Origin of the sequence: Streptomyces sp. NRRL WC-3618 (genome assembly GCF_001280005.1) — a bacterium.
In the GTDB taxonomy this organism is placed as follows: Bacteria; Actinomycetota; Actinomycetes; order Streptomycetales; family Streptomycetaceae; genus Streptomyces.
Window position 1 is genome coordinate 1 of sequence record NZ_LGDW01000259.1, and the last position, 57,671, is coordinate 57,671.

General features: G+C 69.2%; 41 protein-coding genes and 2 pseudogenes (1 of these 43 running past the window's edge). 24 read left to right on the plus strand and 19 right to left on the minus strand.

The features are described 5' to 3' along the window. The first annotated feature begins 59 nt into the window (after nt 1-59). Nucleotides 60-425, plus strand: a complete 366-nt coding sequence (locus ADL01_RS47550; protein ID WP_324614629.1) for an ATP-binding protein — start codon at nt 60-62, stop codon at nt 423-425. Here the strand turns inward: ADL01_RS47550 and ADL01_RS22000 are convergent. Both ADL01_RS22000 and ADL01_RS22005 read right to left on the minus strand, forming a co-directional pair. Then, on the minus strand, nt 402-1,712 hold the full coding sequence (locus tag ADL01_RS22000) for a 7-cyano-7-deazaguanine synthase (protein ID WP_053743748.1): 1,311 nt from the start codon (nt 1,710-1,712) through the stop codon (nt 402-404). The two genes, ADL01_RS47550 and ADL01_RS22000, sit on opposite strands and share 24 nt — an antisense overlap. Beyond that, a complete protein-coding gene (locus tag ADL01_RS22005; RefSeq protein ID WP_159049592.1) occupies nt 1,709-2,554 on the minus strand; it encodes a hypothetical protein in 846 nt (281 codons plus the stop codon). The genes ADL01_RS22000 and ADL01_RS22005 overlap by 4 nt, the downstream gene beginning before the upstream one ends. A 263-nt stretch (nt 2,555-2,817) precedes the next feature. Between ADL01_RS22005 and ADL01_RS22010 the strand changes: the two genes are divergently transcribed. Genes ADL01_RS22010 through ADL01_RS22025 form a run of 4 tightly spaced genes read left to right on the plus strand, consistent with a single transcriptional unit; the run spans nt 2,818 to nt 13,062 of the window. Next, a complete protein-coding gene (locus ADL01_RS22010; RefSeq protein ID WP_053743750.1) occupies nt 2,818-6,738 on the plus strand; it encodes a hypothetical protein in 3,921 nt (1,306 codons plus the stop codon). Continuing rightward, nucleotides 6,738-9,521: a BREX-2 system phosphatase PglZ gene (gene pglZ, locus ADL01_RS22015; protein WP_053743751.1), complete on the plus strand. Its 2,784-nt coding sequence runs from the start codon at nt 6,738-6,740 to the stop codon at nt 9,519-9,521. The genes ADL01_RS22010 and pglZ overlap by 1 nt, the downstream gene beginning before the upstream one ends. A gap of 42 nt (nt 9,522-9,563) precedes the next feature. Further along, nucleotides 9,564-10,904 carry a BREX system ATP-binding protein BrxD gene (brxD, locus tag ADL01_RS22020; RefSeq protein ID WP_053743752.1) on the plus strand — a complete coding sequence of 447 codons (1,341 nt, stop codon included), beginning with the start codon at nt 9,564-9,566 and terminating at the stop codon, nt 10,902-10,904. Between the two features lie 31 nt (nt 10,905-10,935). Further along, nucleotides 10,936-13,062: a DEAD/DEAH box helicase gene (locus ADL01_RS22025; RefSeq protein ID WP_053743753.1), complete on the plus strand. Its 2,127-nt coding sequence runs from the start codon at nt 10,936-10,938 to the stop codon at nt 13,060-13,062. Between the two features lie 23 nt (nt 13,063-13,085). Here ADL01_RS22025 and ADL01_RS22030 read toward each other — a convergent pair whose 3' ends face one another. The 3 genes from ADL01_RS22030 to ADL01_RS22040 form a co-directional block, all read right to left on the minus strand. Beyond that, on the minus strand, nt 13,086-14,066 hold the full coding sequence (locus ADL01_RS22030; protein ID WP_324614628.1) for a DUF3800 domain-containing protein: 981 nt from the start codon (nt 14,064-14,066) through the stop codon (nt 13,086-13,088). A 461-nt stretch (nt 14,067-14,527) separates the two neighbouring features. Next, nucleotides 14,528-15,097 (minus strand): Fic/DOC family protein, encoded by a 570-nt coding sequence (locus tag ADL01_RS22035; protein ID WP_053743755.1) that lies wholly within the window; start codon nt 15,095-15,097, stop codon nt 14,528-14,530. Beyond that, on the minus strand, nt 15,094-15,444 hold the full coding sequence (locus ADL01_RS22040) for a hypothetical protein (protein ID WP_053743756.1): 351 nt from the start codon (nt 15,442-15,444) through the stop codon (nt 15,094-15,096). Before ADL01_RS22040 ends, ADL01_RS22035 begins: the two co-directional genes overlap by 4 nt. Before the next feature lie 152 nt (nt 15,445-15,596). On the opposite strand from ADL01_RS22040, the gene ADL01_RS22045 reads away from it, so the two are divergent. The 17 genes from ADL01_RS22045 (at nt 15,597) to hypE (ending at nt 31,409) form a co-directional block, all read left to right on the plus strand. Further along, nucleotides 15,597-15,920, plus strand: a complete 324-nt coding sequence (locus ADL01_RS22045; RefSeq protein WP_053743757.1) for a DUF6400 family protein — start codon at nt 15,597-15,599, stop codon at nt 15,918-15,920. Continuing rightward, on the plus strand, nt 15,907-16,167 hold the full coding sequence (locus ADL01_RS22050) for a hypothetical protein (protein WP_053743758.1): 261 nt from the start codon (nt 15,907-15,909) through the stop codon (nt 16,165-16,167). Before ADL01_RS22045 ends, ADL01_RS22050 begins: the two co-directional genes overlap by 14 nt. 175 nt (nt 16,168-16,342) lie before the next feature. Continuing rightward, the gene (locus ADL01_RS22055) at nt 16,343-18,160 is read left to right on the plus strand and encodes a hydrogenase maturation protein (RefSeq protein ID WP_053743790.1); all 1,818 of its coding nucleotides are present in this window, start codon (nt 16,343-16,345) and stop codon (nt 18,158-18,160) included. A 48-nt stretch (nt 18,161-18,208) separates the two neighbouring features. Continuing rightward, nucleotides 18,209-19,297 (plus strand): hydrogenase expression protein HypE, encoded by a 1,089-nt coding sequence (locus tag ADL01_RS22060; protein ID WP_053743759.1) that lies wholly within the window; start codon nt 18,209-18,211, stop codon nt 19,295-19,297. A gap of 84 nt (nt 19,298-19,381) precedes the next feature. Then, the gene (locus tag ADL01_RS22065) at nt 19,382-21,166 is read left to right on the plus strand and encodes a nickel-dependent hydrogenase large subunit (protein WP_053743760.1); all 1,785 of its coding nucleotides are present in this window, start codon (nt 19,382-19,384) and stop codon (nt 21,164-21,166) included. After that, on the plus strand, nt 21,163-21,696 hold the full coding sequence (locus tag ADL01_RS22070; RefSeq protein ID WP_053743761.1) for a hypothetical protein: 534 nt from the start codon (nt 21,163-21,165) through the stop codon (nt 21,694-21,696). Before ADL01_RS22065 ends, ADL01_RS22070 begins: the two co-directional genes overlap by 4 nt. Further along, complete coding sequence (locus tag ADL01_RS22075; RefSeq protein ID WP_053743762.1) at nt 21,693-22,355, plus strand: DUF5947 family protein; 663 nt, start codon at nt 21,693-21,695, stop codon at nt 22,353-22,355. The genes ADL01_RS22070 and ADL01_RS22075 overlap by 4 nt, the downstream gene beginning before the upstream one ends. Continuing rightward, complete coding sequence (locus tag ADL01_RS22080) at nt 22,352-23,044, plus strand: DUF6084 family protein (RefSeq protein WP_053743763.1); 693 nt, start codon at nt 22,352-22,354, stop codon at nt 23,042-23,044. The genes ADL01_RS22075 and ADL01_RS22080 overlap by 4 nt, the downstream gene beginning before the upstream one ends. Then, a complete protein-coding gene (locus ADL01_RS22085; RefSeq protein ID WP_053743764.1) occupies nt 23,041-24,513 on the plus strand; it encodes a hypothetical protein in 1,473 nt (490 codons plus the stop codon). Before ADL01_RS22080 ends, ADL01_RS22085 begins: the two co-directional genes overlap by 4 nt. Next, nucleotides 24,510-25,076 (plus strand): hydrogenase maturation protease, encoded by a 567-nt coding sequence (locus ADL01_RS22090; protein WP_053743765.1) that lies wholly within the window; start codon nt 24,510-24,512, stop codon nt 25,074-25,076. Before ADL01_RS22085 ends, ADL01_RS22090 begins: the two co-directional genes overlap by 4 nt. After that, nucleotides 25,073-25,177 carry a DUF6893 family small protein gene (locus tag ADL01_RS47850; protein WP_405767310.1) on the plus strand — a complete coding sequence of 35 codons (105 nt, stop codon included), beginning with the start codon at nt 25,073-25,075 and terminating at the stop codon, nt 25,175-25,177. The genes ADL01_RS22090 and ADL01_RS47850 overlap by 4 nt, the downstream gene beginning before the upstream one ends. A 141-nt stretch (nt 25,178-25,318) precedes the next feature. Continuing rightward, nucleotides 25,319-25,726, plus strand: a complete 408-nt coding sequence (locus tag ADL01_RS22095; RefSeq protein WP_053743766.1) for a hydrogenase maturation nickel metallochaperone HypA — start codon at nt 25,319-25,321, stop codon at nt 25,724-25,726. A 3-nt stretch (nt 25,727-25,729) separates the two neighbouring features. Then, nucleotides 25,730-26,497: a hydrogenase nickel incorporation protein HypB gene (gene hypB, locus ADL01_RS22100; RefSeq protein WP_053743767.1), complete on the plus strand. Its 768-nt coding sequence runs from the start codon at nt 25,730-25,732 to the stop codon at nt 26,495-26,497. Beyond that, nucleotides 26,494-28,869 carry a carbamoyltransferase HypF gene (hypF, locus tag ADL01_RS22105; RefSeq protein ID WP_053743768.1) on the plus strand — a complete coding sequence of 792 codons (2,376 nt, stop codon included), beginning with the start codon at nt 26,494-26,496 and terminating at the stop codon, nt 28,867-28,869. The genes hypB and hypF overlap by 4 nt, the downstream gene beginning before the upstream one ends. A 32-nt stretch (nt 28,870-28,901) precedes the next feature. Continuing rightward, a complete protein-coding gene (locus tag ADL01_RS22110; RefSeq protein WP_078960686.1) occupies nt 28,902-29,207 on the plus strand; it encodes a HypC/HybG/HupF family hydrogenase formation chaperone in 306 nt (101 codons plus the stop codon). Beyond that, nucleotides 29,204-30,334 carry a hydrogenase formation protein HypD gene (gene hypD / locus ADL01_RS22115; protein WP_053743769.1) on the plus strand — a complete coding sequence of 377 codons (1,131 nt, stop codon included), beginning with the start codon at nt 29,204-29,206 and terminating at the stop codon, nt 30,332-30,334. Before ADL01_RS22110 ends, hypD begins: the two co-directional genes overlap by 4 nt. Then, a complete protein-coding gene (gene hypE / locus ADL01_RS22120; protein ID WP_053743770.1) occupies nt 30,327-31,409 on the plus strand; it encodes a hydrogenase expression/formation protein HypE in 1,083 nt (360 codons plus the stop codon). Before hypD ends, hypE begins: the two co-directional genes overlap by 8 nt. 47 nt (nt 31,410-31,456) lie before the next feature. Here hypE and ADL01_RS22125 read toward each other — a convergent pair whose 3' ends face one another. The 3 genes from ADL01_RS22125 to ADL01_RS22135 form a co-directional block, all read right to left on the minus strand. Beyond that, nucleotides 31,457-31,843 carry a hypothetical protein gene (locus ADL01_RS22125; protein WP_053743771.1) on the minus strand — a complete coding sequence of 129 codons (387 nt, stop codon included), beginning with the start codon at nt 31,841-31,843 and terminating at the stop codon, nt 31,457-31,459. Nucleotides 31,844-32,066: 223 nt separating this feature from the next. Next, nucleotides 32,067-32,492, minus strand: a complete 426-nt coding sequence (locus tag ADL01_RS22130) for a hypothetical protein (protein WP_053743772.1) — start codon at nt 32,490-32,492, stop codon at nt 32,067-32,069. A gap of 37 nt (nt 32,493-32,529) precedes the next feature. After that, nucleotides 32,530-40,482 (minus strand): polymorphic toxin-type HINT domain-containing protein, encoded by a 7,953-nt coding sequence (locus ADL01_RS22135; RefSeq protein WP_234354749.1) that lies wholly within the window; start codon nt 40,480-40,482, stop codon nt 32,530-32,532. 569 nt (nt 40,483-41,051) lie between these two features. Here ADL01_RS22135 and ADL01_RS22140 point away from each other — a divergent pair. Continuing rightward, entirely contained in the window at nt 41,052-44,237 is a 3,186-nt protein-coding gene (locus tag ADL01_RS22140; protein ID WP_053743773.1) for a DNRLRE domain-containing protein, read from the plus strand. A gap of 81 nt (nt 44,238-44,318) precedes the next feature. Here the strand turns inward: ADL01_RS22140 and ADL01_RS22145 are convergent, their stop codons facing one another. The 11 genes and pseudogenes from ADL01_RS22145 to ADL01_RS22185 all read right to left on the minus strand — a co-directional run bounded on the left by ADL01_RS22145 (nt 44,319) and on the right by ADL01_RS22185 (nt 56,569). Continuing rightward, entirely contained in the window at nt 44,319-45,497 is a 1,179-nt protein-coding gene (locus ADL01_RS22145) for an oxygenase MpaB family protein (RefSeq protein ID WP_053743774.1), read from the minus strand. 58 nt (nt 45,498-45,555) lie between these two features. Next, nucleotides 45,556-46,611: a polyprenyl synthetase family protein gene (locus ADL01_RS22150; RefSeq protein WP_053743775.1), complete on the minus strand. Its 1,056-nt coding sequence runs from the start codon at nt 46,609-46,611 to the stop codon at nt 45,556-45,558. Next, nucleotides 46,601-46,888, minus strand: coding sequence for a hypothetical protein (locus tag ADL01_RS22155; protein ID WP_053743792.1), 288 nt, complete (start codon nt 46,886-46,888; stop codon nt 46,601-46,603). Before ADL01_RS22155 ends, ADL01_RS22150 begins: the two co-directional genes overlap by 11 nt. Nucleotides 46,889-47,290: 402 nt before the next feature. Beyond that, nucleotides 47,291-49,594: an alpha-L-fucosidase gene (locus ADL01_RS22160; protein ID WP_078960688.1), complete on the minus strand. Its 2,304-nt coding sequence runs from the start codon at nt 49,592-49,594 to the stop codon at nt 47,291-47,293. Between the two features lie 267 nt (nt 49,595-49,861). Continuing rightward, a pseudogene (locus tag ADL01_RS47855) lies at nt 49,862-49,972 on the minus strand (RICIN domain-containing protein); the annotation flags it as partial. 136 nt (nt 49,973-50,108) lie between these two features. Continuing rightward, nucleotides 50,109-50,252: pseudogene (locus ADL01_RS46445) on the minus strand (hypothetical protein); the annotation flags it as partial. Between the two features lie 4 nt (nt 50,253-50,256). Next, the gene (locus ADL01_RS22165) at nt 50,257-51,759 is read right to left on the minus strand and encodes an RICIN domain-containing protein (RefSeq protein ID WP_053743777.1); all 1,503 of its coding nucleotides are present in this window, start codon (nt 51,757-51,759) and stop codon (nt 50,257-50,259) included. Nucleotides 51,760-51,822: 63 nt separating this feature from the next. After that, on the minus strand, nt 51,823-53,358 hold the full coding sequence (locus ADL01_RS22170; RefSeq protein WP_053743778.1) for an alpha-N-arabinofuranosidase: 1,536 nt from the start codon (nt 53,356-53,358) through the stop codon (nt 51,823-51,825). An 83-nt stretch (nt 53,359-53,441) separates the two neighbouring features. Next, complete coding sequence (locus ADL01_RS22175; protein ID WP_053743779.1) at nt 53,442-54,314, minus strand: carbohydrate ABC transporter permease; 873 nt, start codon at nt 54,312-54,314, stop codon at nt 53,442-53,444. Next, nucleotides 54,314-55,282, minus strand: a complete 969-nt coding sequence (locus ADL01_RS22180) for a carbohydrate ABC transporter permease (protein WP_053743780.1) — start codon at nt 55,280-55,282, stop codon at nt 54,314-54,316. The genes ADL01_RS22175 and ADL01_RS22180 overlap by 1 nt, the downstream gene beginning before the upstream one ends. Nucleotides 55,283-55,297: 15 nt before the next feature. After that, entirely contained in the window at nt 55,298-56,569 is a 1,272-nt protein-coding gene (locus ADL01_RS22185; protein ID WP_053743781.1) for an ABC transporter substrate-binding protein, read from the minus strand. Between the two features lie 316 nt (nt 56,570-56,885). Between ADL01_RS22185 and ADL01_RS22190 the strand changes: the two genes are divergently transcribed. Beyond that, a protein-coding gene (locus ADL01_RS22190; protein ID WP_053743782.1) for an ROK family transcriptional regulator crosses the window boundary here: on the plus strand, nt 56,886-57,671 show its 5' portion. Its footprint extends 399 nt past the window's final position; only the first 786 of its 1,185 coding nucleotides appear in the window; it begins with the start codon at nt 56,886-56,888; its stop codon lies off the right edge, out of view.

The following is a 57,671-nucleotide window of genomic DNA, read 5'->3' on the forward strand; positions in this document are numbered from 1 at the left end:
GAGCCCGCTGCACCGAAAGGTGCACGGCGGGTTCGGGCCGGGGGCCGCTGGAAAAGGGTCTGCACAGCAGAAACCTCGCCAGCGGCCTACCGGTACTCACCCACGGTCATGTACCAGGGCGGGACTTCCAGCTGCGTCTTCAGCTCAACCCCCGCACGGTCCGTGTCGAAGTCACCGACACCCGCACCGAACGACAGCCGCCCACGCCAGGCCAGGCCGTGCCTCCGTCAGCCGAGTCCGAATCCGGGCGCGGCCTATTGCTCGTGCAGGAACTCTCACACGCGTGGGGTATCACCGAACGGACAATCGGCAAGACCATCTGGGCCGAAGTGTCGCTCCAAGCAGCCCACTTGACCGGTTCTCCCGACCTGCCCGCCCGGGGCGAGACCGCAACACACTCCTCACGCCACCTCCCTCGCCCCTGACGCCGACTCGACCAGCGCGCGCAGCTCAACCCGTCCCCGCTCCACAACGCTCAGCCACTCTCCGGTACGGCTCCCCGGCGGCAGCGGCAAGTCCCCGATCAGGTCGAGAACGGAGTACTCCCGGGCCAACCAGCCCTGAAGCGCGAGCCAGTGCCGTATCCGGTCCTCGCTGAGGCCGGGTAGCCACGGGGCCGTCTCGTACGGGGTGGCGTCCGAGCCGGCGGCGCTGAGCAGGCCCGCTCGGCGTATCAGGCACGGGTAGCAGGTGCCGCAGTTGACGTGGGGGAGGCCGCGGCGGCGCTGGGGTGGGGCTCCACAGCTCAGGGTGCGTTCCAAGGACGCCTCCGACAGGCCGGCCGCAAGGGCCGCGCGGCAGACGTCGCCCTTTGTGAGGCGGGCCAGGGGGTTCTCGACCCTGACCCGGCCACCCACGGATTCGATCACCGCATTGAGGAGATGGAGAGTCCGCGGGTGCACCGACCGGGTGGACAGGGCCGCTGAACGGGCCGCACTCAAAGGCGGGTTGAGGGCGAGCTGACCGTTCTCCGGGACCTGGACCTTGGCGACCCCGTCGGCCGCCGCAACGCGCACCGCCGTAGACGCGTAGAGCAGGCCACGAGGACGGGAGGTGCGTTCCACCACCGCGCCGTCCCGACCACCAGAAGTCTGGCCTACGGTGATCTGCCGCAGCTGGCGGCCCGACCGCACCGCCAGCGCCTTCACGGCAGCGTAGGCCTGACGCTGCACGTCCTCGACGTTCTTCTCGGCGTATGTCACCAGAAGCAACACCCCCTCGCCCGGCACAGCGGCGCGAGTCACCGCCCAGCTCAAGGAGTCGAGACCGCCGGAGAACAGAGCCACCTCCTGGGCCTGCCAGTCCTCGCCGACCGGGATCGACACCTGCTGTGGGGCCGCCCGCATCGGGCGAAGGGACACGTCCCATATGTCAGCGGTCAACGTCTGAAACAGGGCGGGCAGTGGGCCGGAGGCCGCCGGCGCCCAGAGGTCCGGATCCGAGACCGGCACCGAGAGACGGAATCGCCGGGTCCAGCGGTCTTCGATGTGGCTCCGATCGGCGAGCTTGTCCGCCAAGAACACGGCGCGGGAAATGCGCAGCAGGTCGTCGGCCCAGGCGGGAACAGGGCCGTACAGGAGATGGTGGCCCGTGAGGCGTTCCTCGCGTTCCTGGATGCCGCTCGCACCGATCGATCGCCACTCGGATCCTTTGGGCGACTCGGTGTCGTACGAGCGCCACCAGAAGTGGAGCGGACCGGGAGCCAGGGTCATGCGGGGACCTCCTCCTCGCCAAGGGCGTCGACGGCGAAGCCGAGGATCTTGCCGACCACGCCGGGGACCAGTCGCCGGGCTACGTCCGAGAGTGGGACATCCGCTTCCATCGAGTCACCGTTCACGGACAAGGCGGCCTTCGCGACCTCCGCCGCCTGGGCCTCGGCCTCCTCGCAGGGATTCGGGATCAGCGCCGTGATCCGCCCGGCGACGCCGTCGGCGATCCTGCCCTCCGAGTCGATCACCTCAAGCACGGGAACCGTGAGTTTGATCTTCTCGGCGATGACCGCACGCAGGAATTCGGTGACGAGGTCGGCGAAGAACCACTGGTAGAGGAGGCAGAGCAGGTCGCCGGCCAGGCCCCTGCCCTGGCTCGAACCACCCGGAGCGGTGAGGGACTCACGTATCTCGGGATGCTCGGTGAGCAGCCGCTGAGCCGAGGCCGCGATGGCACGGCGCAAAGCCGCGTCCACTATTGTGCCGCCCTCGCCGCCGACCTGACGGGTGAGCTCGGCGACGAACGCGTCAGCCGGGTCCTGCCAGTCGAGAGCGTCCGCCTCCCCTTGCTCGGGCGCGAAGTCCTCGTGAAGCGGGTCCTTGTCCAGCAAGCCGCTCGGGCCGGCCGCCGCCAAGGTCTCCATCGCATCGGACAGTCGTGCCCCGGCCGCACACGCGGCGTCTCGTAGACCGAACGCCGACGGGTCGTCACGGCAGGAGTCCTGGAGAGCGTCTATCGCAGCGGTGGCCACAGCCTCGGCGTCGGACCGGTCCGGGTCCCAGCGCGCGAGACGGCTGTACAAGCCGGACCAGCGTGGTCCTTCCCAGCGCGTGGATGTACCCATGCCACCGCCTCCCCCGATCCGGCCACCCTCAGCTCCAGTGCAGCAGTGGGTGTCACGTGCAGGTAGGGCGCGACTCGGCCATATTCAACAAATTGTCACGGAAGGTGATGAAGGCGAGGTGGGTGAATGCGCACCGTAGTCGGGTCGTTGCGGAGATTCGCTCCTGCCCAGGTCCGCACCACTGCTCGACTGGCAGGATGGGACCTTGCCCCGTGTGCAGACGTGGGGTCCGACTGCAGTCGAGTGAGGGAACGAGACCCCTGATGCCCACGAGCGATCTCTTCCTGCGGGATGTCATCGACATCAAGGAAGACGTCCATGCCGGCGACTTCAAGGTGGAGCTCTCCGGAGGCTTCACCGAAACCGACGCCCGGGTGGCTGAGTACGTCGTCACGGACCAGCTTCAGGAGGCGTTCAAGCAGGCGCTCAGTCTTGTCGGGGCGGCCGTCCGCACCGGCAACTCGCACGCCGCGTATCTGCACGGATCGTTCGGCGCCGGTAAGAGTCACTTCCTGACCGTGTTGCACGCGGTGCTCAACAACCACCCCGCAGCCCGTCGCAAGGAGCGGCTTCAGGAAGTCATCGCCCCGCACGACGACTGGCTGCGCCAGAAGAAGTTCCTGATGGTGCCCTACCACCTGGTCGGTTCCGCAGACCTGGACTCGGCGCTGCTCGGCGGGTACGTGGCGGCCGTACGGAAGCAGCACTCCGACAAACCGACGCCCGCCGTCTATCGGGCGGACGCCGCGCTGGCTGACGCCCGCAAGCAGCGCGCGTTTCTCGCGGACGACGGCAAGTTCACGCGATGGCTCGGCTCGGGCGATGTGGTCGTCGCGCCGAGTGGCGCCGTGGCCGGGGCCGATGACGAGAACGACCTCGACACGAGCGACCTGGACACCAGCGGTCTCGGAGCCACCGCGAGCGTTGCCTCGACCGCCACCTGGACCACCGCCGACCTCGACCGTGCCTTCGCCGCGCCCGCAGGGGACCCGCATCGCAACGCGCTGGTCTCCGCTCTGCTCTCCGGACCCATGGCCTCCTACGGCACCGGCGCGCGGGGCGACAAGGAGGCCTTCGTTCCGCTGGAGAACGGGCTCGCAGTCGTGTCCCGTCATGCTCAGATGCTCGGCTATGACGGGATCGTGCTGTTCCTGGACGAGCTGATCCTTTGGCTTCAGGCCCACATGGGGAAGCAGGACTTCGTACGCGACCAGGTGCAGAAGCTGGTCAAGCTGATCGAGTCCGGGGACAGCGACCGGCCCGTGCCGATCATCTCCTTCATCTCCCGTCAGCGTGACCTCTCTCAGCTGATCGGCTCCGACGTGGCCGGGGCCGAGGTGCAGAACCTGGAACAGCAGGTCGAGTACCTCGCGGGCCGCATCGACGTCGTCGACCTCGAAGACAGCAACCTCATCGAGATCATCAAGCATCGCGTGCTCGCTCCGAAGCCCGGCATGGAAGGCGCGCGCGACGAGGCCTTCGCGGCGGTCGAGTCCTCCAAGGACGAGGTGCGGCAGGTTCTGCTCGACGCTCATGGGCGTACCGAGGCATCGTGGAACGACTTCCGTGAGGTCTATCCGCTCTCGCCCGCCTTCCTCAACGTCCTGGTCGAACTGGCGGGTGCGCTCCAGCGCGAGCGCACCGGCCTGAAGCTCGTCCAGGAAGCTCTGTCGCGGCGCCGCAACGACCTGAAACTCGGCGAACTCATCCCGCTGGGAGACCTGTGGGACGTCATTCTGGACGGCACGGGCGAGGCGTTCACCGCGCGTCTGCGCAAGGAGGCCGAGACCGCCAAACGCTTCCATGCGCGCGTGGTGGCCTATCTGCTGGAGAAATACGGCTCGGCCGACAGCCCCCTGTTCAAGGGGGACGAGCGGCTCATCAAGACGCTGCTGCTCGCCGCCCTCGCGCCCAATGTCCCTGCCCTGGCCCGACTCACCGGAGAACGGCTCGCCGCGCTCAACCACGGGTCGATCAAGGTACGGCTCGGCTCGGCCGGAACAGCGGCGGCCAAGCGGCTCAAGGAACTCCAGGGGGAATTCGGCGAGTTGCGCAGCGAGGGCAGCGCCGACCCCGTCTTCCATCTCCATCTGTCCGACCTCGACATCGAGCCGCTGCTCGACGAGGTCGCCAGTGAGGACAATCCCGGCAAGCGCCGGCAGTGGATCAAGGACAAGCTGTGGACGGAGCTGGGGATCAGTGACGCCCAGGGCTTCGTCAGTGAGCGCGAGATCGTCTGGCGCGGTACGAAGCGCACCGCCGAGTTCGTCTTCGGCAACGTCTGTGATCCGCATCTGCCCGACGAGCAGTTCCGGCCGATGCTCGAGGGGAACATCCGGTTCGTCCTCGACTACCCCTTCGACGACAAGCACTTCCCGAGCGACGACGTGCGACGCATCGAGAAGATGAAGCAGGAGAGCAAGTACGCCCGCACCATCATCTGGCTGCCCGACTTCTTCTCCGAGCAGAAGTCCAACCAGCTCGGCCGCCTTCTGAAGATCAACTACCTGCTGGAGCGGGACCGCCTCGACGATCACACCGCCACCAAGTCCGAGGACGAGCGGATCCAGATCCGCCACCAGCTCAAGGCGCAGAGTGAGAACCTGACCTCCCAACTGATCGCCGTACTCCAGCAGTTGTACGGGATCAGCAAGCCCGACCCCGGGAGTGTCGGCGCCGAGGTGCCGGACAATCAGCACGTGTGGTCACTCGAACCCAGGTACTCGCGGCCCAGGCCGCAGGCCGGGCTCAGCTTCGAGCAGAACCTGTACGCGCTCGCCGACGGCATGTTCGCCGCCCTGTACCCGAAGCACCCCGACTTCGACCCGACGCTGACCCGAAAGGCGGTAACCACCAGGGAACTCAAGACAGCCCTGGAGTGGATCGGGAACGCGATGAAGGACGGATCGCGTCGGGTCGTGGTGGACCGGCATCACTTGGTCATCGTCAAGAAGATCGTGCACCCGCTCGGACTCGGCGAAGTGCACGACGGGCCGCTGAACCTCCTGAACGACTGGCGACTGAAGATCAACCAGAAGGCTGCCGACGCCAAGGCCGGTGCGGAGCTCGCTGTCGAGGACGTCCGGCGCTGGATCGCCGAGCTGGGTTTCGAGGGCCTCGAGAAGAACATCTCCAGCCTGATCATCGCCACGTACGCGCTGCTCGACGACCGGACCTGGGTGCACCAGACGACACCCGTGCCCGCCCCCGACCTGGAGCGGATCGGGCTGGGATACGGATTGCGCGCCGTCGAACTGCCCAGCGAGGAGCAGTTCGCCGCCGCTCGCACCCGAGCCGGGGCGATCTTCGGAGTCTCTGCCCAGCCCGTGCTCTTCGCTCGTAATGTCGCCTCGTTGGAGTCCGAAGTGCGAGCTGTCGCCGCCGCTCACGAAGCAGCCGTCGGAGGAGTGCGACGCTCTCTCGACAAGCACGCGACGGACCTCGGCATCACCGGCCCGGATGCGGACCGGATGCGTTCCATGCGGGCCGGTGCCGACCTGATCGCCCGGCTCTCGCGTACCAGCGACGGAACTTCCCTGGTCAAGGAACTCGCGGCGGTCTCGTACGACGTGACCGACCGGGAGGTGGGCGCTGCGATCAAGCAGGCACCCGAAGTGCTGGCGGCGCTCGACAACACCAACTGGCCTCTGCTGAGGAGCGTACGAGGCTTCGCCGAACGAAACGACGGTGTGGGCGAGAAGGCCGATCGGCTGATCACCGCGCTCCACGACGCCGTGAACGACCACGAGTTGACCAGATCCCTCGTACCGGTGCTGAGCCGGCTGCAGGACGAGTCCGTGGCGCTTGTCACGGAGGCGGCCCGGCTCGCGACCGTCGCTCAGCCGCCCGCTGTGCAGCCGCCGACGCCGGGTCCGGGGGACATCAGTCTGACTCAGCACGGCCGACCGGTGGTGCCGTCCGGCCCACCGCCCCAGCTCGGCTTCGACGAGTCGAAGCCGACGGCTCCTCCTGCGGCCGCTTCGGTACGTGGTCCGAGTGCGCCGCACGTCGTGGACACGACCCAGCTCACCGGCCTCGAGTCCGCGCTGACCGACGCGATCGCCGATGTGCAGGACGAGATCCGTTCGTACGCCGCTGCGAACCCCGGTGTGCGCATCGAGATCGCCTGGCGGCCCGTGCCTACCGACGGCCAGGGCACAACGGACGAGGGAGCCGCCCGCTGATGTCCATCCCCCCGCCGCAGATCAACCGGCTCACGATCGAGGCACTCCTCGACACCTACGCGGCCGGTCTGCGCGACCGCCGGCTGATGCTGGTGCACGGTCGCTACCCGGACACGGCACCCGACATCTTCACCGCCAAGATCGGTGGCGAACCCCGCCGGGTCCATGTCAGCGACCAGACATCCGTACTGGGCATCGTGGACGCCTGGCAGCAGCACCGGTCCGACCGGGCTCGCGACGCCGACGTACTCGTGGTGACCACCGGCATCGGTGACGAGCAGCTCGGTTGGGACGTGCGCGGACACGCCGTGAAACGGCGCACCCTCACGGTCGAGAAGGCGGAGATCGTGAAGCAGCGGTTCGGCGTGCGCGAACTCGACTCCCGGCTGTACGGCGAACCGTGGCTGCTCGAGGCGCTGCTGTACGCGGAACCGCATGACGGCTGGCCGCGTTCCGGGTCGCTGCTCACCCGGGATGCGGCGGTCAAGGCGCTGGTCGTCGCGCGCCTCGGTCTGGACCGCGTCGTCGATGGGGAGACCACCGCCGGCCTCGCCATCGACGCCGACGCCATGCTCGCCTGGTCCCGTACATCGGCCGGCCCCACTCGGTTTCTCGAACTCGACGCCGTCGAGCGGAGAAAGATCAAGGAGTGGCTCGGCGAAACGGCCGGCACCGCCGTGCCTGTCCTGATGTCACTCGTCGAAGACGGGCGAGGACAGGACGCCATGGCCCGTGGGCTGCTCGCAGCGGCGATGGCCGACCCGGCGACCGAGCCGGACACCGTGCTCGCCGTCGGCGGGCTCTTCGGGCAGGTACGCCGGTCCGACATCCTGGCATTCAGCGATGCGGTGGCGGGCACCCTCACCCGTTGGATCGGCGAGGCACGGCACAACGAGGCCGCCAAGCAGAGGGTGTTCTCCGTCATCGACCGTGCGGACCGCCTTGCCCAGGAAGCCGGACTGACCCAGGCATTGCGAGGCAGCCGCTTTCTGCTGACCAGCTTCACCGCTCAACTGCGGGCCGTCGCGGAGGCACTGGCCGCCTCGCCCGAGCAGGCCGAAGCGGCCCTTGCCGACCTGCGGGAACATGCGTTGGCAGCCCTGAACACGGACCGTATCGCCGTTGCCGAGATGGCTGTACGCGTCGCACGCTGGCTGTCCACCGAACAGCCCCGCGTCGAGTCCGTCGCCTCTGGGGTCCGCGGACATCTCGCCGAGTGGGGCTGGGTGGACCGGGCGTTGAACGTCCTGTGGTCGGGCGACCCGGTCGGGGACGTGGTAGCCGGTCAGGCGTACAGGACGCTTCACGACACCGCTCGTGCCCGCAGGGACACACTCGACGAGCAGTTCGCACAGCGACTCGCAGGCTGGACCCGCACCGCAGACCAGCAGAACCCGGGCGGCTGCCTGCTCGTCGAGAATGTGCTGACCGAATGCGCAGCCCGCCTGTACTCGGAGTCGACGAGTCCGCTGATTCTGCTGATCGACGGCATGAGCAGCGCGGCAGCAGTGCAGCTCGGCGAAGAGGCGGAGCGCGAGGGGTGGATCGAAGCCGTGCCCGCACCGCCTGCCGGGCAGTCGGCGCAGCGCAGCACAGCGGTTTCCATGCTGCCCTCCGTGACCAGGATCAGCCGAACCTCACTGCTCACAGGTACGGCAGACACGGGCGGGCAGTCGAAGGAGACGGCCGGATTCGCCGCGTTCTGGCAGCAACGACGGGCCGTCGGCATGCTGTTCCACAAGGCCACGATAGGCGGCCCGTCCGGCCACCGGCTGACTGAGGAACTTGCCTCCGCCCTTGCCTCGACCGTGGTGGTCGGCGTCGTCCTCAACACCATCGACGACGCCCTGGATCACGGACAGCAGGGTGAGCGCACCCAGTGGCGGATCAACGACGTCACCTTTATGCGCGAGTTGCTGGCCGCGGCCAAGGGCTATGGGCGTCCTGTCCTGCTGGTCGCGGATCATGGCCATGTGCTGGAACGTGGCGTGAATCCTGGACCCGCCAGGGTAAGCGGAGCGGAGTCGTCCCGCTGGCGCACCGGGAGCAGCGCCGCAGACGGGGAGATCATCCTCTCGGGACCGCGCGTTCTGGAAGGCGGGGGCACGATCGTCGCTCCCTGGCGAGAGGACATCCGGTACACGCCGCGGAAGGCCGGCTACCACGGCGGTGCCTCGCTGGCCGAGGTGACAGTGCCTCTGCTGGTCCTGCTGCCCTCCTTGGATGTCCTGCCGAAGGGCTGGGAAGTTCTCCCGAGGGAAGAGGCGACACCTCCGTGGTGGAGCCAGAGCCGGATGCCGGAGGAGACCTGGCCGGAGTCCGTCACGCTTCCCGCCGCCGCTCCCGTGACCAAGCCCAGGACCACCCGGAAACGGGCAGAACAGGAGGGCGAAGGCCTCTTCACCCCGGCCGAGGTCGAACGCGAGCCGTCCAGGTCCCAGCCCCCGCCGGCTCCAGCGACTCTGGGTACCCTGGTCGTGGCCGGCGACGTGTATGCCGCACAGGCCGAGTACGTCCGCAGGAAACCCGAAAGGCCTGTCGTCGCCGCCGTCATCGACGCACTTGCCGAGGCGGGCGAGACCATGTCCCCTGCAGCCCTCGCCGCAGCCATTTCCGCGAGCGACCGCGTCAGGCGCAACATGGATGGTTTCATCGCCACCTTGCAACGGCTCCTGAACGTGGAGGGATATCCGGTGCTCGGCCTCATCGACTCGGGACACACCGTCCGGCTCGATGTCCACCTGCTGTGTACGCAGTTCCAGCTGGAGAAGAGACGGACATGACCGTGGAAGGATGCGGAACGTGACCGTGGAAGGAAGCCGGACGTGACCAGCGCACAGCCCTCCGTGAGTGCGGCCCGTCGCCGAGAAGTCGTCGATGCGTTGAGGCGGGGTACGGTGCCGCAGGCGGGGCTCGACCTCTTCGCCGTAGGACTCGACCGGTTCACGGCCGCACTCGATGACGACCTGGAGACGGTCAAGGACGGTGGCGCGGCCTTCCACGCCATTCGCGGCGAATACGGCTCCGGCAAAACCTTCTTCGCCCGCTGGCTGGCCGAACGCGCCAAGCGGGCGGGGCTTGCCACGGCCGAGGTACAGATTTCAGAGACCGAGACACCCCTTCACCGGCTCGAGACCGTCTACCGACGGCTCAACGAACGCCTTACCACTGCCACCCACCAAGCCAGCGCGCTGCGAGCGATCATCGACTCATGGTTCTACTCCCTCGAGGACGAGGTCGTCGACGCGGGAGACGTGGACGAGGACGACGCCGAGGCACTGGCAAAAGCCGTTGACGAACTGATGGAGCGACGGCTTGCTGACGTCGCACGAACCACCCCTGCATTCTCGGCGGCCCTGCGCGGCTATCGACAGGCCGTTGCGGCAGGCGAGAATGCCACGGCTGAAGCCCTCATCGCCTGGATCGGCGGACAGAAGTCGGTGGCCTCGTCCGCCCGCCGGGCGGCCGGAGTACGCGGAGACCTCGACCATTTCGCAGCGCTCGGGTTCCTCCAAGGAATGCTCACCGTGCTGCGCGACTGCGGGCACCCCGGGCTGCTGCTCGTACTCGACGAGACCGAAACACTCCAGCGGGTCCGTGGCGACGTACGGGAAAAGGGACTCAACGCGCTGCGACAACTTCTGGACGAGATCGACACCGGACGCTTCCCCGGACTGTTTCTCGTCATCACCGGCACACCGGCCTTCTACGACGGTCAGCAGGGCGTCCAGCGGCTGCCCCCTCTGGCCCAGCGTCTGGCCACAGACTTCACCACCGACCCGCGCTTCGACTCGCCCCGCGCCGTACAACTGCGGCTGACAGGCTTCGACTTGGAGCGACTGGGCGAACTCGGACGCAATGTGCGCGACCTGTTCGCGGCCGGGGCGCGACACCCCGAACGGATCGCAGAACGCGTGGATGATGCCTACCTCGGCGAACTGGCCACCGCCGTCACCGGCGGACTCGGTGGGAAGGTGGGGGTGGCGCCACGCCTGTTCCTGCGCAAACTGGTCGCCGATGTCCTGGACCGGGTCGACGAGTTCGACGACTTCGACCCCCGTCTGCACTACGCGTTGACCGTCTCCAGCGCTGAGCTGAACGAGGTCGAGCGCAACGCCGCATCCGCCCCGGGCAATGCCGACGACATCGAACTGGAGCTGCCGTGAACGGCACGGCAGGCTCCGGACAGGAACGGACGTGAGCGGCATCGACGACCTGGACCCGGCCCTGATCCACCACATCGTCAACACCCTTGGCTGGCCGGGCCTTCGACTGCTCCAGGAGCAGGCGATCGATCCCTTGCTAGCCGGAGAGGACGCGGTTCTTCTGGCACCCACGGCGGGCGGCAAGACCGAGGCAGCCTCCTTCCCGTTGCTGTCGAGGATGACAGCGGAGCGCTGGAGCGGCACCTCCGTGCTGTACGTGTGTCCCCTCAAAGCGCTGCTCAACAACCTGCTGCCTCGCCTCGAGACATACACCGGCTGGCTCGGCCGCACGGCAGCGTTGTGGCACGGCGACATCAACGCCACCGTACGCAAGAGGATCCTCACCCAACGTCCGGACATTCTGCTCACCACTCCCGAGTCGCTGGAAGCGATGTTGGTGAGCGCGAACGTCGACCACCGCACCTTCTTCTCCGGCCTCAAGGCCATCGTCGTGGATGAGGTGCACGCCTTCGCGGGTGACGACCGAGGCTGGCACCTGCTTGCCGTACTCGAGCGCATGCAGCGAATCGTCGGCCGCCCCATCCAGCGGATCGGCCTCTCCGCAACCGTGGGAAACCCGGCCGAACTGCTGCACTGGCTGCAGGGGGCAGAGGTGGGCAAGCGTCCGGCTAGGGTGATCGCTCCGCACCTCGACGTCCGCCCGGTGAGCGGATCATCCTCCGTACCCCCCGGTGACATCCAGCTCGACTACGTCGGCTCGCTGGACAACGCGGCCACGGTGATTGCGGCCTTGCACCAGGGAGAGAAGCGACTGGTCTTCTGCGAGTCGCGGCGGCTCGTAGAAGAACTGGGGGAGAAGCTGCGGGCCAAGGGCATAACGACCTTCCTCTCGCACGCCTCGCTCTCGGTAGACGAACGGCGCCGCGCCGAGGAAGCCTTCGCCGAAGCCAGGGACTGCGTCATCGTGTCCACCAGCACCCTGGAGCTGGGCATCGACGTCGGCGACCTCGACAGGGTCATCCAGATCGATGCTCCGGCGACGGTGGCGTCCTTCCTCCAGCGCCTCGGTCGCACAGGGCGGCGCGCGGGCTCGACGCGCAATTGTCTGTTCCTCACTCTCGACGAAAGCGGACTGCTGGCCGCTGCCGCGTTGTTGCTCCAGTGGTCACGCGGCTGGGTCGAACCGGTGGTGGCACCGCCCGAACCTCGGCACATCGTCGCCCAGCAAATCCTTGCGCTGTGCCTGCAGGAGCACCAGATCGGGGATCGGCTATGGCAGGAGTGGTGGGCGGGTCTAGGCCCGTTCGGACAATCCGCCGAGCCGATCGTGCGACACCTGGTGGACGAGGGGTACCTCGACCAGGATGGTGGGATGCTCTTCATCGGTCCTGAGGCCGAACGACGCTTCGGACACCGGCATTTCATGAACCTCACCGCAGTGTTCACCGCGGCCCCCGAGTTCACCGTCCTGAGCGGTTTGACCGAGATCGGCCGGACCGATCCGAGTCTGCTGACCGAGAGCATCCAAGGACCTCGCAGACTTCTGCTGGCCGGCCGCAGCTGGCAGGTCACTTACATCGACTGGAACAGGCGCCGCTGCTTCGTCGAGCCGGTCGACAGCGGTGGCAAGGCGAAATGGAGCGGCATGGGCTTCATTCGGCCCACGTCGTACGAATTGACTCGCGCCGCACGAGACGTACTGCTCGGCACGGATCCGCAGGTACAGCTGACCGGCCGGTCACGAGGCTGTCTCACCGAGGCACGGCACCGTCTCCTGGAGTACGTGCGCCCCACCGGCACGCTCATCGTGCGTGAGCCGAATGGCGACTTTCGGTGGTGGACATGGGCCGGCCACCGCGCGAACGCGACCCTGGCTGCAACGCTCGGAAACCTTGCGGACCCGGCTCAACGCATCAATGACTGCTGGATCCGCCTGAGCACGGACCTGACTCCGACGGTATGGAAGCAGACGGTGGCTGATGCCGCATCCCAGCTCTGCCTTCCCACGGTCCATGAACAGGCATTGAAGGGGCTCAAGTTCAGTACGGCCTTGCCACGCCGCCTCGCCGAAGCGACACTGGCGGCGCGGCTCGCCGATCTGGAAGGGGCCGCTGCAGTACTCAAGGAACCTGTCCGGTTCAGCACCATGGTCGGCTGAGCAGCGACTGCACCGCACGAGCGCTACATTGCGGGAGAGGCCGGTGCGGGGGCCGTGGCAGCGGTGACCAGGTCGAGAGAGGAACCCTGCCCAGGGATGCCCTCGACGGGTGCGGTCCCGGCCGTGACCGTTGGCACGAACAGCTTGCCCGCTGACTGATGTCCGCGCGCATCGGAGACGACGATCCCGCCTGTCCACTTGCCCGTGGGCGCCTGATAGCGGTGCTGGAGCTTTCCGAGGCGGGGGCAGTGCCGGTCTCGTACCTCGACGAACTCCGGGTGACAGTGGACATTGCCGGTCAGGTCACCGGCGTAGGTCACGGCGGCCGACGGAGCCAGTACGGCACTCACCAGGAGATCGGCGATCTGCAGACCCAAGTGCGTGTCACTGTGGCCGAAGAGCGGAGACTCGGGAAGGTGAGGCATCGGGTCGCCACCCTTGGCGAACTTTCTGGTCGTCACACAGTGCACGTTGCCGACGTTGTCGCTGGGGTTGCGACTGTCCAGAACGGCGACGCCGCTGCTGGACCGCTCGGCGAGATAGTGCTCGAAGTTTGCGCACAGAGCGGTCACGGAAGCCGCGTACATGGCCGCGTCGTCGTTGACGACACCGTCCTGCTTCACCCAGATACGAGCCATGACCCTGCAGTCGCGACGTTCCAGGATCGTCAGGAGATGGTCGAGGAAGCCGTGCGCCATACGCCGTTGGTTGCGGCCCTGGCGACGGAAGGACTTGCGTATCGTCTCGCCCTTGATCTCATGGTGGACGACCTGACTCAAAGCGGGCAACTTGCGCAGCTCCGGCCGGAACTGCTTCTTGAGAGCTATGAAGTCCCAGGCGAGGCCTTTGATCTGACTCTCCGGCACAGTGAATCCGCCGATCACCATGACCGGAACGGAGTCGGCCACGCCGGGGTTGAGGACCTGTCCGGTCCCGGACTCATCGAGATAACACAGGTGCAAGACCTTCCCCCTGGGTGCACAAACAGCTATGGCCGACCCCAAATCCTTGGGGGACGGCCATAGGAGGTTCCACGCCGAGCGGAGCTCGGTCGCAGAGTGGTGTTCGTTCTGAGGCGCAGCGTAGTGGAGTCTGCTTGTGACGAGCAATCACGGTGGGGCCGGGACCGGGATGAAGAACAGTTTCGCGCCATCCTGCACGGCCACCACATGGTGAAGGCTGGCGAATCGGTGTCCCTGCGAGGGTTGATTCCGTAACCTCTGAACCCTGCTGCGTCCTGACCCAAACTCGCGATAGGGCGCGTGGCTCTCGATGAGGTGGGGCACATCCGCGTTTACGTAGCCGTCAAAGTAGCCGTGGGATCGGTCGCCCGAGACGTTTGTGCAGGTCATAGCGCTGCGGTGACTCTCCCCGGCGTACAGCCCGACTCGTCTGCCGCCACCTGCGGTTTTGCCTCGCAATAGCGTACTTGTCGGCGCGTTCGTCGCGCTCTGCGGGCAGGGAGTCAGGCCATGGTGACCAGCTCGTCGAGCAGCTGCTCCAACAAGCTGTTGTCGCCGAGGAAGCTCTTCACCGAGGCGTCCTCGTTCCGCTGGGGGTCTGTGCCTGCCCAGGTCAGGGCGTATCCCGCGTCGGCGCTGAGCTGGGTCAGGAACGCTCGCTGGGCGCGGCCGTTGCCCTCGCGGAACGGGTGGAGGACGTTCATGTCGCCGTACAGCCCGGCCAGTCGGACGACGAATTCCCGCCGGGGGAGATTGCGCAGTCGGCCGGACGAGGTGAGACGACCGAAGACCTCTCCGGCGTACGGCACCAGGTTCCTCGCCGGGCAGAACGGTGTGCGCTTGGCGATGTTCACGGTACGTAACTCGCCCGCCCAGGGGTAGATGTCGCCGAAGATCGCGGCGTGGAACGCCTGGAGGTGGCCGAGGTCGTACGCGCCGGGCAGGGGGCGTTCGGCGAGCATGATGAGGCGCGCCCGGGTGATGTCCGCCTCGGCTGCCGCGAGCTGGTGGTGGTCGGTGATGCCGAGGTTGTTGCGCAGCACGCCGCCCGGCATGGCGTACGGATCGTTCACCCCGCTCGTCGCTCCGCGGTCTGTCGGTGGCGGGCGATCGCGCGGGCGACCAGGGTGTCCGCGTCGAGGTCGCCCTTCACGTACGCCTCGGTGTCGCGGTCCGAGGCAGCGGAGGCGTGGAGGCCCTCGGCCTCGATGGAGCCGGTGGCCGAGGCGACGGCCGTACGTCGTGTCGCTCGGCCGCTCAGCGCCTCGAAGGCCGCGACGGACAGGAGGACGCCCTGGGGTTTGCGGTGGGCGCCGATCAGGACCGGGTCGGCAGCCGCGCCGGACTCCGACAGGTCGGTCAGGATCCTCGACAGTTGTGCGCGCGCGTCGCTGACGGTCACGACCTCAGGGATCTCCATGCTGTCACCGTACCCATGTAGAGGCTCATGTAGAGACCCATAGAGAGTCTTGATTCTGTACAGATTCTAGTACGGATTTCGCCAAGGTGCCCGTTGTGACTTCTCCCACCTGCTCTTGTCGGGACAGGGGACGTCTACCTACGTTCGGTCGCATGTCCTCCCATGGCCGCCCCCTTCCTGGCGAACCGGACGAACCCGCCGAGGCGAGCAGGCCTGCGGCGGATCGAACCGGTGCGCACCCGACGGTCGACTTCTCCGTCTTCTCCGTCGACCTGAGTTCACACGAAATGCTCCGGCGCGCTCATGTCCTCGACGCCCTCGGCCCCGACTGGGACCCCCTCGCCGCGCTGCGCGGTGAGGAGGCGGCGTACGAGCTGCTCTACTCCGGCCTCAGTGCGGAGCAGCAGCGGGTGTACGACGAGCTGGTCTCGGCCGGAGTGCTGCCGCGGAGAGGGGACGGCCATGCTGCCGCTTGACCCGCAGGCCGACATCGGGCGTCGCGCCTGGGTGGCCTGCCCGAACTGCGACGACCGTCGTGGGTGCGGCACCTGTGAGCAGGGGCGTACCTGCTCCGAGCACTGGCGCTACCTGCTCTCCAACGTCGGCAGCCTGCTCCACCTCCAGTGCCGGTCGTGCACCCACATCTGGACCCACGAGACCCATTTCGGTGCCACCCGCTCCCCGTGGGAGCGCATCACCAGCGGTTTCCTGCGACGACAGTGATCGTGCTCAACGACTGACTCACGGCCGGTGACGCCGGACGTTGAGGCCGGACGGTGGATCCTCCCCCGCGATTCGGATGACCTCACCGCCTGTCGTCGGGGACGGCGGGCTGCCGTGGCCGAGGATCGCGGTCGGCGGCCATCCCTGCCTGCCGTCCGACCTCCCGGAGGCAGCCGTGCACATCCTTCTCCTGGCCAGCGCGTTCAACAGCCTCACCCAGCGCGCCCACGCCGAACTGCGCGACCGTGGCCACACCGTGGCGGTGGAACTCGCCCTGCCCGGCAGCCCGTTGCCGGAAGCCGTACGGAGGCACGCACCGCAGCTCATCGTGGCGCCGATGCTGAAGACGGTGATCCCCGAGGAGGTGTGGACGGCCTACACCTGCCTCGTCGTCCATCCCGGGCCCGTGGGCGACCGGGGACCGTCCTCCCTGGACTGGGCGATCCACGAGGGCGTCGAGGAGTGGGGCGTCACCGTCCTGCAGGCGGATGCCGAGATGGACGGCGGTGACGTGTGGGCCTCCGTGTCGTGCCGGATTCCGCAGGTGCCCAAGAGCGAGCTGTACCGGGGTGAGATCGCCGACGCCGCGATCGAGGCCGTCCTGCTGGCGGTGGAGCGCTTCGCCGGCGGCACCTATGTACCGCGTGAGCAGGACGCGGCCGGCACAGCAACATGCGTGGCTGACGCTCGCCTGCGCTCCCGTCCGTACCTCGACCAGAGTGTCCGGCGGATCGACTGGGCCGAGGACTCCACCGACGACGTTCTGCGCAAGCTGAGAGCGGCCGACTCGCAGCCCGGTGTGCTGGACGAGCTGCTCGGTGGGGAGTGGTATCTGCATGGGGGGCATCCGGAAAGCGGGTTGCGCGGCCGGCCGGGCGAGCTGCTGGCCACCCGGGCCGGGGCGGTCTGCCGGGCCACCAAGGACGGCGCTGTCTGGATCCCCGAACTGAGGCCCCGGCGCGGCCCCGGGCAGCCGGCCACGTTCAAACTGCCCGCGGTGAAGGCCCTGGGCGACCGGCTGCCGTCGCTGCCCGAGCGCGCCCTGCCCCTGTTGCCCGAGGCGCGGCACGGTACCTGGACGGACATCGGTTACCGGGAGGACGGGAACGTGGGGTTCCTGTCGTTCTCCTTCCCCGGCGGCGCCATGAGTACGGAGCAGTGCCGGCGTCTGCTGGACGCCTACCGGGAAGCGTGCGCGCGGCCCACGTCGGTGCTGGTGCTGGGCGGCGAGCGGGACTTCTTCTCGAACGGGATCCATCTCAACGTCATCGAGGCCGCAGACGACCCCGCCGCCGAGTCCTGGGCGAACATCAACGCCATCGACGATCTGGTCGAGGCGGTCCTGACGACGACGGACCGGCTGGTGGTCTCGGCGATCCCGGGCAACGCCGCGGCCGGCGGGGTGATGCTCGCCCTGGCGGCCGACGAGGTGTGGTGCCGCTCCGGAGCTGTGCTGAATCCGCACTACCGGCTGATGGGCCTGTACGGCTCGGAGTACTGGACGTACACCCTGCCGCGCAGGGTGGGTGCCGAGGCGGCGGAACGGCTGATGTGTGAGGCGCTGCCGGTGAGCTCGGCGGGCGCGGTGCGCCTCGGGCTCGTCGATCGGGTGGTCGACTGTGGTCCTGACGCGTTCGGGCGGGAGGTCGGCGGCCTGGCGGCGCGTCTGGCGTCGCTTCCGGCGACGGCGTCGCGGATCGCCGCGAAGAAGACGGAACTGGACCTGCTGGAGAGCGCGACCCCGCTGGCCGGCTTCCGTGAGCGGGAGCTGGCCCGGATGCGCCGGACCTTCGGCGACCCGGCCGCCCCCTATCACGCGCTGCGTCGTTCCTTCGTCCACAAGGAACGGTTGCCGCGCACCCCGCCGCACCTCGGTCCGGCCGCGGCGGCCTCGGTTGCGCGAACCGGTCAGGTCCCCTCCGCCGCCGATGTCACTGGAATGGCCCACGAAGTCGTCTCGTCGCGGCCGGACGGCTGGTACGAAGAGGAATGACGGTCGAAATGCAGGCTTTCATCCCTTACCTCCCCAGGAGGCGGTCCCATGACTGAGGCGACGCCGGACACGGTCGACGCTGCGCACGCAGCTGGCGCGCCCGCCGAGGAGACACCCACGATCCACATTCTCTGGATCAACGCGGGTCTGAGCTGCGACGGCGACTCGGTCGCGCTGACAGCGGCCATGCAGCCCAGCATCGAGGAGATCGTGCTCGGTGTGCTGCCGGGCCTCCCGAAGATCGCCGTCCACTGGCCGCTCATCGACTTCGAATGCGGTCCGGTCGGCGGCTCGGACACGTTCATCGAGTGGTTCTTCAAGGGGGAGCGGGGCGAGATCGACCCGTTCGTGCTGGTCGTCGAGGGCTCCGTCCCCAATGAGGCGATCAAGCCCGAGGGCTACTGGTGCGGCTTCGGTGACAACCCGGAGACCGGCCAGCCGATCACCACCAGCGAGTGGATCGACCGGCTCGCGCCGAAGGCACTGGCGGTCGTCGCCATCGGCACCTGCGCCACCTACGGCGGTATCCACGCCATGGCGGGCAACCCGACCGGCGCGATGGGTGTGCCGGACTACCTCGGCTGGGACTGGAAGTCCCACGCCGGGATCCCCATCGTGTGCGTCCCGGGCTGTCCGATCCAGCCCGACAACTTCTCCGAGACGCTCACCTATCTGCTCTACCAGGCGGCCGGCTCCGCCCCGATGATCCCGCTGGACGACAAACTGCGTCCCACCTGGCTGTTCGGGGCCACCGTGCACGAGGGCTGCGACCGCGCGGGCTACTACGAACAGGGCCAGTTCGCCCTGTCGTACGACTCGCCGACGTGCCTGGTCAAGCTCGGCTGCTGGGGCCCGGTCGTCAAGTGCAACGTGCCCAAGCGTGGCTGGATGAACGGGATCGGCGGCTGTCCCAACGTCGGCGGCATCTGCATCGCCTGCACCATGCCCGGCTTCCCCGACAAGTTCATGCCGTTCATGGACGAACCTCCCGGCGCCAAGGTGTCGAGCGGTGCCAGCGGCGCGTACGGCGCCGTCGTCCGCAAACTGCGGTCCATCACCGCCAAGACCGTGGACAAGGAGCCCAAGTGGCGCCGCACCGGAGACAAGATCACCACCGGCTACCGGCCCCCGTGGTGAGCACCCGCCGCACGTAGTCCGTGCCCTGCTTCGGGCACCCCTCCCACACGAACCTCCCGCGCGACGAAGGGCACGGCACAGACGATGGCAACGAGTTCGAAGACGGCCGGCGACGGCAGTGGCCTGGTGGAGATGGCCTGGGACCCGATCACCCGGATCGTGGGCAGCCTGGGCATCCACACGAAGATCGACTTCAAGCAGAAGCGGGTCGCGGAGTGCTACAGCACGTCGTCGGTCTTCCGCGGCTACAGCGTCTTCATGCGCGGCAAGGACCCCCGCGACGCCCACTTCATCACCAGCCGCATCTGCGGCATCTGCGGCGACAACCACGCCACCTGCTCGGTGTACGCGCAGAACATGGCGTACGGAGTGAAGCCCCCGCACCTCGCCGAGTGGATCATCAACCTCGGCGAGTCGGCGGAGTACATGTTCGACCACAACATCTTCCAGGAGAACCTGGTGGGGGTCGACTACTGCGAGAAGATGGTCAGGGAGACCAACCCCGGCGTCCTCGAGCTCGCCGAGCGCACCGAGGCCCCGCACGCGGCCGAGCACGGCTACCGCACCATCGCTGACATCATGCGCTCGCTGAACCCCCTCGAAGGGGAGTTCTACCGTGAGGCGCTCCAGGTCAGCCGCTACACGCGCGAGATGTTCTGCCTGATGGAGGGCCGCCATGTGCACCCCTCCACGCTCTACCCGGGCGGCGTCGGCACCATCGCCTCCGTGCAGCTCTTCACGGACTACCTCAGCCGTCTGATGCGCTACGTGGAGTTCATGAAGCGGGTCGTGCCCCTGCACGACGACCTGTTCGACTTCTTCTACGAGGCGCTGCCCGGGTACGAGGAAGTCGGCCGCCGGCGTGTCCTGCTCGGTTGCTGGGGCGCGCTCAACGACCCCGAGTACTGCGACTTCACGTACGCCAACATGACCGACTGGGGACGGAAGATGTTCGTCACCCCGGGCGTGATCGTCGACGGCAAACTCGTCACCAACGACCTCACCGAGATCAACCTCGGCATCCGCATCCTGCTGGGCAGCTCCTACTACGAGGACTGGCAGGGCCAGGAGCAGTTCGTCACCCACGACCCGCTCGGCAACCCGGTGGACCCGCGCCACCCGTGGAACCAGCACACCATCCCCGCCCCGCAGAAGCGGAACTTCGACGACAAGTACAGCTGGGTCATGTCACCCCGCTGGTTCGACGGCAAGGACCACCTCGCCCTGGACACCGGTGGCGGCCCCATCGCCCGTCTGTGGTCCACCGCGCTGTCCGGCCTCGTCGACATCGGGTATGTCAAGGCCACCGGCCACAGCGTGGTCATCAACCTGCCCCGTACGATGACCAAGCCGGAGACCACCTTCGAGTGGAAGATCCCGAAGTGGTCCAACGCCCTGGAACGCAACCGGGCCCGCACCTACTTCCAGGCGTACGCCGCCGCGGTCGCCCTGCACTGCGCGGAGAAGGGCCTCGCGGAGGTCCGCGCCGGACGCACCCAGACCTGGGAGAAGTTCGAGGTTCCGGACGAGGGCATCGGCGTCGGCTTCACCGAGGCGGTCCGCGGCGTCCTCTCCCACCACATGGTGATCCGCGACGGCAAGATCGCCAACTACCACCCGTACCCGCCGACCCCCTGGAACGCCAGCACCAGGGACAGCTTCGGCACGCCGGGCCCGTACGAGGACGCCGTGCAGAACACGCCCATCTTCGAGGAGAACACCCCGGAGAACTTCAAGGGCATCGACATCATGCGCGCCGTCCGCAGCTTCGACCCGTGTCTGCCTTGCGGCGTCCACATGTACGTCGGCGGCGGCAAGACGGTGAAGTCGATGCACGTGCCCACCGGCCTGAGCGGACTGGGCGGATGAGCGCGGCGACGGCGGTGGCGCCGGTGAACGCGGAGCAGACCGGACGCCGTGTCGAGGAGGTGCTGGAGCGGCTCACCGCGAGCGGCGAACCGGCCGCCGCAGCCGCCGCGGAGGAACTCGTCCGCTCTCTCATGGACTTCTACGGCGCCGGCCTGGCCCGCATCCTCCACCTGCTCTCCGCCGCTCCCGGTGAACCGTCGGCGGCACTGCTCGGAGACGAACTGGTCGCGAGCCTGCTGGTCCTGCACGACCTGCACCCGGAGGACCGCGACACCCGCATCGCCCGGGCCCTCGACAGGGTCCAGGAACACGCCCTGGACGTCGAGGCGTTCGACGAGACGAGCGGCACCCTGACGTTGCGGGCCAGGGAGGCCGGCGGCTGTGGTTGCGGCTCCGGCACCGGCGCCATCGAGGCCGCGGAGGCGGCGCTCGCCTGCTTCGCGCCGGAGGTCAGGGCCGTCGACCTGCGGAGCGCACCCAAGGGGCCCACGCTCCTCCAGATCGGCACGGCACCGACGGGCGCCCGATGACGGCGTCCCCGGTGACACGCCCACCCGGCCTGCGGAGGTTCCGCACCGAGCGGCCCCCGCAGCCCGAACGGTGCGAGCTGTGCTCCGTGCCGGTGGAGGCGGGCCACCGTCATCTCGTCGACACCGAGAAACGCGCCCTCGTCTGCGCCTGCACCCCCTGCGCGCTGCTGATGGAACAGCCGGGCGCCGCCGCGGGCCGCTTCCGCACGGTCCCGGCCCGCTACCTCACCGACCCCCCGTACCGCCTCGACGAGAGCGCGTGGGACGCGTTGCAGATCCCGGTCGGCGTCGCCTTCCTCTTCCGCAACGCGGCACTCGACCGACTGGTCGCCCTCTACCCGAGCCCGGCCGGAGCCACCGAGAGCGAACTCGACCCGGACACCTGGACGGACGTCCTCGGCGGCAGCCGCCTCGCCGAACTGCTCGAACCCGACGTGGAGGCGCTGCTGCTGCGCCGCACCGACGGACACGGCGAGTGCCATCTCGTACCGATCGACATCTGCTACGAACTCGTCGGCCGGATGCGCCTGTTGTGGCAGGGCTTCGACGGCGGTGCCGAGGCCCGCGCCGCTCTGGACGCGTTCTTCGCGGACGTCGCGCGACGCGTGCGGCCCGTGGGTGAGGCGGAACACCTGGTGAACGAGGGGGCGCGGCCGTGACGGCGTTCTCCTTCGCCTGTACCGGCGTGCGTGCCGACGGCTACGCGGCCGGACCGACCCTCGTCTTCCGGCTGCGTGTCACCGCCGCCGACAACGCGCGCGTGCACGCCCTCGCACTGCGCTGCCAGATCCGCATCGAACCCGCCCGCCGCAGCTACGAGCCCGCCGAGGCCGACGGACTGGCGGACCTCTTCGGCGAACGCTCCCGGTGGGGCAGCACACTCCAGCCGGTGCAGTTCGCCCAGGTCTCGGTCATGGTCCCGAGCTTCACCGGCGAGATCGAGACCGACCTCGCCGTGCCCTGCACCTACGACATGGACATCGCCGCCACCCGCTATCTCGCCGCCCTCGACGGCGGCGAGGTGCCGCTGCTGATGCTGTTCTCCGGTACGGCGTTCACCGGAGCCGGCGGGTTCCAGGTCGAACCGGTCCCGTGGGACCGGGAGGCGGCCTTCCGGATGCCGGTCGCCACCTGGCGGGAGATGGTCGAGCAGCACTTCCCGGGGTGCGGCTGGATCCGGCTGCCCCGCGACACCATGGACGCCCTCGTCGCCTACCGCTCCCGGCACGCCCTGCCCTCCTGGGAGGCGACCCTCAAGGCGCTGCTCGACGCCGTCGCCGCCGACGAGCCGCCCGTGAGCGACCCGTTCCGCGCGCTCACCGCCACCATCGGAAGGACGGATCCGTGACCGCGACCGCGTTCGCCTCCGAGACGGAGAAGCGGTTCGCCTTCGCCCGGCAGGTGGCCGACGCCGTCCTCTTCGAGGGTTACGTGCTCTACCCGTACCGCGCCTCGGCGGCCAAGAACCGGCTGCGCTGGCAGTTCGGGGTGCTCGTACCGCCCGCCTGGGGCGCCGCGTGCGAGGAGCACGACTTCCAGCACACCGAGTGCCTGATGGAACCGAAGGCGGGCGCGACCCTCTCGGTCGAGGTGCGCTTCCTGCGCGCCCGGCGGCGCACGGTGCAGCGGGCCCGGCCGGACGGCAGTTTCGAGACGGTCCCCGAACTCCGCCTCGACGACCGGGTGCTGGTGCCCTGGGACGAGGGGGACGAGGAGCGCGTCGAGGTGGTCGTGTCGGTGGACGAGCTCATCGGCGACGGTGTCACGCACGACTTCCGGCGCCCCGCCCGCGAGGACACCGAACCGGTCCTCGACGCGTCCGGCGAAACCATCGGCCGACTGGTCCGCACATGCGAGGAGATCAGCGGGACGCTCCGGCTGTCCGCCCGCGAACTCGACGGCCCCTACCGGACCCTGCGGCTGACGGCCGTCGTCGAGAACACCAGCGGCTGGACACCGCCCGGGGGCCGGGGCGCCGACCGGGACGCGGCGCTGCCGCACTCCCTGGTGGCCACCCACCTCCTGATGGCCCTCAGCGCCGGATCGTTCCTGTCGATGACCGATCCCCCCGAGTGGGCGAAAGGCGCGGTCGCGGCCTGCCGCAACCTGCACACCTGGCCCGTACTCGCCGGTGAACCCGGAAGCGCCGACCTCGTACTGTCGTCGCCGATCATCCTGGAGGACCATCCGGCCATCGCACCGGAGAGCCCCGGCGCGCTCTACGACGCCACCGAGATCGACGAGATCCTCGCCCTGCGCACCGCGGCCCTCACCGACGAGGAGAAGCGCGAGGCCCGGGGCACCGACGAGCGGGCCGCCGCCGTGATCGACCTCGCGGACTCCATGCCCGCCGAGGTGCTGGAGCGGCTGCACGGGGCGGTGCGGAGCCTGCGCGAGGTGACCGGCCCCGGCCCCGGCCCCGGCCCCGGCCCCGGTCCTGGTCCTAGTCCTGGTCCCGTCGCCTCGGCGGGGGGCTTCCCCGACGAGTACGGCGTGCAACGCCCGGACACCCCCTGGTGGGACCCCGCGAGCGACGCCGGCTTCGACCCCGAGCAGGACCGCGTGGTCGTGGAGGGCCGGTCGGTCGGCAAGGGCAGCCGCGTCGAACTGCGGCCGGGCCTGCGGCACACCGACGCGCAGGACATCTTCCTGCGGGGCCGCACCGCGAAGGTCGAGGCGGTGCTGCACGACGTCGACGGCTTGGTGCACCTGGCGGTCACGGTCGAGGGCGACCCTGGCGCCGACATCCGCCGCGAGCAGGGACGGTTCCTGTACTTCCAGCCGGACGAAATCACCCCGCTGGAGGACGACGTATGAACCGTTCCCCGTGGTCAGGCCCGAGGACCCTCGTCGCCGGCATCGGCAACATCTTCCTGGGCGACGACGGCTTCGGCGTGGAGACCGTGCGCCGGCTCGCCGAGCGTGACCTGCCCGGACACGTCGAGGCCGTGGACATCGGGGTGCGCGGGGTGCATCTCGCCTACCAGTTGCTGGACGGCTACGACACCCTCGTACTCGTGGACGCCACGGCACGCGGCGAAGCCCCCGGCACGCTGTACGTGATCGAACACGACGTCGGCGGCGCGAGCCCTTCGCCCGCCGCCCCCGCGCTGGACGGCCACCGGATGACCCCGGACACCGTCCTGGCGCTGCTGGGCACCCTCTGCGCCGGGACCGGCGCGGAGCCGCCACGGCGCGTCCTGGTCGTCGGATGCGAACCGGCCTCGGTGGAGGAGGGCATCGGGCTCAGCGCGCCGGTGTCCCGCGCCGTACCGGAGGCCGTCCGGCTGATCGAGGAGCTGCTCGAAAACGGGAAGCCGGGAGAGTCCGCGCCGCGGGCCACGGCCGCCGGGATCTCGACAAGAGGAGAGACGGGATGAAGAAGATCGTCATCGGCACAGCGGCCCTCGCCGCCATGGTCGTCGTCGCCGCCGAGGTCTACCCCGACCTCAGGCGCTACCTGCGGATCCGACGGATGTGAACCGGGGCGCCACCCGGTGCGCCGCGCGTTGCGTCGAACGGCGTACCTGCCCGTCCGTGACGGCGTGCCGGGTCGTACGGCCCGGCAACGCGCGCCTCTAATGAAGGCCGACCCGAGGCAGGCCGCGAAAGGACGGGACCCGTGCACGAGATGTCCGTCGCGCTGGCCGTCGTCGACCAGGTGGCCGAGGCCGCCGCGCGGGCCGGTGACGTCACAGCGGTGCGAACGGTACGGCTGCAGGTGGGCGAACTGGCCGGTGTCGTACCCGACGCACTCGCCTTCTCCTTCGAACTGGCCTGCGCCGGAACCCTGCTGGAGGGCGCCGCACTGGTCACCGAAGCGGTGCCGGGGCGGGCTCGCTGCACTCCCTGCGCACACGAATGGGCCGTCGGCATGCCACCACAGCTGATCTGCCCCGGGTGCGGCGGAACGCGTACCGAACTGCTCGCGGGCCGGGAACTGCAGATCGTCGACGTGCACTGGGAGGACGGCCACAAGCACAGCACCCCGCAGCCGGCCACCCGCGAACCAATCTCCGAGGAGCGCTGAACCATGTGTCGTGTCGTCGACCTGCGCCAGGCCGTACTCGCCAAGAACGACGCGAGCGCCGACGAACTGCGCGCCCTTCTCGCGGATCGCGGCACCGCCGTCGTCAACCTGCTGTCCAGCCCCGGCAGCGGCAAGACCGCGCTGCTGGAACGTGAACTGCTGCGGGCCCGGGAACGCTCCGTTCCCGTCGCGGCGCTGAGCGCCGATCTCGCCACCGAGAACGACGCGGCACGCCTGGCGCGTTCGGGCGTCCCGGTCAAGCAGGTGCTCACCGACGGGCTGTGTCATCTGGAGGCGGGGATGCTCGCCGGTCACCTGGACGGGTGGCTGCCCGACGACACCCGGCTGCTGTTCGTGGAGAACGTCGGCAACCTGGTCTGCCCGGCCTCGTACGACCTGGGGGAGACGCTCCGGGTCACCCTCGCCTCCGTGACGGAGGGCGAGGACAAGCCGCTCAAGTACCCCACCGCCTTCGGGCTCGCCCACCTGGTCGTGATCACCAAGACCGACATCGCCGAGGCCGTCGAGTTCGACGAGGCCGCGTTCCGCGCGAACGTCGAGCGGGTCAACCCGGGAGTCGAGGTGATCCTCACCTCGGCACGCCGGGGGCAGGGAGTCGGCGCGCTGCTCGACCGGGCGATGGCAGCCGCGGCCGGCGCACCCGTCCACGCGCCGGTCATGGCCCGGCAGCACGGTCACACGCACGCGGGCGGCGGTCACACCCACGCGCACCCGGAGGTCACCGGCACGATGGCGCACACCCACTCGTGAGCGGTCCGCAGGCGCCGGCCGCCGTCACGGAGGACATTCCGCGACGCCGCCGGGTCACCGTCCGGGGCGTCGTACAGGGCGTCGGCTTCCGGCCCTACCTGTACGGCCTCGCCACGGAACTCGCCCTGGCCGGGCACGTGAGCAACACCCCGGAAGGCGTCGTCGTGGAGGTCGAGGGCACCGCCTCGGCTGTGGCCCGGTTCTGCGACCGGATCGCCGTCCAGGCGCCCCCGCTGGCGCGCGTCGAGTCCGTCCACCACCGGGAGATGCCTCCCGCCGGCGGCACCACGTTCACCATCCTCACCTCCCGTACCGGCGGGCCCGCCCGCACCCTGGTCTCCCCGGACTCCGCCACCTGCGCCGACTGCCTCGCCGAACTGGCCAACCCGGCAGACCGGCGGTACCGCCATCCGTTCGTCAACTGCACCCACTGCGGCCCGCGCTTCACGATCGTCACCGGCGTGCCCTACGACCGGTCCCACACCACCATGGCCGGCTTCGCGATGTGCCCCGACTGCGCCCGGGAGTACGCGGATCCCGCCGACCGCCGTTTCCACGCGCAGCCGGTCGCCTGCCCGGCCTGTGGGCCGCGGCTGCGGCTGCTGTTCTCCCCGTCCGAGGAGGTCCCGGGGGCGGACCCGGTCGCCGGGGCGCGCGCACTACTGGCGGACGGCGCGATCCTCGCCGTGAAGGGACTGGGCGGCTACCACCTGGCCTGCGATGCCACGAACGAGACGGCGGTCGCGCTCCTGCGACGGCGGAAGGCACGCGGGGACAAGCCGTTCGCCGTCATGGCCCGGTCCGCCGAAGACGTCCGGCACCTCGTCCGGCTGAGCCCCGAGGAGCGGACCCTGCTCGAGGACCGGATCAGGCCGGTCGTCCTGATGAGGCGGCATCCGCACCCGTCCTACGCCGCCGGGGACCCCCGGCCCGCCGAGGCCGTCGCGCCCGGCAGCCCCGACCTCGGTGTGATGCTGCCGTACACACCCCTGCACCATCTGCTGCTCGGCCTGCCGGGCGACGCGGACGGACCCCGGCTGCTGGTCATGACCAGCGGCAACGTGTCCGGTGAGCCGATCGTCACCGACGACACCGAGGCACTGGAGCGGCTCGCGCGGCTGGCCGACGCGTGGCTCACGCACGACCGGCCGATCCACGTCCCCTGCGACGACTCCGTGGTCCGCGTCTGTGACGGGGAGACGATGGTGATCCGCCGCTCGCGCGGCTACACCCCGTTGCCGATCTCCCTCCCGCTGCCCGTGCGGCCGGCGCTGGCTGTCGGCGGAGACCTGAAGAACGCCTTCTGTCTGGGCGCCGGACGCCACGCCTGGCTCTCGGCGCACATCGGCGACATGGACGACGTCGGTACCCAGCGTGCCTTCGAGCGCGCGGTGACGCAGCTGGAGTCCATCACGGGGGTGCGGCCCGAGACCCTGGTGTCCGACCGGCATCCCGGCTACCGCTCCGCCCGCTGGGCCGACCGGAACGCGGCACACCGGCCCGTCGTGCGCGTCCAGCACCATCACGCGCATGTCGCCGCCGCGATGGCTGAGCACGGGCTCGACGGCACCGCGGCGGTGATCGGCGTCGCCTTCGACGGCACCGGTCACGGCGACGACGGTGCCGTGTGGGGCGGGGAGTTCCTGCTCGCCGACTACGAGCGCTTCACCCGGTTCGGACACCTCGCGTACGTCCCGCTGCCAGGCGGCGACGCCGCGGTGCGCCGTCCGTACCGCATGGCGCTGGCCCATCTGCGGGCGGCCGGCATCGACCGGTCCGCCGACCTGGCCTGTACGGCCGCCTGCCCGCCCGACGAACTCCGGCTCCTGGAACGGCAGTTGGCACGCGGCCTGAACTGTGTCCCCACGTCCAGCATGGGCCGGCTCTTCGACGCGGTGTCCTCTCTCGCCGGCGTGTGTCACCGAGCCGGATACGAGGCACAGGCCGCCATCGAGCTGGAGGGGGCGGCTCTGCACGCACCCGCCGAGGACACGACCGCGTACGCCTTCGCCCTGCACGCTTCGGGGGAGAACGGCAGCGGTGCCGTACGGGTTGATCCGGCGCCCGTGCTCGCGGCGATCGTCGCCGACCTGCGCGCGGGCGTCGGGCCGGCCGTGGTCGCGGCCCGCTTCCACCGGGGCGTGACCGAGCTGGTGCGTCTGGTCTGCGCGCGGGCGCGAGAGCGGCACGGGCTGGACACGGTCGCGCTGACGGGAGGCGTGTTCGCGAACACGCTGCTCTCCTCGGCCTGTGCCGCCGCCCTGCGCGCCGACGGCTTCACGGTCCTGCGGCACCGTCTGGTGCCGCCCAACGACGGCGGCTTGGCGCTGGGCCAGCTGATGGTGGCCGCCCGGGCCACTCCCGTCGACTGAGCAACGCGCGACCCCACAGCGAGGAGAGGCTCATGTGCCTGGCGGTACCCGGCAGAGTGCTGGACATCGAGGAACGGGACGGCACCCGGATGGCCAACGTCGACTTCGGCGGAGTGGTCAAGGAGGTGTGTCTGGAGTACCTGCCCGACCTTCAGGTCGGCGAGTACGCCATCGTCCACGTCGGGTTCGCCCTGCAACGGCTGGACGAGGAGTCGGCGCGCCAGACGCTCGAACTCTTCGCCGAACTCGGCTTGTTGCAGGAGGAGTTCGGCGACCCCTGGGAGACGGCGGCGGTGGAGGCGGGCGTGGACCCGGTGGAAGAGGTGCGCAACCAGTGAAGTACATCGACGAGTTCCAGGACCCGGAGCTGGCACGACGGCTCCTCGACGACATCCACGCCACGGTCACCAGGCCGTGGGCCCTGATGGAGGTGTGCGGGGGACAGACGCACAGCATCATCCGGCACGGCATCGACCAACTCCTGCCGGAGCAGGTCGAGTTGATCCACGGGCCGGGCTGTCCGGTGTGCGTGACCCCGCTGGAGGTCATCGACAAGGCTCTGGAGATCGCCTCCCGGCCAGGAGTGATCTTCTGCTCCTTCGGCGACATGCTGCGGGTGCCGGGCACGGGACGGGACCTGTTCCAGGTCCGCGGGGAAGGCGGTGACGTTCGCGTCGTCTACTCGCCGCTCGACGCGCTGCGGATCGCGCAGCAGAACCCGGACCGCGAGGTGGTGTTCTTCGGCATCGGATTCGAGACGACGGCGCCGCCCAACGCCATGACGGTCCATCAGGCCCGAAAGCTCGGCGTCAAGAACTTCAGCATGCTGGTGTCCCACGTCCGCGTACCCCCGGCCATCGAGGCGATCATGTCGTCGCCGAGCTGCCGTGTGCAGGGCTTCCTCGCGGCCGGGCACGTGTGCAGCGTGATGGGCGTGGGGGAGTACCCGGAGCTGGCCGAACGCTTCCGGGTGCCGATCGTCGTGACGGGCTTCGAGCCGCTGGACATCCTCGAAGGCGTGCGGCGCGCCGTCCGTCAGCTGGAGCGCGGTGAGCACACCGTCGACAACGCCTACGCCCGTGCCGTACGCCCGGAGGGCAACCCGGCCGCCCGGGCCATGCTGGAGGACGTCTTCGAGATCACCGACCGTGCCTGGCGGGGTATCGGGGTGATCCCGGACAGCGGCTGGCGGCTGTCGTCGAAGTACCGCGACCACGACGCCGAGCACCGCTTCTCGGTCAGTGGAATCCAGACGGCCGAACCCGCCGAGTGCCGCAGCGGAGAGGTCCTGCAAGGGCTGCTCAAGCCGCACGAGTGCGAGGCGTTCGGCACCCTGTGCACCCCCCGCACCCCCCTGGGAGCCACCATGGTCTCCAGCGAGGGCGCCTGCGCGGCGTACTACCTCTACCGGCGTCTGGACCTGCCCGCCACCACGACGGTTCGGGAGGCGAGCCCCGTTGTCTGACACCACCGATCTCCCCGTCAGCGCCGCCCTGGACATCGAGGCGTGGACATGCCCGGCGCCTCTGCGTGACCGGCCACGGGTGGTCATGGGCCACGGCGGCGGTGGAGTCCTCTCCGCCGAGCTCGTCCAGCAGATCTTCGCCCCCGCCTTCGGTGGCGAGGTGCTCGCCCAGATGGGCGATGCCGCCGTCCTCTCGCTGGGCGGTGCCCGGCTGGCGTTCTCCACCGACTCCTACGTGGTCAGGCCGCTGTTCTTCCCCGGCGGCAGCATCGGTGACCTGGCGGTCAACGGCACCGTCAACGACCTCGCCATGAGCGGCGCCCGCGCCGCCTACCTCTCCTGCGGATTCATCCTGGAGGAGGGCGTCGAGCTGGACGTCGTCACGCGGGTGTCCGAGGCGCTGGGCGCGGCCGCGCGCACCGCCGGTGTGGAGGTGGCCACCGGCGACACGAAGGTGGTGGAGGCCGGCCACGGCGACGGGATCTACATCAACACGGCGGGCATCGGTCTCGTCCCGGCGGGTGTCGATCTGCGTCCCCAGCGGGTCGTCCCCGGCGACGTCGTGATCGTCAGTGGCGCCATCGGTGTCCACGGGGTGGCGGTCATGAGCGTGCGCGAGGGCCTGGAGTTCGGCGTGGAGATCGCGAGCGACTGCGCGGCGCTCGGCGGCCTGGTCGAGGCCATGCTCGCCGTCACCCCGGATCTGCACGTCCTGCGCGACCCCACCCGAGGCGGCCTGGCGGCCTCGCTCAACGAGATCGCGGCGGCCTCCGGAACGGGAGTGGTCATCCGGGAGCGTGACGTCCCGGTCCCGTCGGCCGTGGCCAACGCCTGCGCCATCCTCGGGCTGGACCCCATGTACATCGCCAACGAGGGCAAGCTGGTGGCCTTCGTCCCGCGCGAGCACGCCGACGCCGTTCTCGAGGCGATGCGGGCCCATCCGCTGGGCGCGGAATCCGTGATCATCGGCGAGGCCGTCGAGGCGCACCCCGGCATGGTCGTGGCCCGGACCGGCCTGGGAGGAACGCGGGTGGTCGATCTGCCGATCGGGGAGCAACTGCCGCGCATCTGCTGACACGGGTGCCACGCGTCGACCCGGCCGTCCGGGCGCCGAAGGACTCGCTAACGCGGCCGGCGTTCGGACGGCGGGTCCTGCGGGTCCACGCCGGTCGTGGCGGAGGCGTCCTTGGTGCCGCTGGGGCGTTGGGAGCGGCCCCGGCGTCCGGTGTCGCGTCTGCCCTTCTCATCCGCGTCGCCGTACTCCTCACCGCGAGCACCGCGGCTCTCGGCCGTGTCACCCGGGACGGACTTCGTCTCCTCGCGGGACTTCGTCCGGCCCCTACCCTTCTCACCGGCCTCCTCGGTCGCGTGGAAGGAACGGCGGGCGCTCGGGTTGTCCTGCTGGCGTGTGTCATCCACATCGGGCGACCAGCCGTGCTGCTCGGGGCCCTGGTGACGGCTGGGGCCCTTTCCGTGCGGTGACTCGGAGGGACGTGGTTGCTTCGACATGGTCGGATCTGCCTTTTCATGGTCAGGGGGGACGCCGGGCAGGTGCACCCGCGCTGGGTAAATCATCTCCTCTTGAGGTAGTTCGAGCATGTTTTTACCCTTCGTGGTCCTCCGATCTGGCTGATCATCCGGGTCCGGTCCGGGGCCGGGCGCCGGAAGGCCCCGCCGAATGTCTCCATTCGGCGGGGCCTTCCTCGTTGTAGGGGCGCAACCCCGTGTGGGTCTAGGCGTCGCCAGGCCCGCCGAGAAGCTCGGCGACCTCCGTTCGGCGCCAGTCCCACTGAGGGTGCTTCTCGACCAGGTCCACGAACTCGGCGAACTCGATGACGTCGCCGTGGTTCGTGTCGATCAGGCCCGAGAAGTTCCGGAGCGTGAAGGTCAGGAGCGTGCGCGCCGCGTCCATGGACTGACAGGAAACGTAGATCGCACGGGGTTCTTCACCGATCCGCTGCCGCATGTCCTCGATGTCCTCGGGCTCGAAGTCCGACAGGACGTCGCCCGAGAAGTCCAGGGCGTAGGAGTTCCCGTTCCAGTGCAGGAAGTCTCCGTCACTGAGCGGGTCTTTTCCGACTCCGAGGGACCGCACCTCGGCCTCGATGGCGGCGCATTCGTGTGCGCTCGCCAGCAGGACCACGGAAGGCCAGGACATGGCTACCTCCCTCTTCTCATCGGGCGATCACCGCTTCTCATGGGGCGATCACCGCGAGAAGCTCGTCGAGATCGGTCGTGACCATCTGGCCCAGCTGTTCCTGCCCCCGGACGACTGACGGCTTCAACTTCTTGCTCGGCCAGATGAAACTGATGACCGGGTAGTCGGTCGCCGACTCGTATCGCTGGTGGTCCTTCTTGGATCCCGATCCGCCGCCGGTCTTCACCTGGATCACCGCGTTGCGGGTCACGATGTCGAAGTCGGTGATGTCCTTCCCGTCCGCGCCGACGATCTTGATCTCGACCGCCACCACGTGGCCAGGATAACGAGCCTCGATCTCGTCGACGAGGCGGGGAACTCCGGGGTCCTTGGGCGTGCCCACATAGGTCGGGCTGTTGCCGCTGCCACCGCCGGTCGGGCAACTGTCGTTGTGAACCAGGACAGGTGCCGCGCCCGCCAGGGCGTAGTACGTGTGCAGGTCGCCGACGGTCAGGTTGTGGACCGTGGTGTCCAGCGCCGTCCAGCGCTGCACGCCGGTGATCTGGACATGCGTACCGGCGCTGGTCCTGAGCCACTGACCCGGCTCGAGGTCGGTGGCGTCGAGCCACCGGCCCAGCTCCGGAACCCAGAACGGGTGCTCCGCGGTCGCGGTGATCCGGGCCGTCTTCGAACCGGCCCTGCCGTCGCTGTCGACGGTGAGCCTGACCAGGCGCTTGAGACCCTTGCCTCTGATCTCGGCGGTGACCGTCTGGACGCGGGTCTCCCCGGTCGTCGGGTCTGTCGCGATGACCTTGTCGCCGGTCCTGACCTTCTCGATGGCCTTGGTGGAGCCGTCGGCCATCAGCACCCTCGTGCCGGGCACGAAGCTGTTGCAGCCGGGCGAGTCCGCGGCCTTGCCCGAGCCGCCGCTGCCGCTGGTGCCGCCGTTGCTGCGGGAGGAACCGCCGGACTTGCCGCCGCCACCGCCGCCGGAGCCCTTGCCGCCGCCGGAACTCCTGCCGCCCCCACCGGAGTGGGAGGAGGACTTCGGAGCGGCCTTGGCCTGCGCCTGCTTCTGCGCCGGGTTACCGGTCTTCCGCTTCGCGGCCGCCGCCGCGTCGGCTCTTCTCTTGGCGGCCTCGGCCGCCTTTTTCTTGGCTCTCTGCGCGGCCTCTCTCTTCGCTTTCTCGATGGCCAGCTTCTTGGCCCGTAGCGCGGCCGCCTCCGCGGCCTTGGCCGCCTTCAGGACGGCCTCCGCGGCCCTCTTGGCGGCCTTGAAGGCCTGGATGGCGTCGATGGTGCGGTTGATCGCCTTCAGGACCGACGGAATCTTGCCCAGCTTCGCCCACGGAATGGCGTCCAGGATGATGCTGCCGCACGACCACATGTCACCGCCGAAGCAGGCCATGGCGTCGTTGATGCCGATGAAGTCCTTCAGGGTCTCCCAGGCCACGGCCAGGATCACCGAGGTCAGGGACTTGCCCATCGTCGACTGCGCCTGCGCGACCTGCGCCGGTGACAGCCCCGCGCCGGCCAGGGCCGCGGCCTTCTCCGAGGCGCTCAGGTTGATCGCCAGACCGGTCGGATCGGAGTACGTGACCGGGTTGTTCTGCGCGTAGGCGTACCCGTTGGACTGCAGCGGGTCGTTCAGGTCGAGCATCTGGTCGGCGGACAGGAAACGTCCGACCACCGGGTCGTACAGACGTGCGCCGAGCGGCTGGTAGCCGGAGGCGTCGTCCCTGGTCTTGCCGAGGAATCCCTTGTGGCTCTGCAGGTTGGCACTGGCCGTGCCGCGCTCGTTGCCGAAGGGGTCCTGCTTGCGGATGCGCACCGGCATGGTCCCGTTGAGGGCGACCTCCGTGTACACGCTGCCCTGGTGGTCCGAGGTCTGGGCGACCAGGGTCTCCCCACCGGTGCCGGAGGCGTAGCGCATGACCGCTCCGCCGGGGGCCGTGTAGGTGCGCTGGGTGCTGACCAGGACACCGCCCTGCTGGACGGTGACCTCGGCCTCGTCCAGATGCAGCGTGGCCTGCTTGCCCTTGATGGTGAGCAGACGGTTGCCGTCGGCGCCGTAGATGTGACGGGTGTCGTTCTGCGGCTGCCAGAGCTGCGCGGACGTGCTGTCACAGGTCGCCAGGACGATCGGTGTGCTGTTGGCCGAGTTCGCGCCCTGGACGGCCAGGCACAGATTCGACGCGATGTGGGTGAGCTGCCCGGTCGCGCCGCGCCTCAGCTCCTGAGCGGTCACCTGCGCGGACGTGGTGCCGCACTTCTGGATCTGGACCGCCGACCCGACCGTGTTCGCGGTGGGCTGGAGGCACCAGTTGTCGTAGAACGACAGGGCGCCCCGGTTGGGGTCGGACTGCGTGCCCCCGGAGGGAGCCGGGGTCGGCGTGAACTTGAGGTTCTGCGCCACCGTGGCGTTGCAGGCGTAGAGCTGGATGGGCTGGTTGGCGGCCGCGATCCCGGACTTCAGATCGAGGCACTTGTCGGCCAGGCCCACGTACGGGGTCCTGCCGCCGCTGCCCGCGCCGGTGATCCGGTCGATCTTGCCGTCCGGCGTCCAGGTCAGGTCCTGCTTGTCACCGTTCTGGATCGAGGTGACCGACTTGGTCTCGCCGGTCAGCTCGTACAGACGGGTGGCCTCGGCCTTGACCTGCGCGCCCGCCGGGGTGGTGTAGTTCTTCGTCACCTTGGTGAGCGTGTGCGGCTGGGTGCCGTCGGCCTTGCCGTACGCGTACGTGCTGACGGCGTCCTTGCCGGTGGCGCCCGTGAGGTCCTTCTCGGTCAGCTGCTTGCGGTTGCCGAGGAGGTCGTACTCGTACTCCTGCCAGTAGCCGGAGTTGTCCTTGCCCGCGGCGACGTTGAGCGTGCCGTCGGCCTTCTTCGGGGTGGTGCAGTTCGCCTGGTCGCCGGAGGTCCATGCCGACTTCAGCTGGCCCATCGGGTCGTAGACGAAGCACTGCCGCTCCTCGATCCCGACGGACTTCTCCTGGATCGAGGTGACGTTGCCCGCCGGGTCGTAGGTGTACGCCCGGTTGGAGACCAGGTTGCCGCCGACGACGGAGGTGTCCGCGCCCGCGCCGGACTTCTCGCGGTAGACCGACTGCTCCTTGAGCTCGCCGGTGCCCTCGTCGTACGACGCCTGCGTCCAGACCCGGTACGGCTGGGCGCCCAGGGTCGACTGGAGGACCTGGCCGTACGCGTCGTAGGCAGTCTCCGAGCCGTACCAGTCCTTGCCGGAGATGGAGAGCGGGTTGCCGTCCTTGTTGTAGCGGACGACGAGCTTCTCCGAGGTGAACTTGCCCACCGCCGGGACGGTCTGCTCCTCCAGCATGCCGTTGTCGGACCACGAGTAGTCGTACGTGTAGTCCTTGGCGAAGCCCCACGTGTCGACGATCGACTGCGGCAGCGACACGGTGGTCGAGGTCGGCTGGTAGTCCCTCGTGTAGCCGCCGATCGACTGCGTGTACGCCAGCGTGTCCGTGTAGCGCGTGGCGGTGGCGGGCATGCCCTTGCCACCCGGGGCGGTGTCGTACGTGAAGTCGGCGAGCAGGGGGCCGGTCGAGCCGGTCAGGCGCTGCTGCTTCGGCCGTGACAGTTCGTCGTAGCCGTTCCAGACCTTGACGCCACGGGCGTTGGCCGTCGTGAGGACGCGGCCGCGGGCGTCGTACTCCGTACGGGTCGTGCCCGCGTCGGGGTCGGTCGACGTCTCCATCCGGCCGTTGTGGTCGTACGTCCACGTCCACGGGTGTGTCGGGTCCGCGGCGGGGGTGGCCTTCGCGACCTGGCCGTTCGCGTCGTACTCGTAGCGCGTCGACGTGAACCCGCCGGGAGCCGCCGGGTTGAAGGTGTCCGTACGGATGGTCCGGCCCGTCGCGTCGGTGTAGACGCGGTAGGACGAGTCGCCCGCGGGCTGGATGACCTTCGACCAGTCCTCGCCGTACTCGTAGCGGACGGCCCGCTCCGGGTACGCCTTCGACATGCTCTCCTTCGAGATCGGGTCCACGTACTTCATGTACGGGGTCTCCTGGAGCACGCGGCCGAGGCCGTCGTAGGTGTAGCGCGTGATGTTGGGGACGGCCGTGTCGGAGACCGGGGTGAACAGCTCGCCCGGTCTGGCCTCGTCGGTCAGGTAGGCGTTGTTGGTCTGGTAGACGTCACCGGAGTTGTTGTACAGCGTGTCGGTGATCAGCCAGCCGGAGTCGTTGTCCGCCTCCTCCTGGTTCTGCCGCTCGCGGCCGAGACCGTCGTAGAGGGTGACGGAGGTCTCGATCCGGTTCTCGTAGCCACGCGTGTAGGTGGTGACGTACGGAGGCTTGCGGATCTTGATCTTGCTGTCGTCCGGGTCGGTCTCCTCCGCCGGGATCGTGTAGACCGCGCGGAAGTCCGGTACGCCGCTGCCGGGGGTGCGGCCCGGGGCCCAGGCCTCGGCGAGCCGGCCCAGCGGGTCGTACTTCGCCTCGCTCACATGCCCGTTGGCGTCCGTGGTCTTCAGCGTGGTCGAGCGGCCCGGCTCCAGCTCCTGGATCTGGCTGTGACCGAGCAGGTTGGTCGTGATGACCTTGAAGACCTGCCCCGTGGCCGGTCCTTCGGAGACGTAGCTGATCGTGGAGGACTTCGGGGACGGCTGGGTCAGCTGGTCGGGGTCGGTCTGCCGGACGACCCGGCCCACCTCGTCGAAACCCCTCGTCCCGTTGGTCTGGAAGCCGGTTCCGGTGCCGTTGAGGGACCAGGTCTCCGTCGCCAGGCCACGGCTGCCGGCGGCGAGCGCCGCGCCGTAGGTTCCGCCGTCGTACGCGGTACGGGTGGCGCCGGTCAGGGTGCTGAGGTCGCTCCAGTTCGCGCTCGCGCAGGTGGTGGGCGAGACGAGGACCTGCTTGCTGAGACCGATCAGGTTCCGGTCGGTCTGGTGCGTGTACTCGGACTTGGTGCAGGACTCGTCACCGGTCTTCGTGGCATCGCCCAGCGACTCCACCAGGGTCGGCAGACCGTACGTAGGGTCGTACGTCGTCGTCGTCCTCACCGAGCGCACCGTGCGCGGGTCGTCGGTGTTGGTGCCGGACGACTTGGTGTACGCGGTCTCCTCGGGCTCCGTGACCCGCCAGGCCCGCAGCGGCGACAGGCCGTCGTCCCGGTCGCGCCGGGCGAGTTCGGTGGCCGCGGGCTTGGTGATGCTGCGGGTCAGCCAGTCGGAGTCGGCCTTGGTGGAGTCGGTGTAGCTGAGCTCCTCGGCGATCCGGCCGGCGAACGGCTCCTCGTCCTTGGCTATCTCGGCGCCCGTGATGTCCTTCACGGACACGGTGTCGCCGAGACCCCGGAAGAAGCGGGTGACGGACTTGGAGCGCTGGTCGGCGGTGTCCGGGGCGCCGTCCTCGTTGACCGGGCCCGTCAGGACCGTGGTCTGCTCGACGCCCGCGAACTGCGAGTAGGTGCGCTGGGACTTCTTGGTGAACTCGGCCTCGGCGAGCTTCCACGCCGGGTTCTTGTACGCGTACTCGGTCCTGGTGGTGAAGTCGCCGTCGATGTTCGGGAGTTCCTCGACGGTGTCCACGACGTACTTGTGGAACCAGTCGATGTCCTCGACCTCGGGGTCGGGGTTCCAGAACGACGGGTAGCAGAGCCGGTTGTTCGTCTTGAGCTGGGCCTGCAGCCGGGCCATGGCCGCGTCCCGGGTCTCGCCGGGCCGCTGGTCGAGCAGCGGCAGGTCGCCGGTGAGGCAGTCGCCGTCGATCTTCTTGTAGGTGACGACGGTCTCACCGCCGTACTCGTTGACGACGCGGCCGATACGCAGCCGGGAGAAGCCGGGGCGCGAGGCGTGGACCGCCTTGACGCGGTTCGGCATGTCCTCGGCGTTGGGCTCGAACCGCACGGTGTTGAGCGTGACGCTCGCGTCGGTGGAGCCGTTGCGGGCGTAGCCGGTGCGCTGGACGGACTCCAGCCACAGGGCCGTGTTCGGGCCGGTCAGCAGCTTGGCGAAGCTCTGCTTCAGCTGGTACTCGTCGACGACCTGGCGGGCGGCGGTGTCGGTGCGCCGCTGGGCCGAGGTCGTGATCTTGTCGAGGCGCTTGCGGGTCCAGAAGGACGGACCGGCGTTCCAGCACTTCTTGCCGGACTCGCAGCGCAGGTCGGCCGGGGTGTCGAACCAGGGCCGGTAGTTACGCGGGTCCTTGGACGTGAAGTTGTCCTCGGAGCAGGTGACGTCCTCGACGGTGTAGCAGCGCTCCTTGACGCTGAAGCCGACCCGGGCCGGGGCGGCCTTCGTGAAGACGCTGTCGGCGCGCTGGCCGTAGTCGATGTGGTCGAGCCAGCCGTCGCGGTCGTAGACGACCGGGTCCTTGAAGTTGAAGTTGCGGGCGTAGTAGTTCTGGTCCTTGTTCCACCACAGCGACATGGCGTTGCCGTGGACGTCCTCGACGTAGTCGAGACCCCAGCGCCACCCCTGCGTGCAATAGGAGTTGGTCCAGTCGGTGGTTGTCGGGCCCTTGTAGCAGTCCTCGTTCGCGTGGTTGCCGTAGACCGGGACCGTGAGCACCGAGCGGGTGGTCGGGTCGTCGGCGGCGGTGCCGTGGTCGGACCAGCCGGGCAGCTTGTTCTTGCCGAAGTGGTACTTCGTGCCGTCCTTGGTGGTGACGACCCAGTACTCGCCGTCCTTGGCGCCGTTGCCGGTGTTCTCGCCCTTGACCAGCTGGACGGTGGAGCCGTCGCCGTTGGCCGTGAACCACTTGCCGGTGGGCTTGCCGTCGGCGCCCAGCGGGCCCTTGGTCGCGTCCCAGACCAGCTCGGTGGTCAGGCCGCCGAGCGAGAGGGTGGCGTTCTCCGAGCCCCAGCACAGGTCCGCGGTGCGGTGGGTGGAGTTGTTGGAGCCCGCCTTCTTGGAGTCCTGGCGGCAGTTGGCGTACGTACGGGTGATGGAGCCCGCGTTGTAGTCCCAGCCGTCGCCGATCCATGAGGCCTGGTTGTTCGTGGACGAGGTGTGGCCGTCGACGGACTGCGAGGAGTACGCCAGGCCGACCTTCGGCATCAGTCCGCCGGCGGTCTCCGGGGTCTGCACCTGGTACGAGTAGGTGAAGGCGCCCGAGGACGAGCCCGACGCCCAGGAGCCGGAGGACAGCAGCGGCGAGGCCGTGAAGTCACCGGACGCCGACGAGCCGGTGTCGAGACCACCGATGGCGGCGCCGCCGTTCGCGGCGACCGCGGGCTGGACGCCGTCGCGGAAGGAGGCCTGGGAAGCGCGCGCGGCTTCGGCGGGCACGAAGCCCTCGCCGACGAGGCTGGAGACCGGGACGCTGCCGCCGAGGATCTTGCGGGTCCTCGCGTTCTTGGCCGCGGTGGACCTGGTGGGCGCGTCCTTGGCGGCCACCGTCCGCACGGTGCTGCGCAGCCGCTGGAAGTTCCGCTTGCCGTTCCTGACGTCCTTGTCCCCCTGGGAGACGGACATCGTGGTGACACCGCCGCCGTCGGCGCAGTCGCCCTCGGTCGGGGCGGAGTAGACGCACTCGGGCAGCAGCATCAGACCGAAGCGGTCGGCGGCCTGCGGCCCGTAGAGGTCGGCGAAGCCCGTGGTGTCGATGCTGATCGCCACTTCGGCGGCCGGGTCGACGGTGGCCGGCGGGGTGACTTTCATGACGATGCCGGAGACGCCCGCGTCCTGCGAGGTCGTCTGTGGTGCCACGCCCACGGTCCAGTTGCCGGCGAGGCCGGCCGGGTCACCGCCCGCCGGGACGCCGATGGCGACCGGCAGGTTGTTGCTGACCGGCTTGGTGGTGCCGGGCGCGTCGCCCGTGGAGAGGGTGGCGCTGCCGGTACCGGAGGTCCACGGCGCGACGGCGCCGGGGGTGTACGGGTCGACCGGGTTCTCCGGGGCCAGGGTCAGGGTCTTGTCGGCGGCCTCGTCGCCCTCGACCTCGGTGGCCTCCGGCAGGTCCGGGAGGTCGACCTTGGCGATCGACTTCTCACGGCTCATACCGGGGTCGGGGACGGCCAGCGCCTCCCCGCCCAGGCTGGTCACGGTCAGGGTCGAGGACAGCAGAAGAACGGTCGCCGTGCGGCTTCGCCGCCGGCGCCTTCGTTGTGACTCCGTCAGGGCTGGGCGTCCATGCCTCAGCCATGACAGCGGACCTGAAGCACGCATACGCGTCGACTCCCACCCCTGGCAGTTCGTTCAAATGACGAGGTGCGCAAACACCAAAAAACACACGCCTGGCTCAGGCGCGTGCGTGCGCACTCTCCGTCATGTCCGCCACACAATTCAAGATCGGCCGAGGGTCCGAACCGGCCTCGGAAGTGATCTGAGCCACGGGGTGAAACGGTCCGGATCATGCTGTCCGTGAACTATCGGTCAGATCGGGTAAGTCGCTCGATGATGATCAATAGGGCTCCAGAAATGCCTTGAAATCAGGCGCACCTGACACACCGCCACACCTCTTTCGTAAGTTCATAACAAACACTTAACTTCTTCATACATGGACGTGATACGGCGAATGTGTGATCGTATGCGCGCCTTCTGCCCCACGGCCTGCCGAACGGGGCTGTCTGTGCTGCCCTCAATCCGCTTGGTTCCCACGGGAGTAGACCGCCGTGACCGCGCCGCCCCGATATCTCAGCCCCTTCGTGCGCACGCGCACCCGGCTGTCCCTGACCCTCGGCCTCGTGCTGGCCGCCCTGACCGCCGCCCTGCTGCCCTGGTGGCACCCGGCCGACTCCACCCCGGCCGAGGCCGACGGCGCCACCAACTCCACCGACGCCACCCCCGCCTCGACGGGACCACGCGACGAGGCCGCCGCGATGGCCCAGGCCCGGCGCACCGGCAGGCAGGTGCTCGTCGACACGGCCACCACGGCCACCACGCTGACGTGGGCACTGCCCGACGGCCACCTGAAGAGCCGGATCACGGCCACCCCGACCCGGGCGAAGAACGCCAAGGGGAAGTGGGCGCCGGTCGACAACACCCTCAAGCGAACCGCCAAGGCACCCAAGGGCCTTGGCATCGCCCCCGGGAACCCGGTCGTACCGGTGCGCTTCGCGAGCGGCACCCTCCGAAAGGCCCGCGCCGACCGCTCGTTCGCCCGTACCGGGACCCCGGGCGAGACCGTGCTGGCCGAGGTCGGCCTCGGCGGCCACACCGTCGCGTACACCTGGCCGGGCCCCCTGCCCGAGCCGGTGCTCGACGGACCGCGCGCCCTCTACTCGGAGGTGCTGCCCGACGTCGACCTGCTGCTCGTGGCCCGCGAAGAGGGCGGCATGGCGCAGGTCCTGATCGTCAAGACCCCCGAGGCCGCACGGAACAAGGCGCTCGCCACCGTCTCGTACGGGCTGCGCTCGGACACCGCCGTGTTCCGGCGGGACACCAGGGCCACCCGGGTCCAGGTCCTCGACAAGGGCGGCAAGGAGATCGGCTCGATCCCGACCCCGTTCGCCTGGGACTCCAGCGGCCGTGACCCCGAGCTGCCCCCGGGCACCCCGAACCGTACGGCGGTCGCCACCCCGGCCGACGTGCTGAAGCTGTCGGGCCTCACCGGCGTCGAGCCCGGCGCCAAGTCCGCGCCCCTCCCCATCAGCCTGGACGGCGCGAACACCGGCACCGCCCGCCTGGAACTCGGCTTCGCCGCCACCGGTCTGGCCGGCCGCGCGGACGTCACCTACCCGGTCTTCGTCGACCCGCCGCTGAACCCCGGCTGGGACGCCTGGACGGTGGCCTACAAGCCGTACCCGAGCACAAGCTTCTTCAACGGCACCAACTTCTCCTCCGGCACCTCCGACGCCCGCGTCGGCCACGAGAGCGACACCGGCGGCACCGCCCGCTCGTTCTGGCGCATGGACTGGTCGAGCGCCATCAAGGGCGCGGAGATCAAGTCCGCGACCTTCAAGGTGCTCAACAACCACTCCTGGTCCTGCACGACCCGCGAGTTCCAGATCTGGCGCACCGGCCCGATCTCGTCCGGCACGACGTGGAACGCGCAGCCGAGCTGGTCCGACGAACTCCAGCGCAAGTCCTTCGCGCACGGCTGGTCGAGCTCCTGCCCGGACGAGTACGAGGCCTTCAACGTCAGGGACGCCGCCCAGTACGCCACGGACAACGGCCACTCGACCCTCACCCTCGGCATGCGGGCCAGCAGCGAGTCGGACACCCAGACCTGGCGCAAGTTCCGGGCGACCTCCGCGACCGTCGAGGCCGTCTACAACCGCAAGCCGAACGAGCCCACCGACGGTGAGACCGTCCCCGGCGGCGACTGCGTCATCGGATCCCCGGGCCGCACGGTCGGCAAGAGCAACCTGACCCTGAAAGCGAAGGCCACCGACCCCGACGGCAACCTGAAGGGCCTGCGCTTCCGCTTCTGGAAGGCCGGCACCACCGCCCCGACCGGCGTCCTGGCCACCAACCTCAGCAGCGGCTGGGCCTCGACGATCATCCAGTCGACGTCCCTGGAGGACAAGGCCACCTACTACTGGGACGTGCGCGCGGAGGACTCCGACACCCCGACCTCGGCGGTCTCCAGCTACTTCCCGCCCGGCAGCACGTCGTGCGCCGTGACCATCGACGGTTCCGGCCCCCCGACGCCGGTCGTCACCAGTGACGTGTGGCTGCGGTCCACCTCGGACGGCGCCACGTGGGCGACGGTGAACTTCGGTGAGACCGGCCCGGTCACCTTCTCGTCACCGGGCGCGAAGAAGTTCACCTGGGCCTGGGGCGGCGTCGCCCCGGTCCCGGTCAACGCCGACACCAACGGCAACGCCACCGTCCCCGACCTGCAACCCCCGAACGCCGGCCCCAACACCCTCCAGGTGTACGCCTACGACAGCCTCGGCAACCCGAGCGCGCGCACCGACCACACGACGTACGTCCCGCCGAAGGAGAACGCCGACGCCCCTGGCGACACGGGCGGCGACGGCACCCCCGACCTGCTCGTCATCGACGCGGACGGTGTCCTGCGAACGTACCCGGGCCAGCCGGACGGCGAGCTGTACGGCCAGCTGACCTCGTCGTACACCAGGGCCGCCGACGGCAAGGCGACCCTCAACCCGCCGGGCCACTGGTACGACGCCGCCTCGACCCTCGGCAACAAGGCCGCGCTGATCGCCCACTACCAGGACACCTACCCGGGCGACGGCACCACGGACCTGTTCGCCCGCACCCCGGACGGCGGCTTCTGGCTCTACCCCGGTGACGGCTACGGCTCGTTCGACGTCGCCCACCGGATGAAGATCCGCCTGCCGTCGAACGCCCCGGCGCCGTCCACCTGGATCCAGCTGAAGGCCCTCGGCGACATCACCGGCGACAAGCTGCCCGACCTGGTCCTGCGCAACGCCGCCGGCCTGTGGGTGCTCTCCGGCTACACCGGCGCCAGCATCCAGACGGCGACACAGCTGAACGCCGACGCCTGGGCCCGCCGCGATGTCGTCAACCTGGCCGACATGAACAAGGACGGTGTGGCCGACCTGCTCTGGCGCAACCTGGACAACGGCAACATGTACCTCCGGCGGGGCAAGCCGGGTACGGCGGCGGGCAGCGTGGACCTCAACTCGCTGATGCTGGCCACGAGTGCCGTCAACGGGGACGAGCCGTTCGGCAACAGCTGGACGGAGGCCAACGTCAGCACGGCGGTCGGGATTCCGGACATCAGCAATGACGGAATCCCGGACATCTGGGCGCGGTTCGCGTCCGACGGGCACATGTCCGTCTACCACCCGTCGACCACCAACACCAACGGTCCGGTCAAGACGGTCATCGGGTCCGGGTGGAACGACAAGTTGGCCTTCGGGTGATCTGATCCCTTCCGGGCCCGTACAAGGGTGAGCCTCCGGTGCCGCTTCTCGGCGCCGGGGGCCCACCCCTTTTTCGTGGGGTCAGTGAGCCTTGGGCCGGGTGGAGACCGTCGCGGTGGGCGGGGTCCACCGGTGGGTGCGGGGCGGCGCCTCGGAGATGCCGTACTCCTTCTTGAGCTGTTCGGGGATGGCGTAGTGCATGACCCGCCCGCGCGTGAGGGAGGACAGCTGGAGGACGGTGGTGAGGTGGCCGAGGCGGTCCAGGGCCCAGGCGCCGAGGGGGGAGCGGTCCTCGACGGTCTCCAGGACGCCGAGCAGGTGGGGGACGGCCTTGACGACCGTGTCCCAGTTGGTGCGGGGCACCTGGAGCCAGTCGGCGCAGGTGTCGCCGACGAGGTGACGGATCAGCGCGGAGACGATCGGGTCGAAGAGAGTGCCGGGTACGACTTCCTCGTACAGGTCGATGAGCTGTCGGGTCAGATGGGTGCCCTCCTCGGAAGGGCCCATGTGCCGGATCATGTACAGGTCGAGGAACTGGCGGGCCTCGTCGAGGGACTTGGGGACGGCGTCCTGGTCGACGCCGAGCATCGCTCCGACGACCCGCCAGGCGTAGAAGTACGCGTCGGCGCCCTCGGCGGACATGTGGATGCCCAGGCGGTGCAGGGAGTCCAGCACCAGCATGGAGAAGAACATCTGCCCGCCGATCATGTCCTCCTGGCAGATCGGCGTTCCCAGCGTCCCGGTGTCCCAGCGGTTCTCGCGTACGAGGTGGTGGCGGATGGAGGCGTGCAGGAGACGGACCTTCTGGGCGGCGGGGATGAAGCGGCCGCCGGCCTCGAAGGCGTCGGGACGCATCAGGTACACGGTGAACTGGCCGGTCTCCGCCATCCGTTTGGACGGGTACTTCAGCCCGTGGGTGGCCGACAGGAGCTTCGCCACGTGCGGGACGACGTAGCAGGCGGGCATGGAGGCGAAGGACAGGGCGGTGGAGATGTGCACGTTGTTGTCGATGAAGAACAGCCGGGCCTTCTCCATCTCCCCCCAGTCGACCCAGGCCGGCGGGACGCTCGTGGCCTCGAGGTACTCCCGGGCGACATCGGGCAGCCCGTCCGGCAGGGGAGCGCCGGCGGTGGAGACGTAGCGCATGAGGGCGTTGAACTTGCCCACCTCCCCGCGTGCGAAGAGTGCGGCGACGGTGGCGTCGGCGAGTTCGTCACCGGCCTGGCGCAGAGGGTCCATCGATGCCTCGGTGTAGATCACGGCAAGGTCCTTGTCTTCAGCGGACTTCAACGGGGCGTCCACGTCGGGCGGGTGGGAGTCAGGACAGGCGGATGGTCGCCGAGTGCGCCAGCGCGGTCAGGGCGGTGGCGGCGTACGGGGGTGTGTCGAGCTCGTGGAGGGCGCCGAGGGCTTCCTCGACCCGCGCGGTGATCATGTCCTCTACGCGGTCGGGTGTCTTCAGCCGGCTCATCACCTCCCGTACGGCGTGCAGGGCCTCCCCGTCCGCGTCGCGCCGGCCCAGGAGGGCGCGCAGTTGCTCCCGGTCGCCGTCACCGGCGGTACGCCAGGTCTCCGCGAGCAGGGCCGTGGGCCGTTGGCCGCGTACGTCGTCGGCGTTGGCCTTGCCGGTGCGTTCCGGGTCGCCGAACAGGCCGATCAGATCGTCCCGCAGCTGGAACGCCTCGCCCAGCGGCAGCCCGTAGGCGGAGTAGCCCTCGCGCAGCCGCTCGCCCGCCCCGCCGAGAGCGCCGCCGATCAGCAGGGGGTGCTCGACGGTGTACTTGGCGGTCTTGTAGCGGATCACCTTCAGCGACGCCGTGACGTCCGGCTCGGCTCCGGTGTGCAGGATCTCCAGGCACTCGCCCGCGATCAGCTCCCGGGCCAGCACCGACCACAACGGGCGGGCCCGGGCCAGATACGCGGCGGGCAGACCGCTGGTGGTGAACAGCTGCCCGGCCATGCTCATCAGCAGATCGCCCACCAGCATCGCCAGCGACCTCGCGGTGGCTACGGCACGCGGGCGACGGCGTACGGCACCGCGCAGAGCGACATGCGGGGTGGGCCGGCCGTGCCGTAACGGGCTGTCGTCGATGAGGTCGTCGTGCACGACGGCTGCGGCATGGACCAGCTCCATGGAGGCCGCCGCCCGTACGAGCGCCTCGCTGTCCGGCTGTCCCGCCGCGCGCCAGCCCCAGTAACAGAACGCCGCCCGCATCCGTTTGCCGTCCGCTACAGCGGCCTCCAACTGCTCGGCCACCGGGCCGAGGAGCGGGTCGATCGCCGCGAACCGGTCGGCCTCCTGGGCGACGAACGGCTGTAACACCTCGTCGACGCGGGCCTTGAACGCGGTCGGTTCCCACCGGTCATACGTCATCGGCGGCCCGTCGGGCCAGCGCGTGCCGGGCGAGGATCTCCAGATGGGCCGGGGGTACGGCCGCGTAGCGGTCCAGCACCAGGCGCCCGCGCGCGATCAGGTCGTGCTCGGCCTCGGCTGCCAGCTCGGCGGTGTCCGAGCGGCGCAGGAGGCCCCGGACCATCCCCACGGCCGAACCCACCGTGCTCACCGTGAGATCGGCCAGCCCGGCGACGAGGAGCACTGCCCGCTCGTCCATGCCCCCGCGTCGTCCCGCTGGTCCCGCTGAGTGCGTCATGCCGCTCCCCATCCCCGTTCCCGTCCCGGCGTCGGTCATACGCCGTTCCTTCCAGCATCACGACAGGGCGGGCGGGGGAGGGGTGGAAGTCACGATCGAGTGATCACGTAGCACGAACGTGCGGATCATCGGCCTTCATCAGTAAACAATCAGCCTTGACTGCGGCCAATATCGCTCATGAATTGTCAACTCTCCTTGTTTGTCGGGATAAGCATCGAGCCGCTGGTCATGAGAACCGAGCGGCCATCATGAGCTCCACGGCCGCGAGTGCCGCCGCGGTCAGGAACCGTCTGCGGTCGAGAGGCTGCTCGGACAGCCCATGGTGCTGACTCCGGTTGCGTTTCAGGGAGCGGGGGCATGGCAGGGGCGCGCCGTCCCGCGGCGCGCCCCTGCCATGCGCCGTCACAGCGCGAGGACCTGCCAGTCCTGGTTGGACCCGCCGGTGGAGGGCCACTGGATGACGTTGGCGCCGTCGGCGGTGGAGGCGTTGGCGACGTCGGCGCACCAGCCGGTGCGGACGTTGACGAGCCGGTAGTAGCCGCTGGTGGCCGAGGGGACCAGCTTCCACCACTGGTTGTCGCCGCCGTTGTCGGACAACTGGGTCAGGGTGGCGCCCTGGGTGCCGTCGGGGCTCTGCAGGAGCTTGCCGCTCTTGGCGTTGACCAGCCGGAACGATCCGTCGATGTTCGGCAGGAGGCTCCACTGCTGGTTGGTCCCGCCGCCGTAGGGCCACTGGATGAGCGTGGCGCCGTCCGCTGTCGAGGCGTTGGCGACGTCCAGTGCCTTGCCGCTCTTGCGGTTGATCACCTTGTAGGTGCCCAGGTCCGCGGTGAAGGGACGGTCGTAGACCTCCAGGTTGCGGATCGACGCGTACACCCCGGCGGGCAGCCCGGTGACGGTGACGCGGACGTACCGTGCCTGGGCCTGGAACGCGGCCGTCTGGACCTGGCGTGTGCCGGGGGTGGCGGTGTTGTCGACGAGCGTGGTCCACGTGCTGTTGTCGGTGGAGCCCTCGACCTTGTACCGGTAGTTGGTCTTGTCCAGTTCCCAGGAGATCCGGGTGCCGGTCAGCGGGCGGGTCGAGCCGAGGTCGACCTTGAGCCAGTGGCCGGTGCTGCCGTCGTTCGCGCACCAGCGGGTGGCGGTGGAGCCGTCGACCGCCTTGGCCGCGGTGTTGCCCTTGGACGTCTCCTCGCTGTCGGCGGTCGCGGTCTTGCCGGCGGCGATGTCGGCCGGCTGCACGGAGCGGTCCAGTGTGACCCCGACGACGCTGTCCTCGGGGATGCGGGTGCGGTTGATGCCGGTGATCGTCACCCCGCCGTCCGCGCCCACGGTGTACGGGAGGTCGGTGCCCGCGGCGACGTCGAAGACGCGGGTGACCTGGGCGTCCCCGATCGACGGGGTGGTGAAGGAGGTGCCGCTGTAGCCGGGCAGCAGGTGGATGTAGAAGGTGTTGTCCTTGGACGTGAAGCCGTACTTGCCGTCCACCGGTTGCCAGGGGCCGCCGCGGGTGCCGTAGACGGCCTGGCCGCAGGAGGTCAGGAAGGAACCGACCCGGCGCACCGCTGCGGCCTGGTCGGCGGGGACCGTCCCGGTCCGGTCGGGACCGATGTTGAGCAGGCAGACCATGTTGCGCACCCAGGAGTTGACCAGGATGTTCATGATGGTGCCGAAGCTCATCACCGTTGCGCCGGCCTTGTAGCCCCAGGTGCCGCAGATGGTGAAGTTCTTCTCCGACAGAAGCCCTGTGCGCATGGCGCCGGTGGGGATCGAACCGCCTTCCTCGCTGATGTAGTCGCCCATCCAGCCGGAGCGCGGATTCACCACGACGTCGGGTTGGTGCTTGCGCACCACGCCCATCACACCGAGGGCACTGCCGGTGGCGGAGTCGGCATCGCTGTAGGCGGCGTCCACCGGCCACTGATTGGCGCTGTCGCGGACCTTTCCGGGCTCCCAGAAGAAGGCGGCGTCCGCGTCCGCGCCTTGCTGGCCCAGCCAGCCGCCGTCGAAGTAGATGTCGTCGATCTTGCCGTACTTGGTCATCAGCTCCTTGACCTGCTGGTACACCTCGTTCTTCATGATCCGCGCGTTCTCCTTGTGCGCGGGATCGGTGGTGTAACCCCACTTGTTCGGCAGGCAGTTGGTGCCGGTGACGTCGTAGTAGCCGGGGTAACGCCAGCTCATCGGGGAGAAGTACAGACCCACCTTGAGCCCGGCGTCGCGCACGGCGGTGACGTACTCGCCGACCAGGTCCCGCTGCATCGGGGCCTGACCGGCATGGAAGGCGTTCGGGTGGGTGGAGGGCCACAGGGCGAAGCCCTCGTGGTGACGGGTCGTCAGAACGGTGTACTTCGCGCCCATGTCCTTGGCCAACTGGGCCCAGTCGGCCGGCTGGTAGGCGCTCGCCGTGAACTGCTCGCTGGTCGCGTCGGTGAAGTACTTCTTGTAGTTCTCCGGCGTGACCGCCGAGTTCTCCATGTACCACTCGCCCTTGGCCGGGCCCGAGTACACCCCCCAGTGGATGAACATGCCCAGTTTGGCGTCCTGCAGCCACTGGAGCTTCTCGTTGGACTGCTGCTCGACGCCCAGCTCCGACTTGGGGATCCGCAGCGGGAGAAGGGGCAGCGGCTGGGGGGAGGAGGTGGCGGCGTGTGCGGGTGTCGCCAGCGTCGGTGAGACGGCGGCGACAACCGTCATGGCAGCCATGCCGGACAGCATTCTGCGGCGACTGATCGGTTCGGACAAGGTTCTCTCCTGACTGTTCACAGAACGGCACCCGACCAGGCCGGCGGGGTGGTTGTTCCGATGGACTACGGCCGGCACGTGACGGGCGCCGCCCTGAGGGCCGTCGATGACGACACCCTCGCCCCGATCTGTGCGCCGAGGTCGCTGCCGAGGACGCTCTCCGCGCCCGGACCGAAGGCGTGCGACGGGCCTCGGTGCGGCCGGGGAACTCCGCACCGCACCGTTCCGTCACAGGGCGTCGAGCTGCCACCGCTGGTTGGTGCCGGTACCGGCCGGCCACTGGCTGACTCGGGCGTTGTCGGCCGTGGAGCCGTCTGCGACGTCCGCGCACCAGCCGTTGCCGACGTTGACGAGCCGGTGGTAGGCGCCGCCCGCGTCGACGAGCTTCCACCGCTGGTCGTCGCCGCGTGTCCTGCCACTGGACGAGCTGGGTGCCCTGGGCGGAGCCGCCGGGGCCGTCGAGAACCTTGCCGCTGCGGCGGGCGGCGAGGCGGAAGGAGCCGTCGGCGTTGGGCAGGAACCGCCACGGCTGGTTGGTGGCGCTCGACGAGGTGTACCGGATGTTCTTCCCGCCGTCGGCGCCCCGGCGACCCCGCTCGATGCGGGGCCGCCGGGGCACGCGGTCAGGAGAAGGTCCAGGTCTCGGAGTTGACGCTCGCGCTGCCGCCGAGTTCCTGGTCCACCGCCGCTCCCTGGGTGGTGGAGCCCGCGACGCCGATGTGCAGGCCGCTGCCGATGCCCACCAGCATGTAGTTGCTGCCGGTGTAGCTGCCGGTCAGGTCGAGGGCCCACTGCTGGTTGGTCTGGCCGTTGCAGGTCCACTGGTGCAACTGGACGCCGCCGGTGGTCGACTTGTCGGGGACGTCCAGGCACAGGCCGCTCTTGACGCTCTTGAGCGTGTAGATGTTGTCCGCCACCCGGGTGAGGGTCCACTGCTGGTTGATACCGCCGGTGGACGGCCACTGGATGATCTTGGCGCCGGTCGCGGTGGAGCCGCCGGAGACGTCCATCAGCATCGAGCTGCCGAGGTTCTTCAGCGTGTGGACCCCCTCCGACGGGATCCCGCTGCCGGCCGTCCACGTGCCCGCGGCCGCGTCGAGGGACCAGGTCGGGTACTGACCGAGGTTCACCGTCGTGCCCCGGATGGTCAGCGGCAGCCAGATCAGCTTCGACGCGCCCAGGTTGGAGGTGTCCCAGCGGTCACCGGCGTAGATGTACGTGGTGCCGGAGGTGCCCTGGACGGTGATGACGTTCGCCGTCTGGCTGCCGTAGGTCTTGGTTCCGGGGGCGGCGAAGTTCCGGAGCGCCGACCACGGGCCGCTCAGTGAGGTGGCGGTGGCGTAGACGTTGTCGTTCAGGCTCCAGCCCGTCAGGTGGGAGCCGAAGACGTAGTACATCCCGCCGACCTTCACCATGGCGGGCGACTCGACGCTGCCGCTGCCACTGCTGCCCAGCACAGCCACCGAGCTGTCCACGGAGAGGTAGTCGGCGGACAGCTTGTAGATGCGCAGGCCGTTGTTGCGGTCCTCGCTCAGCAGGTAGCCGGTGCCGTCGGTGTCCTGGAACAGGCCGAGGTCCCGGCTGAGGTTGCCCTGCGGCCGGAAGCTTCCCCGGTAGGTGTACGGGCCGCACGGGGTGCTGCTGGTGGCCACACCGACTCGCGCGTCGGCGTAGTTCATGCTGTCGATGTGCATGTACATCACGTACGTGCTGGTCGACGCGTTGTATATGACCTTCGGCCGCTCCACGATGCGGCTGGGGCCCAGGTCACCGCTGGCCTGGAGCCCCAGGGCCTGACCCTGGTAGGTCCAGTTCGCCAGGTCGGTCGAGGTGTAGCAGGGGATGTCCTGGAACGACGTGTCCGCCGACGTCCTGCCGGTCTTGTCCTCGCCGAAGCCGTACCAGGTGTTGCCCACCTTGATGATGCCCAGGCCGTGCAGCTGGAGCGCGTTGCCGTTCTGGTCGGTCCGGTCGGCCCCCGTCGTGAACGTCACCGAGGCCGCTTGTGCCTGTGTGGCGGGGATCAGCAGGGCGGTGAGGCCGCCGAGCAGGGTCAGGAGCGTGAGGAGGGTGGTCCGCCAGCGGGCGCGCGTCGGCGGTGTGCGGTGCGATGTGGTGTCCGGCATGGTCTCGCCTCTCCATTGAGGTCGGGGATTGATGCGGGTGTACGGGTGTACGGGTGTACGGGTCTACGGGGCGAGCGGGATGGTGATGGTGTTCCAGGACATCGGTGGCAGCAGCGCGCTCAGCCGTCCGCCGTCCGTGACCGTGCCGGTCACCTGCTTCGGCGTCACGCGGTCCTGGTGCTGGAGCGTGTTGGCCGCGTGGCGGTCGGGGTCGGCCAGGGCGGTGTGCGTCACCTGCCCGGCCACCGGGCTGAACGCCCGCAGGTCGGCGGTGAGTTCGAGCGGACGCGTGGTGTCCCGGTTGACGGCGAAGACGGTGAGCGTCCCGTCGTCCTGCCGGACGGCGGTCGCGTGCAGCAGGGGCACCTCGCCGTACCGGGCGGTGTCGTGGACGGGACTGTCCAGGGCGAGCCGGAGCACCTGGCCGCCACCGTGGCGGGCCGCGTCGGCGAAGGGGTAGAAGATGGTCTGCCGCCAGGCCGGGCCGCCGGGCTCGGTCATGATGGGGGCGATGACGTTGACCAACTGGGCGAGGCAGGCCGCAGTGACGCGGTCGCAGTGCCGCAGCAGGGTGATCAGCAGGCTGCCGACCACGACGGCGTCGGTGACGTTGTAGACGTCCTCGAGCTGGCGCGGCGCCACGCTCCAGTCAGGGGTGTCGGTGTTGTTGACCGGCCGGCTCTGGTACCAGACGTTCCACTCGTCGAAGGAGAGGTTGATCCGCTTGCTCGAGCGGCGCTTGGCCCCGATGTGGTCGGCGGTGGCGACCACCCCGTCGATGAAGGCCTCCATGTCGGCGGCCGAGGCGAGGAAGCTGTCGACGTCGCCGTCGCTCTCCTCGTAGTAGGCGTGGCAGGAGATGAAGTCGACGAGGTCGTACGTGTGCTCCAGGACCGTCGCCTCCCACGCGCCGAAGGTCGGCATGGAGCGGTTGGAGCTTCCGCAGGCGACCAGTTCCAGACCGGGGTCGACATCGCGCATGGCCTTGGCGGTGACGGCGGCGAGACGGCCGTATTCGTCGGCGCTCTTGTGGCCGAGCTGCCAGGGGCCGTCCATCTCGTTGCCCAGGCACCACAGCCGGATGCCGTGCGGCTTGTCCACGCCGTGCGAGCGGCGCAGCTCGGAGAACGCCGTGCCGTCGGGGTGGTTGGTGTACTCCAGCAGGTCGAGTGCCTCCTGGAGGCCACGGGTGCCGAGGTTGACGGCCTGCATCGCCTCGACGTCGGCCTTGGCCGCGAAGCGCATGAACTCGTTCAGCCCGAACTGGTTCGTCTCCACGGTCCGCCAGGCGCCGTCGAGCCGGCGGGGCCGCTCCTCCACCGGGCCGACTCCGTCTTCCCAGCGGTAGCCGGAGACGAAGTTGCCCCCGGGATAGCGGACCATGGTGACGCCCAGTTCCCGGATCAGGGCCAGGACGTCGGTGCGCAGTCCGTCCTCGTCGGCGCTCGGGTGGTGCGGTTCGAAGACGCCGGTGTAGACGCAGCGGCCGAGATGCTCGACGAAGGATCCGAACAGCCGTGGATTCACCTCGCCGACGGTGAAGTTGGGGTCCAGATGTACGGCTGCGGCGAGCGGCGGGTGGCTGGCGGGGTTGGGCATGGGTCACTCCCGGATGGATCGGTGCGAAGAGTGGCGCTCTACACGGTTGTGGCGTTCTGTGCGGTCGCCGGGGCGCTTGGCGGTCAGCCCTTGATGCCGGTGTGCGCGACGCCTTCGACCAGGTAGCGCTGCAGGAAGAGGAAGACGAGCACCAGCGGCATGATGGACACGGTGGCGGCGAGGAACAGCTCGTGGATGTTGATGGTCTGCGCGGTGGTGAACGTCGACAGGGCCACCTGCACCGTCCAGCTGGACTGGTCCTGGCCGATGACCAGCGGCCACAGGAAGGCGTTCCAGTTGGTGATGAAGGTGATCACCGCGATAGCCGAGAAGAAGCCGGTGGAGTTCGGGACGACGATCCGCCAGTACGTGCCCCAGCTGCCGAGGCCGTCGATCCGGGCGGCCTCCTCCAGTTCCTTGGGGAAGCCGAGGAAGTACTGCCGGAAGAGGAAGGCGGTGAAGCCGCTGAACAGGCCGGGCACGATGAGACCTTGCAGGCTGGAGACCCAGCCCAGTGACGACACGAGGACGAAGCTGGGTACGAAGGTGACCGCGCTGGGGATCATGAGGGTGGCCAGCACCGCGTAGAAGATCTTGTTGGCGTGCCGGTACGGGACGCGGGCCAGCGCGTAGCCGGCCAGGGAGCAGACCAGCAGCTGTCCGGCGGTGCCGAGCACCCCGACGACGAGCGAGTTCCACATGCTGCGCGCCATGGGTACCGCGGGGTCGTCGAACAGCTCGGAGATGTTCTCCCAGTGCAGCTCGGTCGGGAAGAACTTCCAGTTCGCCCCGGTGATGTCGGCGTCGCTGGCCAGGCTGTTGCGGAGCAGCAGGTAGAACGGGACCAGGAACAGCAGGGCCGCGACGACGGCGACGGTGTAGACGGCGACGCCGCCGGCCCGTCCGCGCACCGCACGTGGACGGCCGCGGACCGGGGTGGTGGAGGAGGTGGCCATCAGCTGTCCGCCTTTCCGAAGCCGAAGATCCTGCCCTGGAGCAGCGTCACCGTCGTGATGAGTGCCGACAGCACCAGCGCCCCGGCGCTGCCGTGGCCGAAGTCCTGACCCTGCCCGAGGGCCGTGTAGTAGAGGTAGACCAACGGTGGCCGTGCGTAAGGGGTGTTGGGCAGCAGGTTGTAGAACTCGTCGAACGCCTGGTACGCCGCGATCAGCATGAGGAGCACCACGGCGACCGAGGTGGTGCGCAGCTGCGGCAGGGTGATGTGCCGGAAGGTCTGCCAGCCGGGCCGGGCGCCGTCCGTCCAGGCCGCTTCGTACAGTTCCTTGGGGATCTGCTGGAGGGCGGCCAGGAAGAGGATCATGTAGAAGCCCAGCTGGAGCCAGAGCCGCAGGGTGACCAGCACCATCCAGTACCAGGGCGGGGAGACGGTGCCGATCCAGGCGACGGGTTCGATGCCGAACCAGCCCAGGACGGTGTTGGCGAGACCGAAGCGCACTCCGTTGAAGATCGACAGCTTCCACACCATCGAGGCCACGACGTAGGAGCACGCGGTGGGTATGAAGAACACCGACCGGAAGAAGGCGCGGGCGACGCGGATGCGGTGGACGAGCAGCGCGAGCGCCAGCGCCAGGACGTAGGTGAGCGGGACGACGATCAGCGCGAAGAGCGTGAAGGTCCACAGGCTGTCGGTGAACGGCCCTTCGCTGAGGATGTCCGCGTAGTTGTCCAGGCCGACGAACTTCGTGGGGGCGACCGTGTTCTGGGCCTGGAAGAGGCTCAGGTAGAAGCTCCAGCCGACCGGCACGTAGACGAACAGCAGGAGACCGGCCAGGAAGGGACCCGCGAAGAGCCAGAAGGTGCGGGTGCTGCCTCGCGTCCCGTGCCTGTCACGCCTCACCTTCGCCGCGGGGCCGGGTGGCGCGGTGGCGCCCCGACGGGCGCCACCGGTGGTCGTGGTTGTCATGCTTGTCAGCGCCCCTCAGGCGATCTTCTTGAGTTCGGCCTCGACCCGGGTGCGGGCCTTGGCCACCTCGGACTCCGGGTTCTTTCCGCTGACCACGGCGTTGTTCACCATGTCCTGGGAAATCGTCGCCATGGCCTGGGTCCAGTACGGGTCGTCGTAGTGCCCGTTGGTCCCGAAGAGCTTCACCGCCTCGGCGGCGGTGCCGCTCTGCAACTTGGTGGCCTTCGCCGCCAGGCTCTTGCGCGGGGGGATGTGGAACCCGTAGGAGGTGCACCAGTCCTCCTGGAGCTTCGTCTGCTCGATCCACAGCCACTTCACGAACGCCTTGGCCGCGTCGACGTCCTTGGCCTTGGCGCTCACATACGTGGACCAGCCGCCGTTGTAGACCACGGGGCGGCCGGCGCTGCCGATACCGGGCAGGGGGATGATGCCGAAGTCGTCGCCGAGTGCCTTCTGGATGCCGGGCATCGCCCACAAGCCGCACCACTGCATCGCCGTCAGGCCCTGGATGAACGCCGACGGGTCGAACCAGTCGGTGGGCGCGCCGAGCAGCAGCGTCTTGCTCGTGTACAGCTCGCGCATCTTCTTCAGGCCCTCGACCGTCGCCGGGTTGTCGAAGGCGACCTTGTGGTCGGCGGTCAGCAGTTCACTGCCGGTGGCCCAGACCAGGGGACTGGCCAGGATGTCGCTGCCCGCCTTCAGGCCGAGGTACAGGCCCTTGACCCCGCCCTTGTCGAGCTTGCGGGAGGCTTCTATCAGCTCGTCGAAGGTGGTCGGGGGCTGGACGCCCGCCTTCTCCAGCAGGCTCTTGCGGTAGTACAGGAACTGCGGGTCGTCGATCATGCGGATGCCGTAGACCTTGCCGTCCACCGAGTTGGCGGCCAGATCGCTCTCCGTGAAGTCGGACTTCACGTCCGCGATGATGTCGTCCAGCGGCACGATCTGTCCGGACTTGGCCATCTGGACGTCGGGGTGGAACTCGAAGACGTCGGGGCCGCTGCTGGAGACCAGGCCGCTGGAGAGCTTGGAGGCGTAGTCACCGGGGATCCACTGCACCGACACGTCGGCCTTGCCGTACGCCTTCGCGTACCGCAGCGCCGCCTGCTGGGTGCCCGCCTCGCCGTACTGGTGGTACCACTGGCTGATCGCCTTACCGCCGGTGGAGCCGCCGCCGCGACCAGTGTTCCCGCCGCACGCGGCGAGGAATCCCGCCGCCGCCACGGTGCCGGAGGCGCGCAGGAGGGACCTGCGGCCGAACGATCTGCTGGGGTTCTGCTCAGGGGACATGGCTACCTCTGCTGTGAAGTACGGGTGTGGGTCCGAGCCTTGGGGACTGCGCCGCGACCGCGGGTGATGACGCTGTGGACGGCCGCGAAGTGGGCTGGTGAGAGCGCGACGCGAAGCCCGCGGGGTGGGGGCACGCGATCGGAGCGGGGCATTCCTGCCGCTGACGGGGTCGCAGCGAGCCGAGCGAGACGCAGGTTATGCGCGCTACACCCCTTCGTCAACAAGCCAGAAAAAGTCTGTGCACGACAGTTCCAACGGCGTGCGACCCATGGTTACGATCGGGCGCCCCAGCCCCGTCGAGCACAGGACAGCGTCGTTGAAGCGGACGTACCAGGACATTCGCCGGACCAACCGATTCGCGGTGATGCGGCATCTCATCGCCACGGCGCCGGTCGTCAGGCGCGACATCGCCGCGGCCACCGGCCTGTCGGTGGCCACTGCCTCCGACATCGTCAACGAGTTGCACGAGTTGGGGCTGCTGACCGAGATAGGGCAGCAGGCTTCGGGCGGCGGACGCCCGCGAAACCTTCTCGCGCCGGCCGTTGAGGGCCCCCGGCTCATCGGCGTCGACATCGCCGAGACCTACGTCCACGTCGAGGTCTTCGACCCGTCGCTGCAGGTTCTGGCCAGAGCCGAGTACGAACTGCATCCGCACGCCAACCCGCCGGAGTACGTCGTGGACCGCATCGTCCGCGGAGTCGACGAGGCGATCGCGCGGGCCCAGGTGGAGCGCGGCAGGGTTCTCGGGGTCGGCGTCAGCATTCCCGGCCAGGTGCGCGCGGACGGCACAACCTCCGTCTTCGCCCCGAACTGGAACTGGAACGACGTACCGCTGCGGGACCTGCTCACCGAGCGGATCCCGGATTTACCGATCCTCCTCGACAACCCGCTGCGTGCGAGCACCGTCGCCGAACTGTGGTTCGGTGCCGCCCGAGGCCGCGACAACGTCGCCGTCCTCACCCTGGGAACCGGCGTCGGCGCGGGCCTGACCGTCCAGGGGTCGCTCTACCGCGGAGCCACGAACACGGCCGGCGAATGGGGCCACACCAACCTTGTCATCGACGGCCGCGAGTGCCGCCGGGGATGTGTCGGTTGCGTGGAG

Excerpts from the sequence above, each read along its gene's own strand:
- ADL01_RS22000 (WP_053743748.1), bottom strand. The coding sequence starts at position 1,712 with ATGACCCTGGCTCCCGGTCCGCTCCACTTCTGGTGGCGCTCGTACGAC.
- ADL01_RS22005 (WP_159049592.1), bottom strand. The coding sequence starts at position 2,554 with ATGGGTACATCCACGCGCTGGGAAGGACCACGCTGGTCCGGCTTGTAC.
- ADL01_RS22010 (WP_053743750.1), top strand. The coding sequence starts at position 2,818 with ATGCCCACGAGCGATCTCTTCCTGCGGGATGTCATCGACATCAAGGAA.
- pglZ (WP_053743751.1), top strand. The coding sequence starts at position 6,738 with ATGTCCATCCCCCCGCCGCAGATCAACCGGCTCACGATCGAGGCACTC.
- ADL01_RS22040 (WP_053743756.1), bottom strand. The coding sequence starts at position 15,444 with ATGGAGATCCCTGAGGTCGTGACCGTCAGCGACGCGCGCGCACAACTG.
- ADL01_RS22045 (WP_053743757.1), top strand. The coding sequence starts at position 15,597 with ATGTCCTCCCATGGCCGCCCCCTTCCTGGCGAACCGGACGAACCCGCC.
- ADL01_RS22050 (WP_053743758.1), top strand. The coding sequence starts at position 15,907 with ATGCTGCCGCTTGACCCGCAGGCCGACATCGGGCGTCGCGCCTGGGTG.
- ADL01_RS22060 (WP_053743759.1), top strand. The coding sequence starts at position 18,209 with ATGACTGAGGCGACGCCGGACACGGTCGACGCTGCGCACGCAGCTGGC.
- ADL01_RS22065 (WP_053743760.1), top strand. The coding sequence starts at position 19,382 with ATGGCAACGAGTTCGAAGACGGCCGGCGACGGCAGTGGCCTGGTGGAG.
- ADL01_RS22070 (WP_053743761.1), top strand. The coding sequence starts at position 21,163 with ATGAGCGCGGCGACGGCGGTGGCGCCGGTGAACGCGGAGCAGACCGGA.
- ADL01_RS22075 (WP_053743762.1), top strand. The coding sequence starts at position 21,693 with ATGACGGCGTCCCCGGTGACACGCCCACCCGGCCTGCGGAGGTTCCGC.
- ADL01_RS22090 (WP_053743765.1), top strand. The coding sequence starts at position 24,510 with ATGAACCGTTCCCCGTGGTCAGGCCCGAGGACCCTCGTCGCCGGCATC.
- ADL01_RS47850 (WP_405767310.1), top strand. The coding sequence starts at position 25,073 with ATGAAGAAGATCGTCATCGGCACAGCGGCCCTCGCCGCCATGGTCGTC.
- hypB (WP_053743767.1), top strand. The coding sequence starts at position 25,730 with ATGTGTCGTGTCGTCGACCTGCGCCAGGCCGTACTCGCCAAGAACGAC.
- ADL01_RS22110 (WP_078960686.1), top strand. The coding sequence starts at position 28,902 with ATGTGCCTGGCGGTACCCGGCAGAGTGCTGGACATCGAGGAACGGGAC.
- ADL01_RS22125 (WP_053743771.1), bottom strand. The coding sequence starts at position 31,843 with ATGTCGAAGCAACCACGTCCCTCCGAGTCACCGCACGGAAAGGGCCCC.
- ADL01_RS22130 (WP_053743772.1), bottom strand. The coding sequence starts at position 32,492 with ATGTCCTGGCCTTCCGTGGTCCTGCTGGCGAGCGCACACGAATGCGCC.
- ADL01_RS22150 (WP_053743775.1), bottom strand. The coding sequence starts at position 46,611 with ATGACGTATGACCGGTGGGAACCGACCGCGTTCAAGGCCCGCGTCGAC.
- ADL01_RS22155 (WP_053743792.1), bottom strand. The coding sequence starts at position 46,888 with ATGACGCACTCAGCGGGACCAGCGGGACGACGCGGGGGCATGGACGAG.
- ADL01_RS22160 (WP_078960688.1), bottom strand. The coding sequence starts at position 49,594 with ATGGCTGCCATGACGGTTGTCGCCGCCGTCTCACCGACGCTGGCGACA.
- ADL01_RS22165 (WP_053743777.1), bottom strand. The coding sequence starts at position 51,759 with ATGCCGGACACCACATCGCACCGCACACCGCCGACGCGCGCCCGCTGG.
- ADL01_RS22170 (WP_053743778.1), bottom strand. The coding sequence starts at position 53,358 with ATGCCCAACCCCGCCAGCCACCCGCCGCTCGCCGCAGCCGTACATCTG.
- ADL01_RS22175 (WP_053743779.1), bottom strand. The coding sequence starts at position 54,314 with ATGGCCACCTCCTCCACCACCCCGGTCCGCGGCCGTCCACGTGCGGTG.
- ADL01_RS22180 (WP_053743780.1), bottom strand. The coding sequence starts at position 55,282 with ATGACAACCACGACCACCGGTGGCGCCCGTCGGGGCGCCACCGCGCCA.
- ADL01_RS22185 (WP_053743781.1), bottom strand. The coding sequence starts at position 56,569 with ATGTCCCCTGAGCAGAACCCCAGCAGATCGTTCGGCCGCAGGTCCCTC.